The 45,430-nt window shown below is 68.6% G+C and carries 54 protein-coding genes (1 of these 54 cut by a window edge); 5 read left to right on the top strand and 49 right to left on the bottom strand.

The window, feature by feature from the left end:
* Window positions 1-182: 182 nt before the first annotated feature.
* The 3 genes from tsaE to alr form a co-directional block, all read right to left on the bottom strand.
* Window positions 183-734 carry a tRNA (adenosine(37)-N6)-threonylcarbamoyltransferase complex ATPase subunit type 1 TsaE gene (gene tsaE / locus ACIA73_RS35705; RefSeq protein ID WP_399443100.1) on the bottom strand — a complete coding sequence of 184 codons (552 nt, stop codon included), beginning with the start codon at window positions 732-734 and terminating at the stop codon, window positions 183-185.
* On the bottom strand, window positions 706-1,956 hold the full coding sequence (locus ACIA73_RS35700; protein WP_399443099.1) for an alpha/beta fold hydrolase: 1,251 nt from the start codon (window positions 1,954-1,956) through the stop codon (window positions 706-708). Before ACIA73_RS35700 ends, tsaE begins: the two co-directional genes overlap by 29 nt.
* Before the next feature lie 72 nt (window positions 1,957-2,028).
* Complete coding sequence (gene alr / locus ACIA73_RS35695; RefSeq protein WP_399443104.1) at window positions 2,029-3,288, bottom strand: alanine racemase; 1,260 nt, start codon at window positions 3,286-3,288, stop codon at window positions 2,029-2,031.
* 309 nt (window positions 3,289-3,597) lie between these two features.
* Here alr and ACIA73_RS35690 point away from each other — a divergent pair, with 309 nt between their 5' ends.
* On the top strand, window positions 3,598-4,464 hold the full coding sequence (locus tag ACIA73_RS35690) for a L,D-transpeptidase (protein ID WP_399443098.1): 867 nt from the start codon (window positions 3,598-3,600) through the stop codon (window positions 4,462-4,464).
* 53 nt (window positions 4,465-4,517) lie between these two features.
* Here ACIA73_RS35690 and ACIA73_RS35685 read toward each other — a convergent pair whose 3' ends face one another.
* The 4 genes from ACIA73_RS35685 to ACIA73_RS35670 all read right to left on the bottom strand — a co-directional run bounded on the left by ACIA73_RS35685 (window position 4,518) and on the right by ACIA73_RS35670 (window position 9,365).
* Window positions 4,518-6,107 (bottom strand): NAD(P)H-hydrate dehydratase, encoded by a 1,590-nt coding sequence (locus tag ACIA73_RS35685; protein ID WP_399443096.1) that lies wholly within the window; start codon window positions 6,105-6,107, stop codon window positions 4,518-4,520.
* Window positions 6,108-6,196: 89 nt separating this feature from the next.
* Window positions 6,197-6,565, bottom strand: coding sequence for a holo-ACP synthase (locus tag ACIA73_RS35680; RefSeq protein ID WP_399443095.1), 369 nt, complete (start codon window positions 6,563-6,565; stop codon window positions 6,197-6,199).
* A 36-nt stretch (window positions 6,566-6,601) separates the two neighbouring features.
* Window positions 6,602-8,449, bottom strand: coding sequence for a glutamine--fructose-6-phosphate transaminase (isomerizing) (glmS, locus tag ACIA73_RS35675; protein WP_399443094.1), 1,848 nt, complete (start codon window positions 8,447-8,449; stop codon window positions 6,602-6,604).
* Window positions 8,450-8,570: 121 nt separating this feature from the next.
* Window positions 8,571-9,365, bottom strand: coding sequence for a hypothetical protein (locus ACIA73_RS35670; protein ID WP_399443093.1), 795 nt, complete (start codon window positions 9,363-9,365; stop codon window positions 8,571-8,573).
* A 322-nt stretch (window positions 9,366-9,687) separates the two neighbouring features.
* Between ACIA73_RS35670 and coaA the strand changes: the two genes are divergently transcribed.
* The gene (gene coaA, locus ACIA73_RS35665) at window positions 9,688-10,665 is read left to right on the top strand and encodes a type I pantothenate kinase (RefSeq protein ID WP_399443092.1); all 978 of its coding nucleotides are present in this window, start codon (window positions 9,688-9,690) and stop codon (window positions 10,663-10,665) included.
* Window positions 10,666-10,782: 117 nt separating this feature from the next.
* Here the strand turns inward: coaA and glmM are convergent, their stop codons facing one another.
* The 4 genes from glmM to ACIA73_RS35645 all read right to left on the bottom strand — a co-directional run bounded on the left by glmM (window position 10,783) and on the right by ACIA73_RS35645 (window position 15,420).
* Entirely contained in the window at window positions 10,783-12,150 is a 1,368-nt protein-coding gene (glmM, locus tag ACIA73_RS35660) for a phosphoglucosamine mutase (RefSeq protein ID WP_399443091.1), read from the bottom strand.
* Between the two features lie 198 nt (window positions 12,151-12,348).
* Window positions 12,349-12,876, bottom strand: coding sequence for a 30S ribosomal protein S9 (gene rpsI, locus ACIA73_RS35655; protein ID WP_399443090.1), 528 nt, complete (start codon window positions 12,874-12,876; stop codon window positions 12,349-12,351).
* 46 nt (window positions 12,877-12,922) lie between these two features.
* The gene (rplM, locus tag ACIA73_RS35650; RefSeq protein WP_362417360.1) at window positions 12,923-13,366 is read right to left on the bottom strand and encodes a 50S ribosomal protein L13; all 444 of its coding nucleotides are present in this window, start codon (window positions 13,364-13,366) and stop codon (window positions 12,923-12,925) included.
* A gap of 425 nt (window positions 13,367-13,791) precedes the next feature.
* Window positions 13,792-15,420: an ABC-F family ATP-binding cassette domain-containing protein gene (locus ACIA73_RS35645; protein ID WP_399443088.1), complete on the bottom strand. Its 1,629-nt coding sequence runs from the start codon at window positions 15,418-15,420 to the stop codon at window positions 13,792-13,794.
* A gap of 400 nt (window positions 15,421-15,820) precedes the next feature.
* Here ACIA73_RS35645 and ACIA73_RS35640 point away from each other — a divergent pair, with 400 nt between their 5' ends.
* Window positions 15,821-16,744 (top strand): hypothetical protein, encoded by a 924-nt coding sequence (locus ACIA73_RS35640; protein WP_399443103.1) that lies wholly within the window; start codon window positions 15,821-15,823, stop codon window positions 16,742-16,744.
* A gap of 118 nt (window positions 16,745-16,862) precedes the next feature.
* Complete coding sequence (locus ACIA73_RS35635; RefSeq protein ID WP_399443087.1) at window positions 16,863-18,149, top strand: hypothetical protein; 1,287 nt, start codon at window positions 16,863-16,865, stop codon at window positions 18,147-18,149.
* Between the two features lie 49 nt (window positions 18,150-18,198).
* On the opposite strand, the gene ACIA73_RS35630 is transcribed toward ACIA73_RS35635, so the two are convergent.
* From ACIA73_RS35630 to rpsJ, 32 genes are all read right to left on the bottom strand, one after another.
* Window positions 18,199-18,993 (bottom strand): hypothetical protein, encoded by a 795-nt coding sequence (locus ACIA73_RS35630; RefSeq protein WP_399443086.1) that lies wholly within the window; start codon window positions 18,991-18,993, stop codon window positions 18,199-18,201.
* Between the two features lie 193 nt (window positions 18,994-19,186).
* Entirely contained in the window at window positions 19,187-20,065 is an 879-nt protein-coding gene (gene truA, locus ACIA73_RS35625; protein WP_399443085.1) for a tRNA pseudouridine(38-40) synthase TruA, read from the bottom strand.
* A 92-nt stretch (window positions 20,066-20,157) separates the two neighbouring features.
* Window positions 20,158-20,631 carry a 50S ribosomal protein L17 gene (gene rplQ / locus ACIA73_RS35620; protein WP_399443084.1) on the bottom strand — a complete coding sequence of 158 codons (474 nt, stop codon included), beginning with the start codon at window positions 20,629-20,631 and terminating at the stop codon, window positions 20,158-20,160.
* Between the two features lie 126 nt (window positions 20,632-20,757).
* On the bottom strand, window positions 20,758-21,780 hold the full coding sequence (locus ACIA73_RS35615) for a DNA-directed RNA polymerase subunit alpha (protein ID WP_185028035.1): 1,023 nt from the start codon (window positions 21,778-21,780) through the stop codon (window positions 20,758-20,760).
* A 224-nt stretch (window positions 21,781-22,004) separates the two neighbouring features.
* Window positions 22,005-22,409: a 30S ribosomal protein S11 gene (gene rpsK / locus ACIA73_RS35610; protein WP_003948617.1), complete on the bottom strand. Its 405-nt coding sequence runs from the start codon at window positions 22,407-22,409 to the stop codon at window positions 22,005-22,007.
* 73 nt (window positions 22,410-22,482) lie between these two features.
* Window positions 22,483-22,863 (bottom strand): 30S ribosomal protein S13, encoded by a 381-nt coding sequence (gene rpsM / locus ACIA73_RS35605; RefSeq protein WP_399443083.1) that lies wholly within the window; start codon window positions 22,861-22,863, stop codon window positions 22,483-22,485.
* 194 nt (window positions 22,864-23,057) lie between these two features.
* Complete coding sequence (gene rpmJ / locus ACIA73_RS35600) at window positions 23,058-23,171, bottom strand: 50S ribosomal protein L36 (protein ID WP_003956441.1); 114 nt, start codon at window positions 23,169-23,171, stop codon at window positions 23,058-23,060.
* Between the two features lie 58 nt (window positions 23,172-23,229).
* Window positions 23,230-23,451: a translation initiation factor IF-1 gene (gene infA, locus ACIA73_RS35595; RefSeq protein ID WP_003956442.1), complete on the bottom strand. Its 222-nt coding sequence runs from the start codon at window positions 23,449-23,451 to the stop codon at window positions 23,230-23,232.
* A gap of 229 nt (window positions 23,452-23,680) precedes the next feature.
* A complete protein-coding gene (gene map, locus ACIA73_RS35590; RefSeq protein ID WP_399443082.1) occupies window positions 23,681-24,517 on the bottom strand; it encodes a type I methionyl aminopeptidase in 837 nt (278 codons plus the stop codon).
* 137 nt (window positions 24,518-24,654) lie between these two features.
* Window positions 24,655-25,314, bottom strand: coding sequence for an adenylate kinase (locus ACIA73_RS35585; protein WP_399443080.1), 660 nt, complete (start codon window positions 25,312-25,314; stop codon window positions 24,655-24,657).
* Window positions 25,314-26,639: a preprotein translocase subunit SecY gene (secY, locus tag ACIA73_RS35580; RefSeq protein WP_399443079.1), complete on the bottom strand. Its 1,326-nt coding sequence runs from the start codon at window positions 26,637-26,639 to the stop codon at window positions 25,314-25,316. The genes ACIA73_RS35585 and secY overlap by 1 nt, the downstream gene beginning before the upstream one ends.
* A 224-nt stretch (window positions 26,640-26,863) precedes the next feature.
* Window positions 26,864-27,319 (bottom strand): 50S ribosomal protein L15, encoded by a 456-nt coding sequence (gene rplO, locus ACIA73_RS35575; RefSeq protein WP_384349957.1) that lies wholly within the window; start codon window positions 27,317-27,319, stop codon window positions 26,864-26,866.
* 1 nt (window position 27,320) lies between these two features.
* On the bottom strand, window positions 27,321-27,503 hold the full coding sequence (gene rpmD / locus ACIA73_RS35570) for a 50S ribosomal protein L30 (RefSeq protein ID WP_266659719.1): 183 nt from the start codon (window positions 27,501-27,503) through the stop codon (window positions 27,321-27,323).
* Window positions 27,503-28,105, bottom strand: coding sequence for a 30S ribosomal protein S5 (rpsE, locus tag ACIA73_RS35565; protein ID WP_097866720.1), 603 nt, complete (start codon window positions 28,103-28,105; stop codon window positions 27,503-27,505). The genes rpmD and rpsE overlap by 1 nt, the downstream gene beginning before the upstream one ends.
* A 46-nt stretch (window positions 28,106-28,151) precedes the next feature.
* The gene (gene rplR / locus ACIA73_RS35560) at window positions 28,152-28,535 is read right to left on the bottom strand and encodes a 50S ribosomal protein L18 (RefSeq protein ID WP_399443077.1); all 384 of its coding nucleotides are present in this window, start codon (window positions 28,533-28,535) and stop codon (window positions 28,152-28,154) included.
* 3 nt (window positions 28,536-28,538) lie between these two features.
* Complete coding sequence (gene rplF / locus ACIA73_RS35555) at window positions 28,539-29,078, bottom strand: 50S ribosomal protein L6 (protein ID WP_399443076.1); 540 nt, start codon at window positions 29,076-29,078, stop codon at window positions 28,539-28,541.
* A 21-nt stretch (window positions 29,079-29,099) separates the two neighbouring features.
* Entirely contained in the window at window positions 29,100-29,498 is a 399-nt protein-coding gene (gene rpsH, locus ACIA73_RS35550) for a 30S ribosomal protein S8 (RefSeq protein ID WP_399443075.1), read from the bottom strand.
* Between the two features lie 221 nt (window positions 29,499-29,719).
* Window positions 29,720-29,905 (bottom strand): type Z 30S ribosomal protein S14, encoded by a 186-nt coding sequence (locus tag ACIA73_RS35545; RefSeq protein WP_003956452.1) that lies wholly within the window; start codon window positions 29,903-29,905, stop codon window positions 29,720-29,722.
* A 5-nt stretch (window positions 29,906-29,910) separates the two neighbouring features.
* Window positions 29,911-30,468, bottom strand: a complete 558-nt coding sequence (rplE, locus tag ACIA73_RS35540) for a 50S ribosomal protein L5 (protein ID WP_399443074.1) — start codon at window positions 30,466-30,468, stop codon at window positions 29,911-29,913.
* Entirely contained in the window at window positions 30,468-30,779 is a 312-nt protein-coding gene (gene rplX / locus ACIA73_RS35535) for a 50S ribosomal protein L24 (RefSeq protein WP_189821105.1), read from the bottom strand. The genes rplE and rplX overlap by 1 nt, the downstream gene beginning before the upstream one ends.
* A 2-nt stretch (window positions 30,780-30,781) precedes the next feature.
* Window positions 30,782-31,150, bottom strand: coding sequence for a 50S ribosomal protein L14 (gene rplN, locus ACIA73_RS35530; RefSeq protein WP_003966950.1), 369 nt, complete (start codon window positions 31,148-31,150; stop codon window positions 30,782-30,784).
* Window positions 31,151-31,283: 133 nt separating this feature from the next.
* Window positions 31,284-31,568 carry a 30S ribosomal protein S17 gene (gene rpsQ / locus ACIA73_RS35525; RefSeq protein WP_138894200.1) on the bottom strand — a complete coding sequence of 95 codons (285 nt, stop codon included), beginning with the start codon at window positions 31,566-31,568 and terminating at the stop codon, window positions 31,284-31,286.
* Entirely contained in the window at window positions 31,568-31,792 is a 225-nt protein-coding gene (gene rpmC / locus ACIA73_RS35520) for a 50S ribosomal protein L29 (protein ID WP_138894199.1), read from the bottom strand. The genes rpsQ and rpmC overlap by 1 nt, the downstream gene beginning before the upstream one ends.
* Complete coding sequence (gene rplP, locus ACIA73_RS35515; protein ID WP_119286204.1) at window positions 31,792-32,211, bottom strand: 50S ribosomal protein L16; 420 nt, start codon at window positions 32,209-32,211, stop codon at window positions 31,792-31,794. The genes rpmC and rplP overlap by 1 nt, the downstream gene beginning before the upstream one ends.
* A 5-nt stretch (window positions 32,212-32,216) precedes the next feature.
* Entirely contained in the window at window positions 32,217-33,059 is an 843-nt protein-coding gene (rpsC, locus tag ACIA73_RS35510) for a 30S ribosomal protein S3 (RefSeq protein ID WP_399443073.1), read from the bottom strand.
* The gene (gene rplV / locus ACIA73_RS35505) at window positions 33,059-33,406 is read right to left on the bottom strand and encodes a 50S ribosomal protein L22 (protein WP_016645177.1); all 348 of its coding nucleotides are present in this window, start codon (window positions 33,404-33,406) and stop codon (window positions 33,059-33,061) included. The genes rpsC and rplV overlap by 1 nt, the downstream gene beginning before the upstream one ends.
* Window positions 33,407-33,447: 41 nt before the next feature.
* Window positions 33,448-33,729, bottom strand: coding sequence for a 30S ribosomal protein S19 (gene rpsS, locus ACIA73_RS35500; RefSeq protein ID WP_329118635.1), 282 nt, complete (start codon window positions 33,727-33,729; stop codon window positions 33,448-33,450).
* 12 nt (window positions 33,730-33,741) lie between these two features.
* Complete coding sequence (gene rplB, locus ACIA73_RS35495) at window positions 33,742-34,578, bottom strand: 50S ribosomal protein L2 (protein WP_384349938.1); 837 nt, start codon at window positions 34,576-34,578, stop codon at window positions 33,742-33,744.
* A 40-nt stretch (window positions 34,579-34,618) separates the two neighbouring features.
* Entirely contained in the window at window positions 34,619-34,942 is a 324-nt protein-coding gene (gene rplW, locus ACIA73_RS35490; RefSeq protein WP_266660492.1) for a 50S ribosomal protein L23, read from the bottom strand.
* Window positions 34,939-35,589 (bottom strand): 50S ribosomal protein L4, encoded by a 651-nt coding sequence (rplD, locus tag ACIA73_RS35485; RefSeq protein ID WP_399443072.1) that lies wholly within the window; start codon window positions 35,587-35,589, stop codon window positions 34,939-34,941. The genes rplW and rplD overlap by 4 nt, the downstream gene beginning before the upstream one ends.
* A 7-nt stretch (window positions 35,590-35,596) precedes the next feature.
* Window positions 35,597-36,241, bottom strand: a complete 645-nt coding sequence (gene rplC, locus ACIA73_RS35480) for a 50S ribosomal protein L3 (protein WP_189821109.1) — start codon at window positions 36,239-36,241, stop codon at window positions 35,597-35,599.
* A gap of 14 nt (window positions 36,242-36,255) precedes the next feature.
* Window positions 36,256-36,564 (bottom strand): 30S ribosomal protein S10, encoded by a 309-nt coding sequence (gene rpsJ / locus ACIA73_RS35475; RefSeq protein WP_003948644.1) that lies wholly within the window; start codon window positions 36,562-36,564, stop codon window positions 36,256-36,258.
* Window positions 36,565-37,368: 804 nt separating this feature from the next.
* Here rpsJ and ACIA73_RS35470 point away from each other — a divergent pair.
* Window positions 37,369-39,459 (top strand): PIG-L family deacetylase, encoded by a 2,091-nt coding sequence (locus ACIA73_RS35470; protein ID WP_399443071.1) that lies wholly within the window; start codon window positions 37,369-37,371, stop codon window positions 39,457-39,459.
* A gap of 175 nt (window positions 39,460-39,634) precedes the next feature.
* On the opposite strand, the gene tuf is transcribed toward ACIA73_RS35470, so the two are convergent.
* The 6 genes from tuf to ACIA73_RS35440 all read right to left on the bottom strand — a co-directional run.
* Entirely contained in the window at window positions 39,635-40,828 is a 1,194-nt protein-coding gene (gene tuf / locus ACIA73_RS35465) for an elongation factor Tu (RefSeq protein WP_399443069.1), read from the bottom strand.
* A gap of 209 nt (window positions 40,829-41,037) precedes the next feature.
* Window positions 41,038-43,167 carry an elongation factor G gene (gene fusA, locus ACIA73_RS35460; RefSeq protein ID WP_399443068.1) on the bottom strand — a complete coding sequence of 710 codons (2,130 nt, stop codon included), beginning with the start codon at window positions 43,165-43,167 and terminating at the stop codon, window positions 41,038-41,040.
* Between the two features lie 38 nt (window positions 43,168-43,205).
* A complete protein-coding gene (gene rpsG / locus ACIA73_RS35455) occupies window positions 43,206-43,676 on the bottom strand; it encodes a 30S ribosomal protein S7 (RefSeq protein ID WP_185027993.1) in 471 nt (156 codons plus the stop codon).
* A 2-nt stretch (window positions 43,677-43,678) separates the two neighbouring features.
* Window positions 43,679-44,050 carry a 30S ribosomal protein S12 gene (gene rpsL / locus ACIA73_RS35450; protein WP_003948652.1) on the bottom strand — a complete coding sequence of 124 codons (372 nt, stop codon included), beginning with the start codon at window positions 44,048-44,050 and terminating at the stop codon, window positions 43,679-43,681.
* Window positions 44,051-44,393: 343 nt separating this feature from the next.
* Window positions 44,394-45,164, bottom strand: a complete 771-nt coding sequence (locus ACIA73_RS35445) for a hypothetical protein (protein WP_399443067.1) — start codon at window positions 45,162-45,164, stop codon at window positions 44,394-44,396.
* A 143-nt stretch (window positions 45,165-45,307) separates the two neighbouring features.
* Window positions 45,308-45,430 carry the final stretch of a helix-turn-helix domain-containing protein gene (locus ACIA73_RS35440; protein ID WP_399443066.1) on the bottom strand. 324 nt of this gene lie beyond the right edge of the window, so only the last 123 of its 447 coding nucleotides appear in the window; its start codon lies beyond the right edge, outside the window — the gene reads right to left on this strand; its stop codon occupies window positions 45,308-45,310.

The raw sequence follows: 45,430 nt of genomic DNA, 5'->3' as shown, positions 1-45,430 counted from the left end.
CCGTCGAGCTCTCTGGTACCCCCAGGACCTCCCCAACTAGCCCTCACCCCACCACCGGGGGGGCCCCCCATCCAGGGGCCGCCCCCCCCCAAAACCCCCCCCCCCCCCCCCCCCGCCCCCCGGCCCCCCCCCCCCCCCCCCCCCCCCCCACCCCTCACTGCCCCCGCGCCCGCCCGCCCGTCTCAGTCCTCCAGCCCCAGCCCGGCGAGGTCCTCCCCCGCCCAGCGGCCCCCGATCCCGTCGAGCCGCACCTTCCGTACGTCGTCGTCCGTGTCCCCCGTCGCCCTGTCGATCACCACATGCAACCGGTCGTCCGACAGCTCCTCGACCTTCCCGTCGCCCCACTCCACGACGATCACGGACTCCGGCAGCGAGACATCCAGGTCGAGGTCCTCCATCTCGTCGAGCCCGCCCCCCAGCCGGTACGCGTCGACGTGCACCAGCGCGGGCCCGTCACCGAGCGGCGGATGGACCCGGGCGATCACGAAGGTCGGCGAGGTCACGGCCCCCCGCACCCCGAGCCCCTCGCCGAGCCCCCGGGTCAGCGTGGTCTTGCCCGCGCCGAGCTCCCCGGTGAGCATCACCAGGTCGCCGGGGCGCAGCAGCTTCGCCAGCGCACGCCCCAACTCCCCCATTTCCGCAGGTGAGTTGACGACGACGGAGGCCGTATTGATCGAACGGACCGGATCGGTACCGGGGGCGTGCTCAGCCGCCCCGCTGTGCGGTGCTTCCATGCCGGTCAACGTTACGACGTGGCGGCACGGCCCCCACCCTGGCCAGCAGCTCCGTCAGCCGCCCGTTCACCAGATCGGGGAGCTCCAGCATCACCAGGTGCCCCGCGTCGGGCACGATCACCAGCTCCGCGTCCGGCAGCAGCGCCGCGATGGCCTCGCTGTGCGAACTGGGCGTGACCAGGTCCTTCGTACCGGCGAGGACCAGCACCGGGACCTCCGCGAAGATCTGGAGGGCCGCTGCCTTGTCGTGGTCCTGGAACGCAGGGTAGAACTCGGCGACCACGTCGATCGGCGTCCCCTCGATCAGCCGCTCCGCGAACCGGGCCACCGCCGGGTCCACGTCCCGCGACCCGAACGAGTACCGCTTGACTATCCCCGCGAAGAGGTCGGCCGTCGCCCGCCGCCCCCGCTCCACCAGCTCCGTCTGCGAGCCCAGGGTGCGCAGCACGCGCGGCAGGACGCGGCGCACCGCGTTCATCCCGGCGACCGGGAGCCCGAAGTTGACCTCGCCCATGTGCCCCGACGACGTGCCGACGAGGGCGACCCCGACGACCCGGTCGCGGATCAGCTCCGGGTACTGGTCGGCCAGCGCCATCACCGTCATGCCGCCCATCGAATGACCCACCAGCACCAGGGGCCCCTCGGGTGCCGTCGCGTCGATGACGGCCTTCAGGTCGCGGCCGAGCTGGTCGATGTCGACGGGGGTGCCGTCGGCCTGGGCCATGCCGCGTGCCGAGCGGCCGTGGCTGCGCTGGTCCCAGTGGACACTGCGGACCGCGCCGCGCAGGGCGAGGCGCTGGAAGTGCCAGGAGTCCTGGTTGAGGCAGTAGCCGTGGCTGAAGACGACGGTGACGGGGGCGGTGGGGCTACGTCGCCCGAAGAGCTTCCGGCGCTGCTTGCCTGCCGACGCGCTCTCCTCCGGATCCACCTCGTCCGTCTCGAAGTAGAGCTCGGTTCCGTCGTCGGCGAGAGCGGTACCGGGCGTTCCGCGCAGTGCGCCGTACGGGCCGGCCGCGTCCAGGGCGAGGCGGGCCTTCTTGCGCATGCCCCGGCCGACGGTGAGCCGCTCGATGGCGACACCGGCGGCGGCGCCCGCGGCCACCACGCCTATCGCCGCGCCCGCCAGTCCGGCCCGGCGCCAGCTGCCCGGCGCAGCGGAATCGGCCGCCTGGACCGCCGCCTGTGCCGCGGCGGCCACGCCCTCCGCGCTGCTCTCGCTCACGTGCCGCTCCTAGCTGGTGCCCCGACCCTGACCTCTAGCCCTGATCCTGACCTCTAGCCCTGATCCTGACCTCTAGCCCTGACCCTGTCCTCGGCCCTGACCCGGTCCTTGACCCTGATCCGGTCCTCGGACTTGATCCTGCCCCCGGCCTTGATCCTGATCCTCGGGGACATGGTCCTCGTTGACATAGACGCGCGGAACCCGCTGACCGATGCGCGTGACGATCTCGTACGCAATCGTGTCCGCGGCCCGCGCCCAGTCCTCCGCGGTCGGCTCGCCCCGGTCGCCCGGTCCGAACAGGATCGCTTCCGCCCCGGGTTCGACCGTCTCACCGCCGAGATCGACCACGAACTGATCCATGGCGATACGTCCACGGGCCCGCCGCCACCGCCCGCCGACCAGCACCGGGCCACGTCCCGACGCGTTGCGCGGCACCCCGTCGGCGTACCCGACCGGGATCAGACCGAGGGTGGTGTCGCGCTCGGTGACGTAATGGTGCCCGTAGCTGACGCCGTGACCTGCGGGTACGTCCTTCACCAGGGCGACGGACGCGGCCAGCGTCATCACCGGGCGCAGGCCCAGCTCGGCGGGTGTGCCCAGCTCCGGGCTCGGCGAGACTCCGTACATCGCGATGCCGGTGCGGACGAGGTCGAAGTGGGTGTCCGGCAGGGTCAGGGTGGCAGGGGAGTTGGCGAGGTGGCGCACCTCGGGGCGCAGGCCCCGGCCCTCCGCGTACTCCACCATCTCGTGGAACGCGGTGAGTTGGAGCGGGACGGAGGGGTGCCCCGGCTCGTCCGCGCAGGCGAGGTGCGACCAGAGTCCGGTGACGCGGGCGGTGCCCTCGGTCTCGGCGGCGCGGGCGGCGGCCACCAGTTCGGCCCAGTCGCCGGGCTGGCAGCCGCCGCGCCCGAGTCCGGTGTCCGCCTTGAGCTGGATCCTTGCCGTACGTCCGAGGGCCCGGGCGGCGTCGGTGACCTCGCGCAGCGCCCACATCCCGCCGATGCCCAGGTCGAGGTCCGCCTCGATCGCCTCGCGCCAGGGGCCGCCAGGGGTCCACAGCCAGCACATCACCCGGGCGTCGGCCGGGGTGATCCCGGCGGCGCGCAGGGCGAGTGCCTCCTGCGGGGTCGCCGTACCGAGCCAGGTCGCGCCGGCCTGGAGGGCGGCGCGGGCGCAGGGCAGCGCGCCGTGGCCGTACGCGTCCGACTTCACGACGGCCATCAGGGCGGCACCCGGGGCGCGTTCGCGCAGCGAACGGACGTTGGCGCGCAGGGCGGCGAGATCGATCTCGGCGCGGGCCCGCAGCGGGGCCCGCGTCGTCGCCTCGGCCATCGGCCGGCTCGTCGCCATGCTCATCACGTCGCTCGCCACGGTCTCGTCTGTCACGGTCATCGCGTTCAGTCTCTCAGAGGGGTACGACAGCGCCGGTCGAGGCCGTGTGTTGGGTGACCGATCCCACCGCGGGTCGGGCGTCCAGGTTCCTGTACGTATGCGGTAATTCACCCGATGTCACACATTTGGCCGGACTGTTCACCCTTGCGGCAGACCGTGCGTGGCGCGCGGGGCCCGGGGGCCGCCCGATGGGACGACAAGGCGGTGCGCGTTCAGGGCCCCGCCGGACGCTGGAGGAGCTGAGGAACCATGAAGCGCGCCCATCTCGCCCGTATGCCCGCGCTGGCCGGTCTGGTGGCCGTGGCGGTCACCGCGGTCGCCCCGGTCGCGTCGGCGGCGGCCACGCCCGTGACGTCCGGCGGATCCGTCGTCCCGGCCGCGTCGGCGGCGCCGGAACCACCGTGCACCGCGGCCACCGGCCCGTACCAGAGGCAGCTGGAGCGCAAGCTCGGTCTCCGCGTAGACGGCAAGCAGTCCACGGCGGACTGCGTCGCCATCCGCAAGCTCCAGCGGCAGCTGGGCATCAGGCCGGCGAACGGCCGGGCCACCGCCAAGACCCACGGGCTGCTGCTGGTCCGCGAGGCCACCAGGAACCCCAACGCGGCGGGCAAGTGCCCGGTCCGCAGTTACCTGGTCACCTGCGTCGACCTGCCGCGCCAGCTGCTCTGGGTGCAGAAGGGCAAGAAGGTCGTCTTCGCCCCGGTACCGATCCGCAGCGGCATCCGCGGCAAGGAGACCCGCACCGGGTGGCACAAGGTCTACTGGAAGCACAAGAACCACTTCTCCACCCTCTACAACAACTCCCCCATGCCGTACAGCCAGTTCTTCGACGGCGGCCAGGCCCTGCACGGCACCTACGGCGATCTCTTCAAGTCGGGCTCGGGCGGCTGCGTGAACCTCTACGTCAAGGACGCGCAGCGCCTGTGGAGCCAGCTGCGCGTGGGCAGCAGGGTGTACGTCTGGGGCGCCAAGCCGGGCACCCAGGTGCGCAGCTGGGAGGGCCACGACCGGCTGCTCACCGACGACGAGCTGGTGATCAAGGGGTTCGGCGGTGAGGACATTCCGATCGAGTGGGACCTGAACACTCCGATCGACCCCCGGGTGCAGCAGGGCTGACGGCCCCTGTGGGAGGCGGCGCACCCCGCCCCCTCCCACAGGCCCCGCTCCCCTCAGAGACCCCGCACTCCCCGCCACGCCTCCCCGATCCCCTCCGCCACCTCACCCGCCGAGATCGGCGCCCCCTTCGCCGCGCCCCTGGCCGCGAGCCCGTGCAGATACGCCCCCACCGACGCCGCGTCCATCCCGGAGAGCCCCGCCGCCAGCAGCGACCCCGTCACCCCCGACAGCACGTCCCCGCTCCCGGCCGTGGCCAGCCATGCCGTCCCCGTCGGATTCACCCGCACCGGCCCCCCGTCCGGCGGCGCCACCAGCGTGGTCGACCCCTTGAGCAGCACCGTCGCCCCGTAGAGCACCGCCAGCCGTCGCGCGGAGTCCAGCCGGCGCGCCTCCACCACCCCCCGCTCCACCCCGAGCAGCCTTGCCGCCTCCCCCGCGTGCGGCGTCAGCACGGTGGCCGCGCTCCGCCCCCGTACCGTCTGCGGATCGAGCTCCCGCAGCCCGTCCGCGTCCACCAGCACCGGCACGTCGGAGGCGAGCACCTCCTCCAGCGCGCCCTTCGCCCCGTCGTCGAGCCCGGGACCGATCACCCACGCCTGCACCCGGCCCGCCTCGCCCGGCGTCCCCGTGCTCACCAGCGTCTCCGGGAAGCGCGCGAGAACCGCGTCCCCGCCCTGCCCCACGTACCGCACGGCACCCGCCCCGCCGCGCAGCGCCCCGGCCACCGCCAGCACCGCGGCACCGGGGTAGCGGGCCGATCCGGCGACCACCCCCACCACACCCCGCCGGTACTTGTCGCTCTCCCCGCCCGGCACCGGCAACAGCCCTGCCACGTCGGCGTGCTGAAGCGCCTCGACATCCGCGGGCACCCCCGCCGTCTCCAGCCCGATGTCGACGAGGCGCAGCGCTCCCGCGTACTCCCCGGCAGGGTCGATGAGCAGTCCCGGCTTGTACGCCCCGAAGGTCACCGTCGCGTCCGCCCGCACGCACTCCCCGCCGACCTCGCCGGTGTCCGCGTCGACCCCGCTGGGCAGGTCCACGGCGACCACCGCGGCCCCGGAAGCCCGCGCGGCCCGCACCAGCGGCACGGCCTCCGGGCGCAGCCCGCCCCGGCCGCCGATACCGACGATGCCGTCGAGCACCAGATCGGCACGGGCGATGACGGCGTACGCCCCTGCGGCACGGGCGGCCACCACGGCATCGGCGTCCTGGACAGCACCGGCAGCCGTGGCAGCACCGGACACACCGGAAGCACTCGAAGTACCGGACGCACCGGACGCACTGGAAGCACCGGAAGAAGCAACGGCACCAGCGTCCCCGTGCGGCCCCTCCAGCACCCGCCCGCCCGCCTTCCGCAGCGCGGCAAGCCCACCCGCGTGGGTGCGCTCCGGAGCCAGCAGTACCGCCACGACCCCCGCCCCGCGCCGCGCCAGCCTGGCCCCCGCGTACAGCGTGTCGCCGCCGTTGTCCCCGCTGCCGACCAGCAGCACGACCCGTGACCCGTACACCCGCCGCCCGAGGAGATCGGCGCAGGCGGCGGCCAGTCCGGCTGCGGCGCGCTGCATCAGCGCGCCCTCCGGAAGCCTGGCCATGGCCTCGCGCTCGGCGGCCCGTACGGTCTCGACGCTGTAAGCGGTACGCATGCTCCGAGTCTGCCCCAGCACCCGGAACCATGCCCCGGCCACGGGCCCGGCCGCACCGGGCCCCTGCCCAGCCCTCAGCCCCCTCGCGGTCACCCCTCCGCGATCACCACCGCCGAAGCGATCCCCGCATCATGGCTGAGCGACACATGCCACGACCGCACCCCCAGCGCCTGGGCCCGCGCGGCCACCGTCCCCCACACCTCCAGCCGAGGCTGCCCCGACTCCTCGACGCACACCTCCGCGTCGGTCCACAGCAGCCCGGCCGGCGCCCCCAGCGCCTTGGCCAGCGCCTCCTTGGCGGCGAACCGGGCCGCCAGCGAGGCGATCCCCCGCCGCTCCCCGCTGGGAAGCATCAACTCCCGCTCCACAAAAAGCCGTTGGGCCATCTGCGGGGTGCGGGCCAGCGCCGCCCCGAACCGCTCGATCTCCGCGACATCGATCCCGACCCCAACAATCACGCGCCCACTCGCCCACTCACTCGCTCACTCACTCGCTCACTCCACAGTCACGGACTTCGCCAGATTCCTCGGCTGGTCCACCTCATTGCCCCGAGCCGTAGCCAGCTCGCAGGCGAACACCTGCAACGGAACCGTCGTCACCAACGGCTGAAGCAGCGTAGGCGTTCGCGGCACCCGGATCAGATGGTCGGCGTACGGCACCACCGCCTCGTCCCCCTCCTCCGCGATCACGATCGTCCGCGCCCCGCGCGCCCGGATCTCCTGGATGTTGGACACGATCTTGTCGTGCAGCACCGAGCGCCCGCGCGCCGAGGGCACCACGACGACCACCGGCAGATCCTCCTCCACCAGTGCGATCGGCCCGTGCTTGAGCTCTCCGGCCGCGAACCCCTCCGCGTGCATGTACGCCAGCTCCTTGAGCTTCAGCGCACCCTCCAGCGCCACCGGATACCCCACGTGCCGGCCGAGGAAGAGCACCGTGTTCTTGTCGGCGAGCGACCGCGCCAGCTCCCGTACCGGCTCCATCGTGCCGAGCACTTCCTCCACCGCCCCGGAGATCTCCGACAATTCCCTTACGACGTCCCGCACTTCGTCGCCCCACTTGGTCCCCCGCACCTGCCCGAGGTACAGCGCCACCAGATAGCAGGCCACCAGCTGGGTCAAAAACGCCTTCGTCGACGCGACCGCCACCTCGGGCCCGGCGTGCGTGTACAGCACCGCGTCCGACTCCCGGGGAATCGTCGACCCGTTGGTGTTGCAGATGGCGAGCACCTTCGCGCCCTGCTCCCGGGCATGGCGCAGCGCCATCAGGGTGTCCATGGTCTCGCCGGACTGCGAGATCGCGATCACCAGCGTGCGCGGGTCCAGGATCGGGTCCCGGTAGCGGAATTCGCTGGCCAGCTCGGTCTCGCAGGGCAGCCGGGTCCAGTGCTCGATCGCGTACTTGGCGATCATGCCCGCGTGGTACGCCGTCCCGCAGGCGACCACCACCACCTTGTCGACCTCGCGCAGCACGGAGTCGGGGATCCGCACCTCGTCGAGCGTCAGCGCACCGGCGGCGTCGATCCGGCCCAGGAGGGTGTCAGCGACCGCCTTGGGCTGCTCGGCGATCTCCTTGAGCATGAAGTAGTCGTAACCCCCCTTCTCAGCCGCCGAAGCGTCCCAGTCCACGTGGTACGCCCGCACGTCGGCCGGCGCACCGTCGAAGTCGGTGACGGTGACCCCGTCCCGGCGCAGCTCCACCACCTGGTCCTGCCCCAGCTCGATCGCGGAGCGCGTATGGGCGATGAACGCGGCCACGTCCGACGCGAGGAAGGACTCACCTTCTCCAACGCCCACCACCAGCGGGGAGTTCCGCCTCGCCCCGACCACCACGTCCGGCTCGTCCGCGTGGACCGCGACCAGTGTGAACGCGCCTTCCAGCCGTCGGCACACCTGCCGCATCGACTCCGCCAGGTCGCCACTCGCCGAGAAGTGCTCGGCCAGCAGATGCGCGACCACCTCGGTGTCCGTCTCGGACGCCAACTCATGGCCGCGCTCGGCGAGTTCGGCCCGCAGCGCGGCGAAGTTCTCGATGATCCCGTTGTGCACGACGGCGACCCGGCCCGCGTTGTCGAGGTGCGGGTGCGCATTGACGTCGGTGGGGCCGCCGTGGGTGGCCCACCGGGTGTGCCCGATCCCCGTGCTCCCGGCGGGCAACGGGTGCCCCACCAGCGCCTTCTCCAGATTGACGAGCTTGCCCGCCTTCTTCGACGAGGCCAGCGAGCCGTCCGCGAGCACCGCGACCCCCGAGGAGTCGTACCCCCGGTACTCCAACCGCTTCAGCCCCGCCACCACGACATCGAGTGCCGACTGTCCACCGACGTAACCCACGATTCCACACATACTCGGCAGCGTAAGCCGCACCGAGCCCGTGGCCGGGGAACCGCACAGCACGAAAAACCGGGGAGCCGCACAGCACGAAAAACCCCGCCCCGGCCCGAAGGCCGGAACGGGGTCGCCGGGCTCAGCCCAGCTTCTTCAGCTGCGCCTCGATGACACCGGTCGGCTGCGCCGTCACCGCGCCGCCGAGGCTGATCGTGTAGAAGCTGGCGAGCGCGTTGCCCTTGCGTGCGGCCGCGACCCTGATCGGCATCGGCTTCTCACCGTCCATATCCATGGTGAGAATCCAGCCCTGGGCCTCGTCGCCGCCGGTCACCGGGTCCGCGACCACCTTGGTGATCTTGACCTTCTCGCCGGCCTGGGTGGCGTTGAAACCGCCCGCGCAGTCCTTGCCCGCCTTGGCGAGGGCGGCGAAGGCGTCCTGGGCACCCGTGCCGTCGTAGGACGCGACCCGGTCCGCGGTGACGGGCTGAGTGAGGGCACCCATGCCGGCCTCGAACTTCTCCTCGTCCGTGGCGTTCGGGTCGACCTTCATCTTGTCGGGCTTCTGCACGGCCTTGACCAGCGCGTGCGCGCTCGGCTTGCCCAGCGGCGCACTGGAAATGGCCTCCAGCAGCGGGGAGCACTCGGGCTTGTCGGCCTTGAGCGCGCTCAGCTCGACCTCGTCCGCCTTGGTGCCCTTCTTCACGAGGTGGGTGGCGAGGTCCGCCTGCGTGAGCAGCACCTTGTCCAGCTCGGCCGACGTCAGGGCCTTCCCGGCCGGCGCCTCCGCGCTCTTCTCCGGAGCCGCCGACGCCCCCTTGTCCTTCCCCTTGGCATCCGGAGCGGTCGCGTCCGCGCCGCACCCGCTCACCAGCAGGGCGAGTGACGCAGCGGACACGGCAGCGACAGCGGTACGACGGAACAGAGTGCGGCGCATGAAAGGGTTCCTCCGAAAGGCATACGAACACCGCGAATGCGGCGAATGATGAACAACGGCCAGAAATGGCCAACAACGGTCCCCCCGCGTGCAGTTCACCAAGCCCTCTCACGCGGAATCTGTTGTGCTCACGCAATGTAGAGCCCGCCCCGCCCCCCGGAACACCGAATTCCTGCCCGTCCCAAGATCGTGACGCCGCCGCGACCCCACCTCCCCCCAATCGAGACGCAGCCCCGTACAACCTCTCCCGGAGCGCCCCCACGTGACCGAGCCCACCACTCCAGGCCCCCCACGGCCGCCGGACAACCCCGACAATGATCCAGTGATCACTTCGCCGCCACGAAGCTCCCACCGCCGGTCGGAGTCGTCCCCGTACCTGGACCTCACCCGCGCGGAGTGGAGCGCCCTGCGCGAGAAGACGCCGCTGCCCCTCACCGCCGAGGAGGTCGAGCGGCTGCGAGGCCTGGGCGACGTCATCGACCTCGACGAGGTGCGCGACATCTACCTCCCGCTCTCGCGTCTGCTCAATCTGTACGTCGGAGCCACCGGCAATCTGCGCGGCGCCCTCAACACCTTCCTCGGCGAGAACGGCACCCAGCGCGGCACCCCCTTCGTCATAGGGGTCGCCGGCAGCGTCGCCGTCGGCAAGTCGACCGTCGCCCGCCTCCTCCAGGCCCTGCTGGCCCGCTGGCCGGAGCACCCGCGCGTCGAACTCGTCACCACCGACGGCTTCCTCTACCCCATGAAGGAGCTGGAGAAGCGCGGCCTGATGGCCCGCAAGGGCTTCCCCGAGTCGTACGACCGGCGCGCCCTGACCCGCTTCGTCGCCGATGTGAAGGCCGGAAAGGACGAGGTCACCGCACCCGTCTACTCCCACCTGATCTACGACATCGTCCCCGACGAGCGCCTCACCGTGCACCGCCCCGACATCCTGATCGTCGAGGGCCTCAACGTGCTCCAGCCCGCCCTCCCCGGCAGCGACGGCAAGACCCGCGTCGGCCTCGCCGACTACTTCGACTTCTCGGTGTACGTCGACGCCCGCCACGAGGACATCGAGCAGTGGTACCTCAACCGGTTCCGCAAGCTCCGCGCCACCGCCTTCCAGAACCCCTTCTCGTACTTCCGCAAGTACACCCAGGTCTCCGAGGAGGAGGCGATGGAGTACGCCCGCAACACCTGGCGCACCATCAACCGCCCCAACCTCCTGGAGAACGTCGCCCCCACCCGGGGCCGCGCCACCCTGGTCGTCCGCAAGGGCCCCGACCACAAGGTCCAGCGCCTGTCACTGCGCAAGCTGTGAGTACGGGTTCTCGCCTGCCGGGCCGACCGCCGGGCCGGAGCCCGGGGCCCGACTGGTACGCCGACGGGGCCGCCGGTAGTGCTACCGGCGGCCCCATCGACGTCAAGAATCAGACGCTCAACCCGCTTGGCCCAGCGCGGACTTGACCACATCGGCGAGCCGGCCCGCGACCGCCTGCGCCTGGTCGATGTCGGCGGCCTCGACCATGACCCGTACCAGCGGCTCGGTGCCAGAGGGGCGCAGCAGCACCCGGCCGGTCGAGCCCAGCTCGGACTCGGCGGCGGTGACCGCGGCGGTCAGCTCGGCCGAGGTGGCGACCCGGGACTTGTCCACGTCGGGGACGTTGATCAGAATCTGCGGCAGCCGCGACATGACGCCCGCCAGGTCGGCCAGGGTGCGGCCGGTGGCGGCGATCCGCGCGGCCAGCATCAGGCCGGTCAGGGTGCCGTCACCGGTGGTGGCGTGGTCCAGGACGATGACGTGCCCGGACTGCTCACCGCCCAGCGCGTAGCCGTGCTCCTTCATCGACTCCAGGACGTAGCGGTCGCCGACACCGGTCTGGACGACCTCGATGCCTTCGCCCTCCATGGCCAGCTTGAAGCCGAGGTTGGACATCACGGTGCCGACCACGGTGTTCTTGCGGAGCTGACCGGCCTCGCGCATGGCGAGGGAGAGGACGGCGAGGATCTGGTCGCCGTCGACCTCGTTGCCCGCCGCGTCCACGGCCAGGCAGCGGTCGGCGTCGCCGTCGTGCGCGATGCCGAGGTCGGCTCCGTGCTCCACGACGGCGGCCTGGAGGCGCTCCATGTGGGTGGAGCCGTAGCCGTCGTTGATGTTGAGGCCGTCGGGCTCGGCGCCGATGGTGACGATCTGGGCACCGGCGCGCGCGAACGCCTCCGGGGACACCCGGGAAGCGGCACCGTGCGCCTCGTCGAGGACGACCTTGAGGCCGTCGAGGCGGTTCGGCAGTACGCCCATCAGGTGGGCGATGTACTTGTCGAAGCCCTCGTCGTAATCGGAGACACGGCCCACTCCGGCGCCGGTCGGGCGGTCCCAGGCCTCGCCGCTGCGGTGCTGCTCGTAGACGTTCTCGATGCGCACTTCCAGCTCGTCGGCCAGCTTGTGGCCGCCGCGCGCGAAGAACTTGATGCCGTTGTCGGGCATCGCGTTGTGGCTGGCCGAGAGCATCACGCCGAGGTCGGCGCCCAGCGCACCGGTGAGATACGCCACCGCGGGGGTGGGCAGCACACCGACGCGCAGGACGTCCACGCCCGCGCTCGCCAGACCGGCCACCACGGCGGCCTCCAGGAACTCACCCGAGGCACGCGGGTCACGCCCGACCACGGCGGTCGGCCGGTGGCCCTCAAAGGTGCCTGCCTCGGCGAGCACGTGTGCCGCCGCGACCGACAGACCGAGCGCGAGCTCCGCCGTCAGATCCGCGTTGGCGACGCCGCGCACTCCGTCTGTACCGAAGAGTCGTCCCACAGTTGTCCTCCGAAATACTCCGAAAACACAAACCCCTGGGCGCTTTCTGCCCGTTGGAACGCCCGAGGGGATCGACAAGGTTCAAGTCCCGGACCCCATGATCGGATGTGATCGGTCCGGGCTAAACGAACGCCCCGGTGGCACGGAGAGTGCCACCGGGGCGAACGGTGAAGCGTCTGGCAGCCAGCAGGGGCGTGATTAACGCTTGCTGTACTGCGGCGCCTTGCGGGCCTTCTTGAGACCGGCCTTCTTGCGCTCGACCGCACGGTCGTCACGCGAGAGGAAGCCGTTCTTCTTCAGGATGGCGCGGTTGTTGTCGACGTCGGCCTCGTTCAGCGCACGGGCGACACCGAGACGGAGCGCACCGGCCTGACCCGAAACGCCGCCACCCGAGATGCGGGCGATGACGTCGTAGCGGTCGTCCAGTTCGAGCACCTTGAAGGGCTCGTTGACTTCCTGCTGGTGGACCTTGTTCGGGAAGTAGTCCTCAAGCGTACGCCCGTTGATCTTCCACTTGCCGGTGCCCGGAACGATCCGGACGCGGGCGATGGCGTTCTTGCGACGGCCAAGGCCGGCGGCGGGCTGCGGGTCGCCGAAGCGGCCGGCGAGCGACTCGCTGGTGTACTCGCCCTCGACGGGAACCTCCGACTCGAAGGTGGTCACCTCAGCGAAGGTCTCTTCGCCCTCGGTGCCCTCGACGGGGGTCTCAACAGTGGTCTCGGCCACGATGCTCCTCAGATCTTTCTGTACGTCTTGGGGGGTGTGGCCGGAACTACTGCGCGACCTGGGTGATCTCGTACGCGACCGGCTGCTGAGCAGCGTGCGGGTGCTGGTCGCCTGCGTAGATCTTCAGCTTCGAGAGCATCTGACGGCCCAGGGTGTTCTTGGGGATCATGCCCTTGATGGCCTTCTCGACGGCCTTCTCGGGGCTCTTCTCCATGAGCTCGTCGTAGCGCATGGAGCGGAGGCCGCCCGGGAAGCCGGAGTGGCGGTACGCCATCTTCTGGGTCTTCTTGTTGCCGGAGAGGTGGATCTTCTCGGCGTTGATGATGATGACGAAGTCACCCATGTCCATGTGCGGGGCATAGGTCGGCTTGTGCTTGCCTCGCAGGAGGTTCGCTGCCGTGGTCGCCAGACGGCCCAGGACGATGTCCTGAGCGTCGATGATGTGCCACTGGCGAGTGACATCGCCGGGCTTGGGGCTGTACGTACGCACTTCGTAGCCTTCGCTTCTTCAGTGGATGGGGTACCAGACACACCTGAAGCGATCATGCAGCTGGGGCTCGCACTGCCGGGTACACCGCCCGTATGCGAACCACTGGTAACTGCTCCAGGGAACCTACGCAGGGGCCCCTCCGCGCAAAACCGGGGGCGCCCATACGTATAACAACCCCCGACATTACCCGCACTCCCCCGACCAGGTCAAAACACCCCCGCCAGCCCCCTCGGCGGGCGCCGCCGCCCGCCACTCCCGTCCCGTCAGCCCCTTGGGCGCGGGGCCGTCCCCTCCCCGCCATACCTCGCCCGCTTGGGCGGCGGGGCCGCCCCCCGGGGGGCGGAACGGGCGGGCAAGGGGGCGGCCCCCGACGGAGTCGCACCCCCCGCCCCGGACCACCCCGGCCCCGTACCCCCACCGCACCCCTACCTGGCCCGCTCCACCCTCCGCTCGTCCCACACCGGCTCCGCCGTCTCCCTCACCACCCCATCCGACCCAAACACCAAATACCGGTCGAAGGACTTCGCGAACCACCGGTCGTGCGTCACCGCCAGCACCGTCCCCTCGTACGCCTCCAGCCCCTCCTGCAACGCTTCCGCCGACTCCAGGTCAAGGTTGTCCGTCGGCTCGTCCAGCAGCAGCGCAGTCGTGCCCCGCAGCTCCAGCAGCAGAATCTGGAACCGCGCCTGCTGCCCACCCGACAACCGGTCGAACCCCTGATCCCCCTGCCGCTCCAACTCGTACCGCCGCAGCACCGACATCGCTCCGCCCCGGTCCTTCGAGTGCTCCGCCCACAGGATGTCGACCAGCGTCCGCCCCATCAGCTCCGGATGCGCGTGCGTCTGCGCGAAGTGCCCGGGCACCACCCGCGCCCCCAGCTTCCACGCCCCGGTGTGCTTGACGTCCTCCCCGGCCAGCAACCGCAGGAAGTGCGACTTCCCGGACCCGTTCGACCCGAGAACGGCCACCCGCTCCCCGTAGAACACCTCCAGGTCGAACGGCTTCATCAGCCCGGTCAGCTCCAGTTGCTCCACGGTGAGCGCCCGCACCCCGGTCCGGCCACCCTTCAGCCGCATCCGGATGTCCTGCTTCCGCGGCGGCTCGGGCGGCGGTCCCGCGTCCTCGAACTTCTTGAACCGCGTCTGCATCGCGTGATACCTCGACGCCATGTCCGGGCTGATCGCCGCCTGCCCGCGCAGCCGCAGCACCAGCGCCTTGAGCCGCGCGTGCTCCTCCTGCCAGCGCCTCAGCAGCTCCTCGAACCGCTCGAACCGCTCGGTACGGGCGTCGTGGTACGTCCCGAAGCCGCCACCGTGCACCCACACGTCCGACCCGGCGGGCCCCGGCTCCATGCTCACGATCTTCTCGGCGGCCCGTGACAGCAGCTCCCGGTCGTGGCTCACGAAGAGCACCGTCTTCCGCGTCTCCTTGAGCTTCCCCTCCAGCCACCGCTTGCCCGGCACGTCCAGGTAGTTGTCCGGCTCATCGAGCAGCAGCACCTCATCGGGCCCCCGCAGCAGCGCCTCCAGCACCAGCCGCTTCTGCTCACCACCACTGAGCGTCCGCACCTCGCGGAACTGTGCCTTGTCGTACGGCATCCCCAGCGCGGCCATGGTGCACATGTCCCAGACCGTCTCGGCCTCGTACCCCTGTGCCTCGGCCCAGTCGCTGAGCGCCTGCGCATAGTTCATCTGCGCGGCCTCGTCATCGACCGTCATGATCAGGTGCTCGGCCTTGTCGACGGCGGCGGCGGCCTCCCGAATCCTGTCGGGCGACACCGAAACCAGCAGGTCACGCACGGTCCGCTCGTCGCGCACCGAACCCACGAACTGCCCCATCACACCGAGCCCGCCACCCACCGTGACCGACCCGCCGTGCGCCTGCAGCTCCCCCGCGATGATCTTCAACAGGGTGGTCTTGCCTGCCCCGTTCGCCCCGACGAGCGCCACCACGGCGCCTTCTCCCACCCGGAACGAGACGTCACCGAGCAGCACCCGCCCATCCGGCAAGTAGTACTCGATATGTCCGACCTCAAGATGTCCCATACCGAGCATTCTCGCCGCCCGGCCCTCCTCGCCCCAACCCGATTACCTGGCCCCCGGGCGCCCGCGCCTCCCCTCGCTCCCGCCACTGCCACCGCCGCCGCCCCACATGGGCCTGCCTGACCCGTACGCCCCCAGGGCCCAGGTCGTTAAGATGCGCGGCATGAGCTTCGGGCACGGGGGACCCACCAGCGGCCCCGCGGGACACCCCCCGCAAGACAACAACCCACCCCAGCAGGGCGATTACACCCCCTCGCCGTACGGGAACCCCCCGAGCCAGCCGGGCCCGTACACCCCCTCCCCGCAGCCGCATCCGTACGCCGGCCCGGGCGACCCCCAGCACTCCACCCCGAACCCCTACCTGTCGGACCCGCCCCAGCAGTCCCAACCGCCCCGCCAGCCCGCCGCCCCCATGCCCCCGGTCCAACTCGTCCACAACGAGCCCGACCGGCCCCCGCACGGCCAGGCCCCGCACGGCAGGCCCCCGCTGGGCCAGCCCCCGCACGGCAGGCCGCCCAGCACCTCCGGCCCCACCCCCGACTGGTCCGCCCTCGCCGACGCCGCCGCCTCCCGCACCCGCCGCAAGCGCCTCCTCTACATCGGCGGCGGCGTACTGGCCACCCTCGCCGTCGGCGCCCTGGTCGCCACCGCAGTCGTCTCCACCGGCAGGTCCACCTCCTCCGACGGGAAGAACTCCGCACTCCCCTCCCCGGAGACCCTCCCCACCGAGAGCGCCCCGGCACCCACCTTCTCCCCCGTCGCACCGCCGCCCCCGCCGGACCCCAAGGACTTCATCTCCAGCGCGGAGAAGGACAGGGCCCCGCTCAACGCGAACACCCTCTTCCCGGGCAAGTCCCTGACTCTGGAAGGCCGTTCGTACGCCAAGGGCGCCACCAACCAGACCACCAACTGCGCCGCCGCCACCCAGGGCGCCCTCGGTGGCATCCTCACCCGCAACGGCTGCGACCAGGTCATCCGCGCCACCTTCCACAAGGGCGGCGCAGCCGTCACCGTCGGTGTGGCGGTCTTCAAGACCGAGGCCCAGGCCCTCAAGGCCAAGAACCAGGTGAAGGACGGCATCGCCTCCCTCCCCGGCGCGGGCGTCCCCACCTTCTGCCGCAACGGCACCATCTGCCGCAAGACCGCCAACTCCTACGGCCGCTACGCCTACTTCACCGTCGCCGGTTTCACCGACAACAAGAAGAACGTCACCACCGGCGACAAGGCCGTCTTCGCCCTGGGCGACGACACCGCCAAGTACACCTTCCTGCGCATCGTCGAGCGTGGCCGCACCCAGGCCTCCGCGGCTGCCTCCGCACCCACCCTCAACAGCTGACCCACCCCTCACCGGGCCGAAGCCCCGGCCCCCCTCCGCCCCTGGCGGCTCTCCCACCCCCTGACTAACCTGTCCGCCGAGGCGGCAGGGGGCCGCCACAGTCCGGGGGCTGAAAAACATGAACACCAACAACGGCCAGGACCACCCGTCCCCGGACCGCCGCCCCGCGGGCGCCAACTCCACCGGCCCCACCGAGGAAAGCCGCCAGAGCCCCACCGACTCCCCCGAGCCGGAAACCTCGACACCCCCCTTCCCCCATCCCACCACCCCGGAGCCCGGCACCCCCACGCCCCGCACTCCGGCCCCGGGCCCTTCGAAGCAGCGCACCCCGGGGGAACCGGCCCCCACACCACCGGACCCATCGATTCCGCGCGCCTCGACCCCGGACGCCCCAAACCCGAACCCCCCGGAGCCGGCCTCCCCCTCCTACGATTCCGACTCCGACTCCGGGGGCGGCCCCAACTCCGACTCCGGGGGCGGCCCCGACTCCGCCAAGCCCAGGGCCGCCTCCCCCCACCGCCCCCGCTCCCCCTGGCCCAGCGTCCCCACCACCCCCTACCCCCAGGCCTCACCCCCCGGCATCCCCAGCTCCCCCACCCCCGCGGCTCCCCGCACCCCCCGAGCCCGCCGCCCCCAGGACCCACCCACCACAGCCCTCCGCAAGGGCACCACCCCCCACGACCCACCCACCACCTCCCTCCGCCCCACCCCACCCAGCCGCGCCGGCACCCCGCGCACCCCCGGCCCCGCCAACACCCCCACCCGCGCCGGCACCTCCCGCCGCCCCGGCACCCCCACCCCGGCCGGCCCGCCCCCCTCCAGGGGCCCCCGCGCCCGGGCCGACTCCGGGGCGTACCCCACACCCCAGTTCCACCAGCACCGCCAGTCCCCGGGCGACGACTCCCCGGACCCGGCCAGGCACCCGGACCTGACCGGCGCAGCGCTCCAGGAAGCACGCCGCCGACGGGCGACCGGCTTCACCACCGGGGCCCTGCACGCCCTCGGCTTCACCCTGCTCGCGGTCTACGAGTACTTCCGGACCATGGCCGGCAGCCTCTCCCCGGCCCAGATCGCCACCGGCGGCCCCGCCGAACTGCGCCACATCGCCTCGCTGCAGGCCGACTTGATGAGGCAGAACTGGTACGAGGCGATCAGCGAACTCGCCCGAATCCTCACCTTCGACCAGCCCCGCGCCGTCCTGTGGGCGGCCGTTCTCATCGCCATCGTGGTGCGCTTCAACCGCAGCGGCCCCGCCCTGGTCCAGATCGGTCTCTCCGGCCTGGCCGCCGGCTACTGCGCCCTGCTCTCCGTGGTCTGGTTCCCCTTCCTCCACGGACTCGGCGCCCCCTCCGCCGTCGTCTTCGCCCTCTCCGGCGCCCTCCTCTGGGCCACCACCCGCCGCTGATCCACCAGCGGCACCCACCCGGCCGCACCCGGCGGGCCGGCCCTGTCCCCTACCCCGCGTACACCATCGTGCAGAGCAGCGTCCCGTCCCCGTCGACCTGCCAGGACCAGTAGTACGTCCGGTCCCCGGTCGCCCGCGCACACTGGCCGGGACCACGCCCCGACGAGGGCTCGTACACCCCGGTGATGTGCAGGATCGTGTTGTAAGGAGCCGCCGGTTCGCGGGACTTGCAGTCGACGGCCGTCATCGCCCCCAGCCGCATGCTGATGCTGCCGCCCTCCACCTTCTTCTCCGCGAGGACGCAGTACCCCGGCTGGTAGTGCCTGGTCAGGCACAGCACCCGCTTCTTCCCGTCCTTCACGCTCACCACATAGGACAGCCCGTCGCCCGTCGGGCAGGCGCTCCACCCGGTCCGCACCGCACTGACCCGGCTCAGCCCGGCCTCCCCCGAGCAGTCCACCTTCTGGGGTATCCGGGTGTTCCAGCCCTTCCCGGTGTCGAAGAGGGCGAGGCAGTCCCCGGCCCGTACCGCCTCGAAGGCCGCGGCCCGCTCCTCCGCGTCCGGCTCGTCCGCCCGCTCGCCCCCGTCGGGGTCGTCGACACCTGCCGAAGTACCCCCGGGGGACTTCCCGGACGCCCCGCCCGAAGGCACCGTCCCCGAGGAACCCGACGTACCCGACCCCCCGGGAGTCTCCGCAGGCCGCGGAATACCCATCGCCGCCCCGGCCCGGCCGACCCGCTGCTCGCCGCCGCCCTTCTCCACCACCCGCGGCAGCACCCCCACCACGAACAGCAGCACCGCCACGAACAGCACCACCAGCCCGCGCTTCTCCGCCCCCGTCATCGCACCGCTCCCCTCAGAGTCCCTTCACGAGCGGAGTCCCGTCACGGGCAAGCCCCCCGGAGCCCCCGTGCACCACCCGAGTCGATGTTGAAAAACACCATCGCACAGCCCACTGACAATGCTCCAGGACAAGTCCCCCCACACCCTCAGGGCCCCAAAAGCCCCAAGAACCCCACCCCTGCTCCTCACCCCTTCAGCAACAACCGCCCCCGGCAACCCCGTTGTCCGAGGCCCCCGGCAACGTCCGCACATTCCGCGCCTCCAAGGCACGGGCCGCCAGCAACTCATCCGCCGGATACGCCACTTCCTCCAGCGTCAGCCCGTGCGCCTTCACCACGTGCACCGACGAGTCCCGCACCCGGGCCGCCAGCACCCGGGCCGGCCACTCCGCCTCCCGGTGGCCGTCACCGACGTACAGCAACGCCCCCACCAGCGACCGCACCATGTTGTGGCAGAAAGCATCCGCCCGCACGGTCCCGGTGACCACCCCGTCGGCGCCCCGCTCCCACCACAGTTCCTGGAGGGTGCGAATCGTCGTGGCCCCCTCTCGCTTCTTGCAGTAGGCCGCGAAGTCGTGCTCCCCGAGCAGCCCCTTGGACGCCGCGTTCATCGCCTCCACGTCCAACTCCCAGTCGTGCCAGAGCACATGACTGCGAATCAGCGGATCCACCCCGCCCGGGTGGTCCGACACCCGGTACTGGTAGCGACGCCAGATCGCCGAGAACCGTGCGTTGAAACCCTCCGGCGCCCGCGCAGCCCTCCACACCCGTACGTCATGGGGGAGCCGCCCCGCCAGCCGCCGCAGCAGCTTCTCCTCGTGCTCCGCCCATACCTCCACGGGCAGATCCACGTGCGCCACCTGCCCGCGCGCATGCACCCCGGAGTCGGTCCGCCCGGCCACCGTCAGGTCGTAGTTCACCTCGGACCGCGTCACCGTCCGCAGCGCCGACTCGATCTCCCCCTGCACCGTGCGCCGCCCGCTCGGCTGCTTCGCCCACCCGGAGAAGTCCTTGCCGTCGTAACTCAGATCCAGCCGTACCCGCACATGCCCCGGAGCGATCTCTTCCGCCACTGCTCTCACCTTTCTGGAACCCACGAATTCCGTACCCCGAACGCAGAACAGGCCCGCCCCCGAAAGGGGCGGGCCTGCTCCGTCAGCACGCCTTAGGCGTCCTTGGACTCCTCGGCCGGGGCCTCGACGGCCTCCGACTTCGCGGCGTCTTCCTTCACGGCACGCTTCGTGGCCGCCTCGGCCTCGCCGACAGCGTTCTGCTGCACGGTGAGCGCCTCGACGAGCTCGATCACGGCCATCGGGGCGTTGTCGCCACGACGGTTGCCGATCTTGGTGATGCGCGTGTAACCACCGGGGCGGTTCTCGAAGCGCGGGGCGATCTCGGTGAAGAGCGTGTGCACGATGCTCTTGTCCGTGATCGTCTGAAGCACCAGGCGACGGTTGTGAATGTCGCCCCTCTTCGCCTTGGAGATGAGGCGCTCGGCGACGGGGCGCAGGCGGCGGGCCTTGGCCTCGGTCGTGGTGATGCGACCGTGCTCGAAGAGCGACTTCGCCAGGTTGGCGAGGAGCAGCTTCTCGTGCGCGGCGCTGCCGCCCAGACGGGCACCCTTTGCGGGACGCGGCATGGTGTTTCTCCTAGTGTCTGCACCGGCCGTATCAGGTACCGGTGTCAGGGCCCCACGGGCGGACGCCCACGGGCAGATTGTGCGGGCGCGCCCACTAGGAGCGCGCCCGGATAAAGCCGTAAAACCTTAGTACTGCTCGGTCTCCACGAAACCGGCATCCGCGTCGTCGTCGGCGCCGAAGGCGTCGGCGGCAGCGGTCGGGTCGAACCCGGGGGGGCTGTCCTTGAGGGCCAGGCCCATGCCGTTGAGCTTCATCTTGACCTCGTCGATCGACTTCGCACCGAAGTTGCGAATGTCGAGCAGGTCCGCCTCGGAGCGGGCCACGAGCTCGCCCACCGAGTGGATGCCCTCGCGCTTGAGGCAGTTGTACGACCGAACGGTGAGCTCAAGCTCCTCGATCGGCAGGGCGAGATCGGCGGCGAGCGCGGCGTCCGTCGGGGACGGGCCCATGTCGATGCCCTCGGCGTCGATGTTGAGCTCGCGCGCCAGACCGAACAGCTCGACCAGGGTCTTACCGGCCGACGCCATGGCGTCACGGGGACGCATGGCCTGCTTGGTCTCGACGTCGACGATCAGCTTGTCGAAGTCGGTGCGCTGCTCGACACGGGTCGCCTCGACCTTGTACGTGACCTTGAGCACCGGGGAGTAGATGGAGTCGACCGGAATACGACCGATCTCCTGGCCCACCTGCTTGTTCTGGACGGCGGAGACGTAGCCGCGACCGCGCTCGACGGTCAGCTCCATCTCCAGCTTGCCCTTGCCGTTGAGCGTGGCGAGGACCAGGTCCGGGTTGTGCACCTCGACGCCGGCCGGCGGCGCGATGTCAGCAGCGGTGACCAGGCCGGGACCCTGCTTGCGCAGGTACATCACGACCGGCTCGTCGTGCTCCGAGGAGACGACCAGCTGCTTGATGTTGAGGATGAGGTCGGTGACGTCCTCCTTGACGCCCGGCACGGTGGTGAACTCGTGCAGGACACCGTCGATCCGGATGCTGGTGACAGCGGCACCCGGGATGGACGACAGGAGGGTACGGCGCAGGGAGTTACCGAGCGTGTAACCGAAGCCCGGCTCCAGCGGCTCGATCACGAACCGGGAGCGGTACTCGTCGACGACCTCTTCGGTCAGCGACGGGCGCTGAGCAATAAGCATGGGGTTCCTTCTTGTTCTTGGCGCCCACTATTTGACGCCAACTACCACAAGGGTACGGGCGATACGGCCCCGAAGAGCTGTACCGCCCGAAACGCGAGGCGAGCGCCGCACGGAGGTCGGTCTCCGTGCGGCCACTCACGACACGAGGTCTTGCGGACACGCCACCCGCGAGGGCGGCGCATCAGACGCGTGCTGCGTCCCGTGTGCGGCGGAGCCGCACAAGGTCAGACGCGGCGACGCTTCGGCGGACGGCAGCCGTTGTGCGGCGTCGGGGTGACGTCCTGGATCGAACCGACCTCAAGGCCAGTGGCCTGGAGGGAGCGGATCGCGGTCTCGCGGCCGGAGCCCGGACCCTTGACGAAGACGTCAACCTTGCGCATGCCGTGCTCCTGCGCGCGACGGGCGGCCGACTCGGCGGCCATCTGCGCGGCGAAGGGGGTGGACTTGCGCGAGCCCTTGAAGCCCACGTGGCCGGCGGAGGCCCACGAGATCACGTTGCCGGTCGGGTCCGTGATGGACACGATCGTGTTGTTGAACGTGCTCTTGATGTGCGCGTGGCCGTGAGCGACGTTCTTCTTTTCCTTGCGGCGCACCTTCTTGGCGGCGCCCTGACGTCCCTTGGGGGGCATGTCTTAACTCCAGATGGAGAGGGAGGTGATCGGTCCTACAGCGAAGACCGCTTGAAAAGCGTCCGGCTGAGGACTACTTCTTGCCCGGCTTCTTCTTACCGGCGATGGCGCGACGCGGGCCCTTGCGGGTACGCGCGTTCGTGCTGGTGCGCTGGCCGTGGACCGGCAGGCCGCGACGGTGACGCAGACCCTGGTAGCAGCCGATCTCGACCTTGCGGCGGATGTCGGCCTGAATCTCGCGACGGAGGTCACCCTCGGTCTTGACGTTGGCGTCCACGTACTCGCGGATCTTGACGAGGTCTTCCTCGGCAAGGTCACGGACGCGGGTGTTCGGGTTCACACCGGTGGCGGCGAGGGTTTCCTTCGCCAGGGTGCGGCCGATGCCGAAAACGTAGGTGAGGGCGATCTCCACACGCTTTTCGCGCGGGATGTCAACACCTGAAACGCGTGCCATTCAATGGCTCCAGTTGTTATTTCGGGGGTCTTCCACAGAGCTGCTCCCGACCGCCGACCTCACGGATGAGGTGGTACGTCCGGGTCCCCGGCCCCCGCCGGAGGTGCCGCCAGTCACTACGGACCGGTCGTGCCCTGCGTATGTACGTTGCTTGCGTCGCGCGAAGAACTGCGAGATGCAGGAAAGGTCGTGCGTCAGCCCTGGCGCTGCTTGTGGCGCAGGTTGTCGCAGATGACCATGACCCGGCCGTGACGGCGGATCACCTTGCACTTGTCGCAGATCTTCTTGACGCTCGGCTTGACCTTCATGGGATGTCAGGTTCTCCGGGTCAGTGCCACATGCCCCCCGGAAGGGGCCTGGCAAGATCTACTTGTACCGGTAGACGATCCGGCCACGCGTCAGGTCGTACGGAGAGAGCTCCACGACGACCCGGTCATCCGGGAGGATGCGGATGTAGTGCATACGCATCTTGCCGCTGATGTGCGCGAGGACTTTGTGACCGTTCTGCAGTTCCACCTTGAACATTGCGTTCGGGAGGGACTCGATCACGGTGCCCTCGATTTCGATGGCACCTTGCTTCTTGGCCACGCTTCGCCCTTCGAATCGGCTACCTTGATCGACTCTCGCATCAGAATGCAGGCACACGGATGCACGAGAGCCGACGAGTCAGTCTACGTCAGGCCACCCGAAAAGACGAATCCGTCAAGTTTGCCCAACACTGATGATCGTTATGCGGCTTTCACCCTGCTGGCCCCTTCCCGACACAGGGCTCACCCAGGGCAGGGCTCACCCGGAACAGGGCTCACCCGCGCCGGGTTCAGCCCAGCGGATCCGGCGCCGCCGTGATTCCGTACTCCGCCAGCTTGGCCTTGCCGCCGTCGACGGCGGTCAGGACCAGCGGGCCGTTCTCGGTGAGGGCGATCGAGTGCTCCCAGTGCGAGGACCAGGTGCCGTCCGTGGTGATGACGGTCCAGTCGTCGGCGAGGGTCTCGGTCTGCGCCGTACCCAGCGAGACCATCGGCTCGATGGCCAGGCACACCCCCGGGACCATCTTGATGCCCTTGCCGCGCTTGCGCGTGACGTAGTTCAGCAGATGCGGGTCCATGTGCATCTCGGAGCCGATGCCGTGCCCGCCGAAGTCCTCGATGATCCCGTACTTGCCGGTGACCGGACGGGGCTGCCGGCGGATGTACCCCTCGATGGACTTGGAGATGTCGACCAGCCGGTTGCCCAGCTTCATGGCGGCGATGCCCGCCCACATCGACTCCTCGGTCACCCGCGACAGCTCCAGCAGCTCGGGCGCGTGTCCGCTGCCGACGAAGGCGGTGTACGCCGCGTCGCCGTGCCAGCCGTCGATGATGGCGCCGCAGTCGACGGAGATGATGTCGCCGTCCTTGAGGACGGTCTTCTCGTCCGGGATGCCGTGCACGACGACCTCGTTGACCGAGGTGCAGATGGTGGCCGGGAAGCCGCCGTAACCAAGGAAGTTGGACTTGGCGCCGTGCTCCGCGAGCACCTTGCGCGCGACCTCGTCGAGGTCCTTCGTGCTGGCGCCGGGAACGGCCGCCTCACGGGTCGCCGCGTGAATGGCGGCGACGACCAGCCCCGCCTCACGCATCTTCGCGATCTGCTCGGGAGTCTTGATCTCCACCATGGATGTGCCTTCCACGCTCGTATGACTTCAGCTTCAACAGTACGGCCGAAACGGGGCGGCCGAACGGCAACGGCCGCGGTGCCCCAAGGACACCGCGGCCGTCACCTTCGTACGTCTGAGAGAAACCGGGCCGGAGCCTAGTCCTTCTTCATCTTCTTCAGGGCGTCCATCGCGCGCTCGGTCACCTCGGCGACCTTGCCTTCCGCGGAGAGGGTGACCACCAGGCCCTGCGCCTTGTAGTGGTCGATGATGGGCTCGGTCTGCGTGTGGTAGACGTCGAGCCGCTTGCGTACGACTTCCTCGGTGTCGTCGCCGCGCTGGTAGAGCTCGCCACCGCAGATGTCACAGACATCCTCGGTCTCCGGCGGGCTGTACGTGGCGTGGAAGACATGAGCGGAATCGTTGCGGCAGATACGCCGGCCGGCGATCCGCTTCACGACCTCTTCCTCCGGGACCTCCAGGTCCAGGACGGCGTCCAGCTTCTGCCCCTGCTCCTTCAGCGCGGCGTCGAGCGCCTCCGCCTGGAAGACGTTGCGGGGGAAGCCGTCGAGGAGGAAACCGTTCACGGCGTCGCTCTGGGCCATGCGGTCCAGAGCCATGCCGATCGTGACCTCGTCGGGGACCAGATTTCCGGCGTCCATGATCGCCTTGGCCTGCTTGCCGAGGGCGGTGCCCTGGCTGATGTTGGCCCGGAAGAGGTCTCCCGTGGAAATGTGCGGGATCGACAGGTTCTTGGCGAGGAACGCGGCCTGCGTTCCCTTGCCCGCGCCCGGCGGCCCGACGAGGACGATACGCATCAGCGGAGGAACCCTTCGTAATTGCGCTGCTGGAGCTGGCTCTCGATCTGCTTCACGGTCTCCAGACCCACACCCACGATGATGAGGATGCTTGTGCCGCCGAACGGGAAGTCCTGGCTGGCACCGAAGCCGGCCAACGCCATCGTCGGCACGAGAGCGATCAGACCCAGGTACAGCGACCCCGGCCACGTGATGCGGTTCAGCACGTAACTCAGGTACTCAGCAGTAGGTCGACCTGCCCGGATGCCCGGGATGAAGCCACCATACTTCTTCATGTTGTCAGCGACTTCTTCGGGGTTGAACGAGATCGCCACATAGAAGAAGGCGAAGAACACGATCAACAGGAAGTACGTGACGATGTAGTAGGGATGGTCGCCCTTGACCATATTGTTCTGGATCCACTGGGCCCAGCCGGCCGTGGATCCGGAGAACTGCACGATCAGGGCCGGGATGTAGAGCAGCGAAGAAGCGAAGATCACGGGGATCACGCCCGCCTGATTGACCTTCAGCGGGATGTACGTCGAGGTTCCGCCGTACGACTTCCGGCCGATCATCCGCTTCGCGTACTGAACCGGGATCCGGCGCTGCGCCTGTTCCACGAACACCACTAGCCCGACCATCGCGAACCCGACCAGGATCACGACCGCGAACTCGATCCAGCCGTCGGCCAGCTTGCCCGACTTCTTGATGGCCCAGAGCGAGCCGGGGAAGCCGGCAGCGATCGAGATGAACATCAGGATGGACATGCCGTTGCCGATGCCGCGGTCGGTGACGAGCTCACCGAGCCACATGACCATCGCGGTGCCGGCCGTCATCGTGATGACCATGACGGCGGTGGTGAAGATGGACTTGTCCGGAACGATCTGCGAGCGGATCGAGTCGGGGCAAGCCTGGAACAGCGCACCGGAGTTGGCGGTGGCCACCAGGCCGGTGCCCTGAAGGACGGCCAGCGCCACGGTCAGATAACGCGTGTACTGCGTGATCTTCGCCGTGCCGGACTGCCCCTCCTTCTTCAGGGCTTCCAGCCGCGGGATGACCACGGTCAGCAGCTGAAGGATGATGCTCGCCGTGATGTACGGCATGATGCCCAGCGCAAAGATGGTGATCTGCAGCAGCGCGCCACCGCTGAACATGTTCACCAGCCCGAAGAGGCCGCCGGCCCCGTCCTTGGACGCGAAGTCGATACAGGTCTGTACGTTCTTATAGCTGACGCCCGGAACGGGAATGTGCGCTCCGAGCCGGAACAGCACAATGATGCCCAGTGTGAAGAGCAGCTTCTTGCGCAGGTCGGGCGTCTTGAACGCCCGGGCGAACGCGGTGAGCACGGTGCCTCCTGCGACCCCCGCGCTACTGCGTCGAAGGGTGACGGTATTGAGGATCGACGAATACGTATCAGTCAAACAACGAGCGGACAGCGTTGTGGGCACACCGCGCGATAGTTAACAGTGCACGCCACCATACCGGCGGACCCCGCCCCCTAGGAACGACCAACCGGGGATGCCCCTTTTGAGAGGCATCCCCGGTCGGATGTTCAAGCCATCGAGCTGTCTCAGACGAGCTCGGTGACGCTGCCGCCAGCGGCAGCGATCTTCTCCTTGGCGGAGGCGGAAGCGGCGTCAACCGAAACCGTCAGTGCCACGGAGATCTCGCCCTGGCCCAGGACCTTGACGAGGTGGTTGTTGCGCACGGCGCCCTTGGCGACCAGATCGGCCACCGTGACCTCTCCACCCTCGGGGTAGAGCTCGGCCAGCTTGTCCAGGTTCACGACCTGGAACTCCGTGCGGAACGGGTTCTTGAAGCCCTTGAGCTTCGGCAGACGCATGTGGAGGGGCATCTGCCCACCCTCGAAGCGCTGCGGAACCTGGTAACGGGCCTTGGTGCCCTTGGTACCACGGCCTGCCGTCTTACCCTTCGACGCCTCACCACGACCCACACGGGTCTTGGCGGTCTTGGCGCCCGGAGCCGGACGGAGGTTGTGGACCTTCAGCGGGTTGTTCTCCGCCATGTCAGTCGACCTCCTTGACCGACACGAGGTGACGGACGGTGTGCACCATTCCGCGGAACTCGGGGCGGTCCTCCTTGACAACCGTGTCGTTCAGGCGCTTGAGCCCGAGCGAACGCAGGGTGTCGCGGTGGTTCTGCTTGCTGCCGATGTACGACTTCGTCTGCGTGATCTCGAGACGGGCCATTACGCACCCGCTCCCGCACGTGCACGAAGCAGAGCCGCCGGGGCGACGTCCTCAAGGGGCAGACCACGGCGAGCCGCGATCTCCTCGGGACGCTGCAGGCCCTGAAGGGCCGCGACGGTCGCGTGCACGATGTTGATCGCGTTCGAAGAACCGAGCGACTTCGACAGAATGTCGTGAACGCCGGCGCACTCGAGTACGGCACGCACCGGGCCACCGGCGATAACGCCGGTACCGGGGGAAGCAGGCTTGAGCAGGACGACGCCCGCGGCCTTCTCGCCCGTGATCGGGTGCGGGATGGTGCCCTGGATACGCGGGACCTTGAAGAAGCTCTTCTTGGCTTCCTCAACGCCCTTGGCGATGGCCGCGGGAACTTCCTTGGCCTTGCCGTAACCGACACCTACGGTGCCGTCACCGTCTCCGACCACGACGAGCGCGGTGAAGCTGAAGCGACGACCACCCTTGACAACCTTGGCAACGCGGTTGATCGCGACAACGCGCTCAACGTAAGCGGTCTTCTCGGCGGCAGCGCCACCGTCGCGACCCTTCCGGTCCCGCCGCTCGCCGCCACCGGCACCGCTTCCGCGGCGCTGGGGTCCAGCCATTGGATTTACCTCTCTCTGTTACGTCCGTTAGTCCCGGAACCGGGGCTTAGAACTTCAGCCCGGCTTCGCGGGCGGCGTCAGCCAGAGCGGCAATGCGCCCGGCGTACCTGTTGCCACCACGGTCGAACACGACGGTCTCGACGCCGGCAGCCTTCGCACGCTCGGCGACAAGTGCGCCGACCTGCTTGGCGTGGGCGCTCTTGTCACCCTCGTTGCCGCGGATCGAAACGTCCAGGGTCGACGCCGACGCGAGCGTGTGGCCCGCGATGTCGTCGATGACCTGGGCGGTCACGTTGCGGTTGGACCGCGTCACGACCAGGCGAGGACGCTCCGGCGTGCCGGAGACGTGCTTGCGGATGCGGATGTGACGACGCTTGATGGCAGCGCGCTTGTACGCGTCACCCTTGGCGATCTTTACACCGTATGCCATGGCTTACTTACCCGCCTTTCCGACCTTGCGGCGGATGACCTCGCCGGCGTACTTGACGCCCTTGGCCTTGTACGGGTCGGGCTTCCGCAGCTTGCGGATGTTAGCGGCGACCTCGCCGACCTTCTGCTTGTCGATGCCCTCGACGCTGAGCTTCGTGGGCGACTCGACCTTGAAGGTGATGCCTTCGGGAGCCTCGATCACGATGGGGTGGCTGTAGCCCAGGGCGAACTCCAGGTTGGAGCCCTTCGCCTGGACGCGGTAACCGACACCGCTGATCTCGAGCGCCTTGCTGTATCCCGCGGTCACGCCGGTGATCATGTTCGCCACCAGCGTGCGGGACAGGCCGTGCAGGGCCTTGTTCTGACGCTCGTCGTTGGGGCGGTTGACGTTGAGCACGCCATCCTCGCCCTTAACAATCTCGATCGGCGCAGCAACAGTGTGCGTGAGGGTGCCCTTGGGGCCCTTCACGGCAACCGTGCGGCCGTCGATGGTGACGTCCACACCAGCGGGAACCTGGATGGGGAGCTTGCCGATTCGCGACATTAGCTTTCCTTCCTTTCCCGACTACCAGACGTAGGCGAGGACTTCCCCACCTACGCCCTTCTTGCCTGCCTGCTGGCCGGTCAGAAGACCGTGCGACGTGGAGATGATCGCCACGCCGAGGCCGCCGAGGACCTTGGGCAGGTTGGTGGACTTCGCGTACACGCGCAGACCCGGCTTCGAAATACGCTTGATGCCGGCAATCGAACGCTCGCGGTTCGGACCGAACTTCAGGTCGAGAACGAGGCTCTTGCCGACCTCGGCGTCCTCGACCTTCCAGCCGGTGATGAAGCCCTCCTGCTGGAGGATCTCCGCGATGTGCGACTTGATCTTGCTGTGCGGCATCACGACGGTGTCGTGGTACGCCGAGTTCGCGTTACGCAGACGCGTGAGCATGTCTGCGATGGGATCAGTCATGGTCATGAATTGGCCTTCGGCCTCTCTCGCCGGGGTTTCCTGTATGCGCCATCCCTCTCCCCACTCAGAGGCGGGACGGGTGCGGTGCGGGGACCTACGGCGTAGTAAGTCGTTATGGGCGGCAGGCGCCCAACCCTTCTAGCCTACGGCATTCGGGGTGGGGCTCCTGCCGACCAGATACTTACCGAGAGCCCTGGAAAATCCGTACGCCCAAAGGGCAGTACTGACTACCAGGAGCTCTTGGTCACGCCCGGCAGCTCGCCACGGTGAGCCATCTCACGAAGGCACACGCGGCACAGGCCGAACTTGCGGTACACGGAGTGGGGCCGGCCACAGCGCTGGCAGCGCGTGTAGGCACGCACGCCGAACTTCGGCTTGCGAGCGGCCTTAGCGATCAGAGCCTTCTTCGCCATCTCGGTTACGCCTCCTTGAAGGGGAAGCCGAGGTGACGAAGGAGGGCGCGGCCCTCGTCGTCGTTCGTCGCCGTGGTGACCACGGTGATGTCCATTCCCCGGACTCGGTCGATCTTGTCCTGGTCGATCTCGTGGAACATGACCTGCTCCGTGAGACCGAACGTGTAGTTGCCACGGCCGTCGAACTGCTTCGGCGACAGACCACGGAAGTCACGGATACGCGGCAGCGCGAGCGACAGCGTACGGTCCAGGAACTCCCACATGCGGTCACCGCGGAGGGTGACGTGGCAGCCGATCGGCTGACCCTCGCGCAGCTTGAACTGCGCGATGGACTTCCGGGCCTTGGTAACGGCCGGCTTCTGACCCGTGATGGTCGTCAGGTCCTTGATGGCCCCGTCGATCAGCTTCGAGTCACGGGCGGCGTCGCCGACACCCATGTTGACCACGATCTTGACCAGACCGGGGATCTGCATGACGTTCTCGTACGAGAACTCCTCACGCAGCTTGCCGGTGATCTCCTCGCGGTAGCGCAGCTTGAGGCGCGGTGCGGTGGTGGCAGTCATCAGATGTCCTCACCAGTCCGCTTGGCAACGCGGATCTTGTTGCCCTCGTCGTCAAAGCGGTAGCCGACGCGGGTAACGACCTTGTTGCCGTCCTTCTCCACAACCAGCTGAACGTTGCTGACGTGGACCGGAGCCTCGGTCGTCACGATGCCGCCGGCCTGGTTCTGGCCGGCCTTCGTGTGCTTCTTGACCCGGTTGACACCCTCGACCAGGACGCGGTCCTCGCGGGGGAAGGCCTGAACGACCTTGCCCTGCTTGCCCTTGTCCTTACCGGTGATGACCTGAACCAGGTCGCCCTTCTTGATCTTCATGCTTACAGCACCTCCGGCGCGAGCGAGATGATCTTCATGAACTTCTTCTCGCGCAGCTCACGGCCCACCGGGCCGAAGATACGGGTGCCGCGGGGGTCGCCGTCGTTCTTGAGAATGACAGCGGCGTTCTCGTCGAAGCGGATGTACGAGCCATCCTGGCGACGACGCTCCTTGACGGTGCGAACGATGACGGCCTTGACGACGTCACCCTTCTTCACGTTGCCACCGGGGATCGCATCCTTGACGGTGGCGACGATGACGTCACCGATGCCCGCGTAGCGGCGACCCGAGCCACCGAGAACACGGATGGTGAGAATTTCCTTCGCACCCGTGTTGTCGGCGACGCGAAGTCGCGACTCCTGCTGGATCACGTCTATCTCCTGATCGTCTGCCGGTTCCCGGCGGGGGGCCGTATCTCTACGGCCACCCCACCGAGCCTGGCGGAACTACTTAAAGGGAAACCCCTTTAAGGCGAATCAATGCCAACTCCCTTGCGGGAACTGACTACTTGGCCTTCTCGAGGATCTCGACGATGCGCCAGCGCTTCGAGGCCGACAGCGGACGCGTCTCCATGATGACAACGCGGTCGCCGACGCCTGCGGCGTTGGACTCGTCGTGAGCCTTGAGCTTGTTCGTACGGCGGATGACCTTGCCGTACAGGGCGTGCTTGACGCGGTCCTCGACAGCGACGACGACGGTCTTGTCCATCTTGTCGCTGACGACGAGACCCTCACGGGTCTTGCGGAAACCGCGCTGCTCAGTCGTCTCAGTCACATTCTTCTCGCTCATCAGGCACTCTCCACCGTCTCGATGCCCAGCTCGCGCTCGCGCATCAGGGTGTAGATCCGGGCGATGTCCTTACGGACGGACTTGAGCCGGCCGTGGTTTTCGAGCTGCCCGGTCGCCGCCTGGAAGCGGAGGTTGAACAGTTCTTCCTTGGCCTCACGGAGCTTCGCGACGAGGTCCTCGTCGTTCAGCTCGCGCAGCTCAGTCGCCTTCGTACCGGCCACCATCACGACTCACCTGCCTCGCGCCGAACAATCCGGCACTTCATCGGAAGCTTGTGAGCAGCGCGGGTGAGCGCCTCACGAGCAATCTTCTCGTTCGGGTAGGACAACTCGAACATCACCCGACCGGGCTTGACGTTCGCGATCCACCACTCCGGGGAACCCTTACCGGAACCCATGCGGGTCTCGGCAGGCTTCTTCGTCAGCGGACGGTCCGGGTAAATGTTGATCCAGACCTTGCCGCCACGCTTGATGTGGCGGGTCATCGCGATACGAGCCGCTTCGATCTGGCGGTTCGTGACATACGCGGGCGTGAGCGCCTGGATGCCGTACTCGCCGAATGCGACCTCAGTACCACCCTTGGCCATACCACTGCGCTTGGGGTGGTGCTGCTTGCGGTGCTTGACCCTACGAGGGATCAGCATGTCGGTCAGGCCTCCGTTCCGGTGCTCTCAGCCGGAGCAGCGGCGGCGGGAGCGTCGGCCTTGGGGGCCTCGGCTGCCGGCGCGGACTGCTGCGGCTTGCGGCCGCGGCCGCCACGCTCGCCACCACGGCCACCACGGCCGGCGGGACGGTCGCCAGCGCCGGCGCCACGGGCCGGGCGGTTACCCGCACGGGCCGCAGCGTTCTCGGCGCGGACCTCGGCGATGTTCTTGACGTCGCCCTTGTAGATCCAGACCTTGACGCCAATGCGACCGAAGGTCGTCTTGGCCTCGAAGAAGCCGTAGTCCACGTTCGCGCGGAGCGTGTGCAGCGGCACACGGCCCTCGCGGTAGAACTCCGACCGGGACATCTCGGCGCCGCCGAGGCGACCGCCGCACTGGATCTTGATGCCCTTGGCGCCGGCCTTCATCGTGCCCTGCATGCTCTTACGCATGGCGCGACGGAAGGAGACGCGGGAGGAGAGCTGCTCGGCAACGGCCTGAGCAACCAGCTGAGCGTCCATCTCGGGGTTCTTGACCTCGAGGATGTTCAGCTGGACCTGCTTGCCCGTGAGCTTCTCGAGGTCACCGCGGATGCGGTCGGCCTCGGCGCCACGGCGGCCGATGACGATGCCCGGACGAGCGGTGTGGATGTCCACACGCACGCGGTCACGGGTGCGCTCGATCTCAACCTTCGAGATGCCGGCGCGCTCCATGCCGGACGTCATCATCCTGCGGATGGCGACGTCTTCCTTGACGTAGTCCTTGTACAGCTTGTCGGCGTACCAACGGGACTTGAAGTCCGTGGTAATGCCGAGCCGGAACCCGTGCGGGTTTACCTTCTGGCCCATTACCGGGTTCCTTCCTTGCTGCTGACGACCACGGTGATGTGGCTGGTCCGCTTGCGGATGCGGTAGGCACGGCCCTGAGCACGCGGACGGAACCGCTTCAGGGTCGGACCCTCATCCACGTACGCCTCGCTGATGACCAGCGAAGAAGCGTCGGAGTGGTCGTAGTTGTGCGCGGCGTTGGCGATGGCGCTGTCCAGCACCTTGCCAACCGGCACGCTCGCGGCCTGCGGGGCGAAACGCAGGACCGCCTGAGCCTCCGTGGCATCCATGCCACGGATAAGGTCCACCACTCGGCGGGCCTTCATGGGCGTGACGCGGATGTACCGCGCCTGGGCCCTGGCTTCCATGGTTGTCCCTTCGGTGTCGTTCATAGTCTTCGCACCCCGCCTTAGCGGCGCTTCGACTTGCGGTCGTCCTTGACGTGGCCGCGGAAGGTGCGGGTCGGCGCAAACTCGCCGAGCTTGTGGCCGACCATCGACTCGGTGACGAACACCGGGACGTGGATCTTGCCGTTGTGCACCGCGATGGTGTGACCCAGCATGCTGGGGATGATCATCGAGCGCCGGGACCAGGTCTTGATGACGTTCTTGGAGCCTGCCTCGTTCTGTACGTCCACCTTCTTGACAAGGTGTCCGTCGACGAAAGGCCCCTTCTTGAGACTGCGCGGCATCTAAACCCGCTCCTAGCGCTTCTTGTTCGACTTGCGGCGGCGGACGATGTACTTGCTCGAAGCCTTCTTCGGCGAGCGAGTACGACCCTCCTTCTGACCCCACGGGGAGACCGGGTGGCGACCACCGGAGGTCTTACCCTCACCACCACCGTGCGGGTGGTCGACCGGGTTCATCGCAACACCGCGAACGGTCGGGCGAACGCCCTTCCAGCGCATGCGGCCGGCCTTGCCCCAGTTGATGTTCGACTGCTCGGCGTTGCCGACCTCGCCAATGGTGGCGCGGCAGCGGGCGTCGACCAGGCGAATTTCGCCGGAAGGCATACGAAGGTGGGCCATGGTGCCCTCCTTCGCCAGCAGCTGCACGGAGGCACCGGCGGAGCGGGCGAACTTCGCACCGCCACCGGGCCGCAGCTCGATGTTGTGGATGGTGGTACCAACCGGGATGTTGCGCAGCGCGAGGTTGTTGCCCGGCTTGATGTCGGCGCCAGGGCCGTTCTCAATCCGGTCACCCTGCGACAGGCCACGCGGGGCGAGGATGTAACGCTTCTCGCCGTCCGCGTAGTGCAGCAGCGCGATGCGCGCGGTGCGGTTGGGGTCGTACTCGATGTGCGCGACCTTGGCCGGCACGCCGTCCTTGTCGTGACGACGGAAGTCGATCACACGGTAGGCGCGCTTGTGGCCGCCACCCTGGTGACGAACAGTGATCCGACCGGCGTTGTTACGGCCGCCCTTGCTGTGCAGAGGGCGAACCAGCGACTTCTCCGGCGTGGACCGCGTGATCTCGACAAAGTCGGCTACGGAGGAGCCACGGCGGCCCGGCGTAGTCGGCTTGTACTTGCGGATTCCCATTTCTCAGTCCTCGTCCGATTTCGGACGATCCAGACCGCCGTCAGGCGGTCGGACCGCCGAAGATGTCGATACGGTCGCCCTCGGCGAGGGTCACGATGGCGCGCTTGGTGTCAGCGCGCTTGCCGAAACCGGTCTTGGTGCGCTTGCGCTTACCCTGCCGGTTGATCGTGTTGACCCCCGTGACCTTGACCGAGAAGACCGCTTCCACGGCCTGCTTGATCTGGGTCTTGTTGGAGCCGGGCGCGACGATGAACGTGTACTTGTTCTCGTCGAGCAGCGCGTAGCTCTTCTCGGAGACAACCGGCTTGACAAGAATGTCGCGGTGGTCCGTGAAGGTCTTGCTGGTAACGATCGCAGTCATCAGGCGTCGCTCCCTTCGGTCTCATCGGCCTTGGGGCCAGACACGAAGGACTCGAAGGCGGCCTTGGTGAAGACCAGGTCGTCCGAGACGAGCACGTCGTACGTGTTCAGCTGGCCCGGCTCCAGGATGTGCACCTGGGGCAGGTTGCGGGCGGAGAGCCACGCGGCCTCGTCCGAACGCTCGGCAACCAGGAGCACGTGCTTGCGCTCGCTGACCTTGCCCAGCAGGGACTTCGCGGCCTTCGTGGAAACCGCACCCTCGACCACGCCGGTGACGACGTGGATACGAGCGTTGCGGGCCCGGTCGGTGAGGGCACCGCGCAGGGCGGCGGCCTTCATCTTCTTGGGCGTGCGCTGCGAGTAGTCGCGCGGCTGCGGGCCGTGGACGACGCCACCGCCTGCGAACTGCGGGGCGCGGGTCGAACCCTGACGGGCGCGGCCGGTGCCCTTCTGGCGGTAAGGCTTCTTACCGCCACCACGGACTTCGCCGCGACGCTTGGTCTTGTGCGTGCCCTGGCGGGCAGCTGCCAGCTGAGCGACAACGACCTGGTGGATCAGCGGAATGCTGACCTTGGCGTCGAAGATCTCCGCGGGGAGGTCGACGGTCCCGGCCTTGTCACCTGCCGGCGAAAGGATGTCAATGGTGCTCATCGGTTCCTCAAACCCCCTTGGCCGCGGTGCGGACCAGGACGAGGCCACCGTTGGGGCCGGGGACGGCGCCCTTGATGAGCAGCAGACCCTTCTCGGCGTCAACGGCGTGGACGGTCAGGTTCTGGGTGGTGACCCGCTCGTTACCCATGCGACCCGCCATGCGCATGCCCTTGAAGACACGGCCGGGGGTGGCACAGCCACCGATGGAACCAGGCTTACGGTGCACGCGGTGGGCACCGTGGGAAGCCTTGCCACCGTGGAAGTTGTGACGCTTCATCACACCGGCGAAGCCCTTGCCCTTGCTCTTGCCCGTGACGTCAACCTTGACGCCGGACTCGAACACCTCGGCAGTGATCTCCTGGCCCAGCGTGTACTCGCTGGCGTCCGGGGTGCGCAGCTCCACGAGGTGGCGGCGCGGGGTCACGTCGGCCTTGGCGAAGTGACCCTTGAGGGGCTTGTTCACCTTGCGCGGGTCAATCTCGCCGAAGGCGATCTGGACCGACTCGTAGCCGTCGTTGTCGTTCGTACGTACCTGCGTCACGACGCACGGACCGGCCTTGACGACGGTCACCGGGACAACCCGGTTGTTCTCGTCCCAGACCTGGGTCATGCCGAGCTTCTCGCCCAGGACGCCCTTGATGTTCTTGCTCATCTCGGCCCGTCCCTTCAGAGCTTGATCTCGATGTCGACGCCCGCCGGCAGGTCGAGACGCATGAGCGAGTCAACCGTCTTCGGCGTGGGGTCGAGAATGTCGATGAGGCGCTTGTGCGTGCGCATCTCGAAGTGCTCGCGAGAGTCCTTGTACTTGTGCGGCGACTTGATGACGCAGTACACGTTCTTCTCAGTGGGCAGCGGCACCGGGCCTGCGACCGACGCACCAGTGCGGGTCACCGTCTCGACGATCTTCTTCGCCGAGGAGTCGATGACCTCGTGGTCGTAGGCCTTGAGCCGGATGCGGATCTTCTGTCCCGCCATGGCTACTAGTAGTCCTGTCTCTCATAACGCTCTGGAACCCGGGCGGCTGTGCCTCTCAGCACTGCGCCCCTCCGACCCACGCGGTCGGGCGTGTCGCATCCGCGCCAGCAAGAAATCCCAAGGAATTTCCCTGCTCTAAGGGATGCGGTCCGCGACCGCGAGCCGGGGGAGAACACCCACCGGGTGCCTGGCCGGTACCGCACTAACACTTCCCGAAAGATTCCCGTACGTCCGCTCCAGCGCTGCCCAAGGGGCAGTTGGGGCGACGAGTACTGTGGGACTCGCTTCCGGTCCTCCCGGCGGGAGGCGTGCAGCATCGATACTCAACCGAGCAACCCCAACAGTCTGCCATACGGGGCACGGTGCACGCCAATCGGGCGGAAGAGATTACCCGCAGAGTGACGGAGGTCAAACCGGGGCTCTCCCTGCGGACGGGTGAACCCGCCCCACCGCCCCCGAGAAGCGTCGGCCGCCGCCCTCACCGAGGCTCCGCGCCGGCCGGGTGAGCAGCTCCGCGAGGTGCTCCCACTCCTCGACGTCGAAGTTCGGTCTACCAGCTGTCCTGGTCGCCCTGAAGCGCCCTGACCCTCATGCCGCTGGGGTTCTGCCCGCACACGCGGTCTCCGCCGCCCTCCCCGTACCGAACACTCCGCAGTCGCAAGCAACCCCCGCCCCTCCCCCGCCGTCTAGCTGAGCGCGGCGGGGTGAGCGCGGGCCCAGGGCCCCTTTCTCCGCCGAGAATGACCGGACGCAGCACGGGACGACCGTCCGCTGCGCACAGACGCGGACGGAGTACACGGACAGATGCGCAGCGGTACGGGATCCACCCTGCCCCGCCGGACCCTGCTGGCCGCCGCCGCGGCCACACCGGCCGCCCTCGCCCTCTCCTCCTGCACGGTCCCTGCGCCCCGGCGCCGCACCCCGGTCGCCGACCCCGCCCCCGGCCGCCCCATCGCCCACGCCGAGCGCTCCCTCCTCCTTCAGTTCCTCGCCCACCCCGACGACGACCTGTACTTCATGAACCCCGACGCCCGCCGGATGCTGGACGCGGGCACCCCGGTGGTCTCGGTGTACGTCACCGCGGGCGAGGCCAACGGGGTCAACCATGCTCCCGGTCACCCCCGCCCGGAGGCCGACAAGTCGGCGTACATCTCCGCCCGTCAGCAGGGCCTGCGGCAGGCGTACGCGACCCTGCTCGGCCTGGACAAGTTCGCCCCGTGGCAGCGGACCGTGCTGGGGCTGCGCGGGGAGAAGCAGGCCGAGCTGAACACCCTCGTCCACAACGGCCGCCAGGCCTCCCTGGTCTTCCTGAACGTCTCGGTGAACTCCTCCCGCGGCCGGCCCGCGCTGCCCGCCCTGTGGTCCGACCGCCGGTCGAGCCAGCGGACCATGGTCGCGGACAACTCCCCGTTGCGGCAGGCGAGTTCGTACGACCACGAGGAGCTGGTCGACGCACTGACCGGGCTTCTCGACCACTACCGGCCGACCGTCGTGCACACCCTCGACCCCGACCCGGACATCCAGCACAGCCCCGAGCAGGTCCGCCGCAAGGACAGCGAGCAGCGCGGCTACTCGGATCACCCCGACCACACCGCGGTCGCCTGTTTCAGCTGGGCGGCGCTGATCCGCTGGGTCGCCGAGAAGGCCGAGCAGGGCAAGCCCCTCCCCCGGTTCGCCAGTACCGCCTTCCGCGGCTACTACAACCGGCACTGGCCCAAGAACCTCCCCCCGAGCGTGCTGAGGGAGAAGGCCGATCCGCTGGTCGCCTACGGCGGCGACATCGACTGGCAGTGCGGAAACCCCGCGGGCTGCGGCGACTACAACGTGGGGCGCGGACGCCCGCTGGCCAACTGGAAGGGATGGGTACGGTCGACCAACTACCGTTACCCGGGGCCCCGGTTGGCGCTCGTCCAGGGCGACGGGACACAGCTGACCGCGTACGGCGTGGCCGGTCTGCGCCTCGCCCGCTGGCGGACGCGGCAGGACGCCCCGGGCCGCTGGCACGACCCCCAGGACCTCGGCGGTGGACCGCTCGCCCCGACGCTCGGGAGCGCCACCCTGCCGAGCGGCCGGCTGATGCTGTTCGGGGTGCGGTTCTCCGCGCTGGCCGGACACGGCGGTGCGAACACCCGCGAGATCGTGGTGATCGAGGAGAAGGACGCCACGGGCCGGATGAGTGCCTGGACCAGTCTGGGCAACCCGGAGAAGCGGTCCGACCGGGGCCGTCGCATCGGTGTGCCGGTGGCGCTGGCGACCACCGACGAGCAGGTCCATCTGTTCGTACGGAACGCGGAGCGCGGACTCAGCACCCGGGTCAGGGACGCGGCGGGACGCTGGAGTCCGTGGCGCGAACTGCCGGGCGGCCCTGTCCAGGACGGGCTCTCCGCGATCCTGGACGGCGACCTGGTCAGGGTCTTCGCCTCGGCCAAGGACACCGTGCTGCACTGGGCCCAGGAACAGCGGGGCGGCCCGGTCCTCCCCCAGCCGCGCACCGGCCTCCCCGCCCCCGGCACCGCGCCCTGCTCCACGGTCGGCTTCGACGGCAAACCCGTCCTGATGTACCGCGCCCCCGCATCGGCACACCTGCTGACCCTGCGGCTCGACGGCACACCTGCCGTCACCGAGGGAGCCCCCCAGTTCAAGAGCCCGGCGGGATTCGGCGGCTATCCCTTCGCGGGGTACGGGGCGGTCGGCGCCGGCACCGGCTGGTCGGACTTCGTGGTGGGCCTGGACGAGAAGGGCAGGGTCCGGCTCAGGGAGCGGGGCAGGACCACGACGTACACCAAGGGCCCGGTGTCACTGGGGCTGCCCGGCGTCACCCCTGTCTGGAAGAACCGGATCCCCTTCGTGGCAGGACTCGGCCCCGACGCCTCCCCGTGGAGCTGGTCGCGCTAGCGCCACCGGGCGGCCCCGGCGCCCCGTACGAGGAATGCGGGAGCCCGGCACCGTACGAGAACCCGGTCACCGTCCGAGCACGACGAAAAGGGCCCCGGCACCCACCGCTTGCGCGGCGGGGCCGGGGCCCTTCTCTTGGAGCTCAGTTCATCGAGCTGCCAGGTCGAACACCAAATTACTTGGTGATCTTGGTGACCTGGCCGGCGCCGACGGTCCGGCCACCCTCACGGATGGCGAACTTCAGGCCCTCTTCCATGGCGACCGGCTGGATCAGCGCGACGTCCATGAGGGTGTTGTCACCCGGCATGACCATCTCGGTGCCCTCGGGAAGGGTCACAACGCCCGTTACGTCCGTGGTACGGAAGTAGAACTGCGGGCGGTAGTTGTTGAAGAAGGGGGTGTGACGGCCACCCTCGTCCTTCGACAGGATGTAGGCCTGGGCCTGGAAGTCGGTGTGCGGCGTGACCGAACCCGGCTTGATGATGACCTGGCCGCGCTCGACGTCCTCGCGCTTGATGCCACGGAGGAGCAGACCGACGTTCTCGCCCGCCTGGCCCTCGTCGAGCAGCTTGCGGAACATCTCGATGCCGGTGACCGTGGTGGTGGTCTTCTCTTCCTTGATACCGACGATGTCGACGGTCTCGTTGACCTTGAGGACACCACGCTCGATACGACCGGTGACGACCGTGCCACGACCGGTGATCGTGAAGACGTCCTCGATGGGCATGAGGAACGGCTTCTCGACGTCACGCTCGGGCTGCGGGATCGACTCGTCGACGGCGGCCATCAGGTTCAGGACCGACTGGCCCCACTCCTTGTCGCCCTCAAGCGCCTTGAGCGCCGAGACCTTGACGACCGGAAGGTCGTCGCCCGGGAACTCGTACTCGGAGAGGAGCTCACGAACCTCGAGCTCGACGAGCTCCAGGATCTCCTCGTCGTCCACCATGTCGGCCTTGTTCAGCGCGACGACGATGTAGGGGACGCCTACCTGGCGGGCCAGGAGGACGTGCTCCTTCGTCTGCGGCATCGGGCCGTCGGTGGCCGCGACCACGAGGATGGCGCCGTCCATCTGCGCCGCACCCGTGATCATGTTCTTGATGTAGTCCGCGTGACCGGGGCAGTCAACGTGGGCGTAGTGACGCGACTCGGTCTGGTACTCGACGTGCGCGATGGAGATGGTGATACCACGCTGACGCTCTTCCGGCGCCTTGTCGATCTGGTCAAAGGCCGAGGCCTCGTTCAGGTCCGGGTACGCGTCGTGCAGCACCTTGGTAATGGCGGCCGTGAGGGTCGTCTTACCGTGGTCAATGTGACCGATGGTGCCGATGTTGACGTGCGGCTTAGTCCGCTCGAACTTTGCCTTCGCCACTGGGTCCTCCTGCGGAGTGGTTCTGTACGCCTTGCTTCATCGGCGCCAGGTGATCTTTGCTGGGATGCCGGCGCCCGGGGCATTCAGCACGGATTGCGCTGAATGCCCCAGTGGCTCCGGTGATAAGCCTAAAGCTGAGCTCGTACGGGTCGAAACCCGCACTCGCGATGAGCAACTCCGAAGAGCCGCCCGGTCGAGTGACTCGGGAGTTACTCGCCCTTGGCCTTCGCGATGATCTCCTCGGCGACGTTCCGCGGAACCTCGGCGTAGGAGTCGAACTGCATCGAGTAGCTTGCGCGACCCGAGGTCTTGCTGCGGAGGTCTCCGACGTAGCCGAACATCTCCGAGAGGGGCACGAGGCCCTTCACGACGCGAGCGCCGCTGCGCTCCTCCATGGCCTGGATCTGGCCACGGCGGGAGTTCAGGTCGCCGATCACATCGCCCATGTAGTCCTCGGGCGTGGTGACCTCGACGGCCATCATCGGCTCAAGGAGCACGGGAGAGGCCTTGCGGGCACCCTCCTTGAAGGCCTGCGAACCGGCGATCTTGAAGGCCAGCTCCGAGGAGTCGACCTCGTGGTAACCACCGTCGAGAAGGGTGACGCGGACGCCGACCATCTCGTAACCGGCCAGGATGCCGAACTGCATGGCTTCCTGGGCGCCCGCGTCCACCGACGGGATGTACTCCCGGGGGATGCGGCCACCGGTGACCTTGTTGACGAACTCGTACGACGCGTCGCCACCCTCGATGGGCTCAAGGGCGATCTGCACCTTCGCGAACTGGCCGGTACCACCAGTCTGCTTCTTGTGCGTGTAGTCGATGCGCTCGACGGTCTTGCGGATCGTCTCGCGGTACGCGACCTGGGGCTTGCCGACGTTCGCCTCGACGCGGAATTCGCGCTTCATGCGGTCGACGAGCACCTCAAGGTGAAGCTCGCCCATACCACCGATGATGGTCTGGCCGGTCTCCTCGTCCGAGTGGACCTGGAAGGACGGGTCCTCCTCCGAGAGACGCTGGATGGCTACACCCAGCTTCTCCTGGTCACCCTTGGACTTCGGCTCGATGGCGACCTGAATGACCGGGGCCGGGAAGTCCATGGACTCCAGGATGACCGGGTTCTTGTCGTCGCACAGCGTCTCACCGGTGGTGGTCTGCTTGAGACCCATCACCGCGATGATGTCGCCGGCGCCCACCGATGCGATCTCCTCACGCTTGTTCGCGTGCATGCGGTAGATCTTGCCGATGCGCTCCTTCTTGCCCTTGACGGAGTTCAGTACAGAACTACCCGCCTCAAGGCGGCCCGAGTAAACCCGGACGAAGGTGAGCTTGCCCAGGTGCGGGTCGCTCATGATCTTGAACGCGAGGCCCGAGAAGGGCTCCTCGTCGGACGGCTTGCGCTGGATGACCTTCTCCGGGTCCTTCACGTCGTGGCCTTCGATGGCCTCGACGTCCAGGGGAGAGGGCAGGTAGCGCACGACGGCGTCGAGCAGGGGCTGAACGCCCTTGTTCTTGAACGCCGTACCGCAGAACACGGGGCTGACGGTGACGGAGTCCGCAGAGCCCTTCGACGCGAGCGTGATGCGACGGATAGCCGCCATCAGCTGCTCCTCGGTGGGCTCCTGGCCCTCCAAGTACAGCTCCATCATCTCTTCGTCGTGCTCGGCGACCGTCTCCAGCAGCTTCCCGCGCCACTCGTCGGCAGCCTCGGTGTGCGTGTCCGGGATGTCGACCGTGTCGTACATCTCGCCCTTGGCGGCCTCGGCGGACCACACGAGCGCCTTCATCGACACGAGGTCGACGACGCCCTTGAAGTCGGCCTCCGCGCCGATCGGGAGCTGCATGACGAGCGGGACCGCACCGAGGCGGTCGACGATCATGTCGACGCAGCGGTGGAACTCGGCACCCGTACGGTCGAGCTTGTTGACGAAGCAGATACGCGGCACGCCGTAGCGGTCCGCCTGTCGCCAGACAGTCTCGGACTGGGGCTCGACGCCGGCCACACCGTCGAACACGGTGACGGCGCCGTCGAGGACGCGGAGCGAACGCTCCACCTCGACGGTGAAGTCAACGTGACCCGGGGTGTCGATGATGTTGATCGTGTGATCGACATCGTTGAGCGGCCAGTGGCAGGTCGTCGCGGCGGACGTGATCGTGATGCCGCGCTCCTGCTCCTGCTCCATCCAGTCCATCGTGGCAGCGCCGTCGTGGACTTCACCGATCTTGTAAGACACACCGGTGTAGAAGAGGATCCGCTCGGTGGTGGTCGTCTTGCCCGCGTCGATGTGGGCCATGATCCCGATGTTGCGGACCTTGGCCAGGTCAAGCGAAGTGGTGGCCATAAGGCTCAATCTTCTCTCGGTCTCGAAGTGGGTAACGACTACCAGCGGTAGTGCGCGAAGGCCTTGTTGGACTCGGCCATCTTGTGCGTGTCCTCGCGCTTCTTGACGGCAGCGCCAAGACCGTTGGAGGCGTCGAGCAGCTCGTTCATGAGGCGCTCGGTCATGGTCTTCTCGCGACGGGCGCGGGAGTAACCCACGATCCAGCGGAGCGAGAGGGTTGCGGCGCGACCGGGCTTGACCTCGATCGGCACCTGGTAGGTGGCACCACCAACACGGCGGGACTTGACCTCGAGCGAGGGCTTGACGTTCTCAAGCGCGCGCTTCAGCGTGATGACCGGGTCAGCGCCGGTCTTCTCGCGGAGGCCTTCCATGGCGCCGTAGACGATCCGCTCGGCGGTGGAACGCTTGCCGTCGAGCAGGATCTTGTTGATCAGCGACGTCACAAGAGGAGATGCGTAGACCGGGTCAATGATGACCGGGCGCTTCGGGGCGGGGCCCTTACGAGGCATTCTTACTTCTCCTTCTTGGCGCCGTAGCGGCTACGAGCCTGCTTACGGTTCTTGACGCCCTGCGTGTCGAGGGAACCGCGGATGATCTTGTAACGAACACCCGGAAGGTCCTTCACACGACCGCCACGCACGAGCACGATCGAGTGCTCCTGCAGGTTGTGGCCCTCACCCGGGATGTAGGCCGTGACCTCGATGCCCGAGGTCAGACGCACACGCGCGACCTTACGGAGCGCCGAGTTCGGCTTCTTCGGGGTGGTCGTGAACACACGCGTGCAGACGCCACGACGCTGGGGCGAACCCTCGAGCGCGGGCGTCTTGTTCTTCTCGACCTTGTCCTGTCGGCCCTTACGGACCAGCTGCTGGATCGTAGGCACTACTTCTCCGTTTTCTGTGTGCCGATCACTGTGAAACTAACCTGGAACAGTCCCCGACCCACGCGGTCGGGTGTGTCGGACCCGGCACACTCCGCCGGAAGCGGAGGATGACGCGGATCACGGAGGCCCACATAAAGACGGACTCGCGCTGCGGCTGTAAACACGCCCACGAGCCCAGGCACACCCCAGGCACAGGTCCGAGCGTACCTACCTCATCGACCTGGGTCAAAACAAATGCTGTCCACCATGGGCGGGGCGGGGGCAGCGGCCCGGAAACGGGCCGGAACGGGCCGTGGTCCGCGGTCCTGGAGAAGTGGAACACCCCCGGCTCCGGGCCCGGCACTCAGGGCTCCGGCCTCCTCCTGGAGGGCAGCCGCGGAATCGTGGGGACCTTCGAGCCGGGGTTCTTGGCGACCAGGCCGGGCGCGACGCCGGGGTCCTGGCCGGGGCGGCGGCCGTCGGCGTCCTGGCCCGGCGGGCCCACTGTGCGCTGTGCGCGTTCGGGGCGCGGCTTGCGCTGCCGCTTGCCGCGGTCCGCCGGCACTGGGCGGGTGGGGTGGTCCGGGGGATCCTGGGGGCCTTCGTCGTACGGGAGGCCCGGGTCACCGGGGTGGGCCGGCCCGTCCGGCTCATCCGGCTCATCCGGTCCGTCCGGCTCATCCGGTCCGTCCGGCTCATCCGGTCCGTCCGGTCCGTCCGGATGAGGTGCCCGCTCCCCCTGGTGCTCTCCGGGAGTCGGCACGGTCTCCGGAGAGGGGGACTCGCCCGCGGGGAAGGGGATCACCGCGGCCCGGCCCGGCGCACGGGGCACCAGGGAGAGCCGCTGCCCGTGGGCCGTCGGTCGCCGGTCGGGTTCGTGGGCGGCGACCGCATCGCCCCAGCCGCTCGCGTACGCGTGCAGTTCACGCCGTTCGAGTTCCGCGCGCAGCAGGACGACCACGTCCTGCGGCACGTGCTGCTCCAGGTACCGGCCGAGTGATCCGAGGAGCGCCGGGAGCCCGTCTCCCTCGGGGCGGGGCGCACCAGCCGGGCGGTCGCGATTCTCGCCGTCGTGGCCCGGGTACGCATCGGCGGAGCCGCCGTCGGACCGGGAGCACTCTCCGCCCTCGCCCATGCGTCTCCCTTCCTCCACGTACCGTCGCTTCCCGGCCCGTGGACCTGCCGCGGGCGGCCCCACCTGCGCGTACGAGGAGGCTGCGGCGGGCCGGAGCAGCTTAGGCACGGTCGTCGCCCCGGCCGCTACTCGGCGGCGTACGGCTACTCGGCGGCGTGCCGCTGCCCGTGCTTCGGTGCGGCCGGGGGGAGGAACTGCCCGGCCACCCTCATGAACATCTCCCGCTGGTCGTCCGGGACGCCGAGTCCGGTCGCCGCCTCCTCCAG

The organism is Streptomyces sp. NPDC051561 (genome assembly GCF_044454195.1).
Classification (GTDB): Bacteria; Actinomycetota; Actinomycetes; order Streptomycetales; family Streptomycetaceae; genus Streptomyces.
This window is presented reverse-complemented; position numbering and strand designations above follow the sequence as displayed.

Excerpts from the sequence above, each read along its gene's own strand:
- tsaE (WP_399443100.1), bottom strand. The coding sequence starts at position 734 with ATGGAAGCACCGCACAGCGGGGCGGCTGAGCACGCCCCCGGTACCGAT.
- alr (WP_399443104.1), bottom strand. The coding sequence starts at position 3,288 with ATGGCCGAGGCGACGACGCGGGCCCCGCTGCGGGCCCGCGCCGAGATC.
- ACIA73_RS35690 (WP_399443098.1), top strand. The coding sequence starts at position 3,598 with ATGAAGCGCGCCCATCTCGCCCGTATGCCCGCGCTGGCCGGTCTGGTG.
- ACIA73_RS35685 (WP_399443096.1), bottom strand. The coding sequence starts at position 6,107 with ATGCGTACCGCTTACAGCGTCGAGACCGTACGGGCCGCCGAGCGCGAG.
- glmS (WP_399443094.1), bottom strand. The coding sequence starts at position 8,449 with ATGTGTGGAATCGTGGGTTACGTCGGTGGACAGTCGGCACTCGATGTC.
- ACIA73_RS35670 (WP_399443093.1), bottom strand. The coding sequence starts at position 9,365 with ATGCGCCGCACTCTGTTCCGTCGTACCGCTGTCGCTGCCGTGTCCGCT.
- ACIA73_RS35645 (WP_399443088.1), bottom strand. The coding sequence starts at position 15,420 with ATGCTCGGTATGGGACATCTTGAGGTCGGACATATCGAGTACTACTTG.
- ACIA73_RS35640 (WP_399443103.1), top strand. The coding sequence starts at position 15,821 with ATGCCCCCGGTCCAACTCGTCCACAACGAGCCCGACCGGCCCCCGCAC.
- ACIA73_RS35635 (WP_399443087.1), top strand. The coding sequence starts at position 16,863 with ATGAACACCAACAACGGCCAGGACCACCCGTCCCCGGACCGCCGCCCC.
- ACIA73_RS35630 (WP_399443086.1), bottom strand. The coding sequence starts at position 18,993 with ATGACGGGGGCGGAGAAGCGCGGGCTGGTGGTGCTGTTCGTGGCGGTG.
- rplQ (WP_399443084.1), bottom strand. The coding sequence starts at position 20,631 with ATGCCGCGTCCCGCAAAGGGTGCCCGTCTGGGCGGCAGCGCCGCGCAC.
- ACIA73_RS35615 (WP_185028035.1), bottom strand. The coding sequence starts at position 21,780 with ATGCTTATTGCTCAGCGCCCGTCGCTGACCGAAGAGGTCGTCGACGAG.
- rpsK (WP_003948617.1), bottom strand. The coding sequence starts at position 22,409 with ATGCCCCCCAAGGGACGTCAGGGCGCCGCCAAGAAGGTGCGCCGCAAG.
- rpsM (WP_399443083.1), bottom strand. The coding sequence starts at position 22,863 with ATGGCACGCGTTTCAGGTGTTGACATCCCGCGCGAAAAGCGTGTGGAG.
- rpmJ (WP_003956441.1), bottom strand. The coding sequence starts at position 23,171 with ATGAAGGTCAAGCCGAGCGTCAAGAAGATCTGCGACAAGTGCAAGGTG.
- map (WP_399443082.1), bottom strand. The coding sequence starts at position 24,517 with ATGGTGGAGATCAAGACTCCCGAGCAGATCGCGAAGATGCGTGAGGCG.
- ACIA73_RS35585 (WP_399443080.1), bottom strand. The coding sequence starts at position 25,314 with ATGCGTATCGTCCTCGTCGGGCCGCCGGGCGCGGGCAAGGGAACGCAG.
- rplO (WP_384349957.1), bottom strand. The coding sequence starts at position 27,319 with ATGGCGGAGAACAACCCGCTGAAGGTCCACAACCTCCGTCCGGCTCCG.
- rpmD (WP_266659719.1), bottom strand. The coding sequence starts at position 27,503 with ATGGCCCGTCTCGAGATCACGCAGACGAAGTCGTACATCGGCAGCAAG.
- rpsE (WP_097866720.1), bottom strand. The coding sequence starts at position 28,105 with ATGGCTGGACCCCAGCGCCGCGGAAGCGGTGCCGGTGGCGGCGAGCGG.
- rplR (WP_399443077.1), bottom strand. The coding sequence starts at position 28,535 with ATGGCATACGGTGTAAAGATCGCCAAGGGTGACGCGTACAAGCGCGCT.
- rplF (WP_399443076.1), bottom strand. The coding sequence starts at position 29,078 with ATGTCGCGAATCGGCAAGCTCCCCATCCAGGTTCCCGCTGGTGTGGAC.
- rpsH (WP_399443075.1), bottom strand. The coding sequence starts at position 29,498 with ATGACCATGACTGATCCCATCGCAGACATGCTCACGCGTCTGCGTAAC.
- ACIA73_RS35545 (WP_003956452.1), bottom strand. The coding sequence starts at position 29,905 with ATGGCGAAGAAGGCTCTGATCGCTAAGGCCGCTCGCAAGCCGAAGTTC.
- rplE (WP_399443074.1), bottom strand. The coding sequence starts at position 30,468 with ATGACTGCCACCACCGCACCGCGCCTCAAGCTGCGCTACCGCGAGGAG.
- rplX (WP_189821105.1), bottom strand. The coding sequence starts at position 30,779 with ATGAAGATCAAGAAGGGCGACCTGGTTCAGGTCATCACCGGTAAGGAC.
- rpsQ (WP_138894200.1), bottom strand. The coding sequence starts at position 31,568 with ATGAGCGAGAAGAATGTGACTGAGACGACTGAGCAGCGCGGTTTCCGC.
- rpmC (WP_138894199.1), bottom strand. The coding sequence starts at position 31,792 with ATGGTGGCCGGTACGAAGGCGACTGAGCTGCGCGAGCTGAACGACGAG.
- rplP (WP_119286204.1), bottom strand. The coding sequence starts at position 32,211 with ATGCTGATCCCTCGTAGGGTCAAGCACCGCAAGCAGCACCACCCCAAG.
- rpsC (WP_399443073.1), bottom strand. The coding sequence starts at position 33,059 with ATGGGCCAGAAGGTAAACCCGCACGGGTTCCGGCTCGGCATTACCACG.
- rplV (WP_016645177.1), bottom strand. The coding sequence starts at position 33,406 with ATGGAAGCCAGGGCCCAGGCGCGGTACATCCGCGTCACGCCCATGAAG.
- rpsS (WP_329118635.1), bottom strand. The coding sequence starts at position 33,729 with ATGCCGCGCAGTCTCAAGAAGGGGCCTTTCGTCGACGGACACCTTGTC.
- rplB (WP_384349938.1), bottom strand. The coding sequence starts at position 34,578 with ATGGGAATCCGCAAGTACAAGCCGACTACGCCGGGCCGCCGTGGCTCC.
- rplD (WP_399443072.1), bottom strand. The coding sequence starts at position 35,589 with ATGAGCACCATTGACATCCTTTCGCCGGCAGGTGACAAGGCCGGGACC.
- rplC (WP_189821109.1), bottom strand. The coding sequence starts at position 36,241 with ATGAGCAAGAACATCAAGGGCGTCCTGGGCGAGAAGCTCGGCATGACC.
- rpsJ (WP_003948644.1), bottom strand. The coding sequence starts at position 36,564 with ATGGCGGGACAGAAGATCCGCATCCGGCTCAAGGCCTACGACCACGAG.
- ACIA73_RS35470 (WP_399443071.1), top strand. The coding sequence starts at position 37,369 with ATGCGCAGCGGTACGGGATCCACCCTGCCCCGCCGGACCCTGCTGGCC.
- fusA (WP_399443068.1), bottom strand. The coding sequence starts at position 43,167 with ATGGCCACCACTTCGCTTGACCTGGCCAAGGTCCGCAACATCGGGATC.
- rpsG (WP_185027993.1), bottom strand. The coding sequence starts at position 43,676 with ATGCCTCGTAAGGGCCCCGCCCCGAAGCGCCCGGTCATCATTGACCCG.
- ACIA73_RS35445 (WP_399443067.1), bottom strand. The coding sequence starts at position 45,164 with ATGGGCGAGGGCGGAGAGTGCTCCCGGTCCGACGGCGGCTCCGCCGAT.